The organism is Buttiauxella sp. AC142 (assembly GCF_979253435.1).
The window spans coordinates 1,038,088-1,094,822 of the sequence record NZ_CEEDCH010000001.1; the positions used below are offsets into that span (position 1 = coordinate 1,038,088).

At 51.8% G+C, this 56,735-nt stretch carries 53 protein-coding genes, 1 tRNA gene and 1 pseudogene (2 of these 55 only partly in view); 32 read left to right on the plus strand and 23 right to left on the minus strand.

From position 1 onward, the window contains the following. The 7 genes from fdrA to AC0IWZ_RS04710 form a co-directional block, all read left to right on the plus strand. On the plus strand, nt 1-89 hold the final stretch of the coding sequence (gene fdrA / locus AC0IWZ_RS04680) for an acyl-CoA synthetase FdrA (RefSeq protein WP_471678017.1). It extends 1,462 nt beyond the left edge of the window; only the last 89 of its 1,551 coding nucleotides appear in the window; the start codon falls outside the window, past its left edge; its stop codon occupies nt 87-89. Then, nucleotides 86-1,498 (plus strand): YlbE family protein, encoded by a 1,413-nt coding sequence (locus AC0IWZ_RS04685; RefSeq protein ID WP_410372291.1) that lies wholly within the window; start codon nt 86-88, stop codon nt 1,496-1,498. The genes fdrA and AC0IWZ_RS04685 overlap by 4 nt, the downstream gene beginning before the upstream one ends. An 11-nt stretch (nt 1,499-1,509) precedes the next feature. Continuing rightward, nucleotides 1,510-3,048, plus strand: a complete 1,539-nt coding sequence (locus AC0IWZ_RS04690; RefSeq protein ID WP_115630287.1) for a xanthine permease — start codon at nt 1,510-1,512, stop codon at nt 3,046-3,048. 99 nt (nt 3,049-3,147) lie between these two features. Next, the gene (locus AC0IWZ_RS04695) at nt 3,148-4,098 is read left to right on the plus strand and encodes a carbamate kinase family protein (RefSeq protein WP_471678015.1); all 951 of its coding nucleotides are present in this window, start codon (nt 3,148-3,150) and stop codon (nt 4,096-4,098) included. Between the two features lie 15 nt (nt 4,099-4,113). Then, on the plus strand, nt 4,114-5,502 hold the full coding sequence (locus AC0IWZ_RS04700) for an amidohydrolase family protein (RefSeq protein WP_034493886.1): 1,389 nt from the start codon (nt 4,114-4,116) through the stop codon (nt 5,500-5,502). A 304-nt stretch (nt 5,503-5,806) separates the two neighbouring features. Beyond that, nucleotides 5,807-7,117, plus strand: a complete 1,311-nt coding sequence (locus AC0IWZ_RS04705; RefSeq protein WP_034493889.1) for an MFS transporter — start codon at nt 5,807-5,809, stop codon at nt 7,115-7,117. A 348-nt stretch (nt 7,118-7,465) separates the two neighbouring features. Continuing rightward, nucleotides 7,466-8,761: an MFS transporter gene (locus AC0IWZ_RS04710; RefSeq protein ID WP_034493891.1), complete on the plus strand. Its 1,296-nt coding sequence runs from the start codon at nt 7,466-7,468 to the stop codon at nt 8,759-8,761. A gap of 36 nt (nt 8,762-8,797) precedes the next feature. Here AC0IWZ_RS04710 and AC0IWZ_RS04715 read toward each other — a convergent pair whose 3' ends face one another. Next, entirely contained in the window at nt 8,798-9,712 is a 915-nt protein-coding gene (locus tag AC0IWZ_RS04715) for a LysR family transcriptional regulator (RefSeq protein ID WP_034493892.1), read from the minus strand. A 242-nt stretch (nt 9,713-9,954) separates the two neighbouring features. Between AC0IWZ_RS04715 and AC0IWZ_RS04720 the strand changes: the two genes are divergently transcribed. Together AC0IWZ_RS04720 and AC0IWZ_RS04725 are read left to right on the plus strand one after the other, a co-directional pair. Next, entirely contained in the window at nt 9,955-11,022 is a 1,068-nt protein-coding gene (locus AC0IWZ_RS04720; protein ID WP_034493895.1) for a tartrate dehydrogenase, read from the plus strand. A gap of 15 nt (nt 11,023-11,037) precedes the next feature. Continuing rightward, nucleotides 11,038-12,309, plus strand: coding sequence for a glycerate kinase type-2 family protein (locus AC0IWZ_RS04725; protein WP_034493896.1), 1,272 nt, complete (start codon nt 11,038-11,040; stop codon nt 12,307-12,309). 43 nt (nt 12,310-12,352) lie between these two features. Here AC0IWZ_RS04725 and AC0IWZ_RS04730 read toward each other — a convergent pair whose 3' ends face one another. Together AC0IWZ_RS04730 and yahO are read right to left on the minus strand one after the other, a co-directional pair. Beyond that, a complete protein-coding gene (locus AC0IWZ_RS04730) occupies nt 12,353-13,813 on the minus strand; it encodes a TrkH family potassium uptake protein (protein ID WP_034493898.1) in 1,461 nt (486 codons plus the stop codon). 154 nt (nt 13,814-13,967) lie between these two features. Then, nucleotides 13,968-14,246, minus strand: coding sequence for a DUF1471 family periplasmic protein YahO (gene yahO / locus AC0IWZ_RS04735; RefSeq protein WP_034494561.1), 279 nt, complete (start codon nt 14,244-14,246; stop codon nt 13,968-13,970). 521 nt (nt 14,247-14,767) lie between these two features. Here yahO and AC0IWZ_RS04740 point away from each other — a divergent pair. From AC0IWZ_RS04740 to AC0IWZ_RS04770, 7 genes are all read left to right on the plus strand, one after another. Then, entirely contained in the window at nt 14,768-15,880 is a 1,113-nt protein-coding gene (locus AC0IWZ_RS04740) for an AI-2E family transporter (protein WP_034493899.1), read from the plus strand. Continuing rightward, nucleotides 15,870-17,423: an efflux transporter outer membrane subunit gene (locus AC0IWZ_RS04745; RefSeq protein ID WP_471678013.1), complete on the plus strand. Its 1,554-nt coding sequence runs from the start codon at nt 15,870-15,872 to the stop codon at nt 17,421-17,423. The genes AC0IWZ_RS04740 and AC0IWZ_RS04745 overlap by 11 nt, the downstream gene beginning before the upstream one ends. After that, on the plus strand, nt 17,420-18,514 hold the full coding sequence (locus AC0IWZ_RS04750; protein WP_410372287.1) for an HlyD family secretion protein: 1,095 nt from the start codon (nt 17,420-17,422) through the stop codon (nt 18,512-18,514). The genes AC0IWZ_RS04745 and AC0IWZ_RS04750 overlap by 4 nt, the downstream gene beginning before the upstream one ends. A gap of 8 nt (nt 18,515-18,522) precedes the next feature. Beyond that, nucleotides 18,523-19,545 carry a DUF2955 domain-containing protein gene (locus AC0IWZ_RS04755; RefSeq protein WP_471678011.1) on the plus strand — a complete coding sequence of 341 codons (1,023 nt, stop codon included), beginning with the start codon at nt 18,523-18,525 and terminating at the stop codon, nt 19,543-19,545. Nucleotide 19,546: 1 nt separating this feature from the next. After that, nucleotides 19,547-19,972: an ion channel gene (locus AC0IWZ_RS04760; protein ID WP_471678009.1), complete on the plus strand. Its 426-nt coding sequence runs from the start codon at nt 19,547-19,549 to the stop codon at nt 19,970-19,972. A gap of 128 nt (nt 19,973-20,100) precedes the next feature. Next, nucleotides 20,101-20,682: a sugar O-acetyltransferase gene (locus tag AC0IWZ_RS04765; protein ID WP_471678007.1), complete on the plus strand. Its 582-nt coding sequence runs from the start codon at nt 20,101-20,103 to the stop codon at nt 20,680-20,682. Between the two features lie 48 nt (nt 20,683-20,730). Next, nucleotides 20,731-22,323, plus strand: coding sequence for an FAD-NAD(P)-binding protein (locus AC0IWZ_RS04770; RefSeq protein WP_471678005.1), 1,593 nt, complete (start codon nt 20,731-20,733; stop codon nt 22,321-22,323). Nucleotides 22,324-22,410: 87 nt separating this feature from the next. On the opposite strand, the gene celB is transcribed toward AC0IWZ_RS04770, so the two are convergent. From celB to AC0IWZ_RS04785, 3 genes are all read right to left on the minus strand, one after another. Then, nucleotides 22,411-23,775, minus strand: a complete 1,365-nt coding sequence (gene celB, locus AC0IWZ_RS04775; protein WP_471678003.1) for a PTS cellobiose transporter subunit IIC — start codon at nt 23,773-23,775, stop codon at nt 22,411-22,413. Nucleotides 23,776-23,839: 64 nt separating this feature from the next. Next, the gene (locus tag AC0IWZ_RS04780) at nt 23,840-25,141 is read right to left on the minus strand and encodes a 6-phospho-beta-glucosidase (RefSeq protein WP_471678001.1); all 1,302 of its coding nucleotides are present in this window, start codon (nt 25,139-25,141) and stop codon (nt 23,840-23,842) included. A gap of 17 nt (nt 25,142-25,158) precedes the next feature. Then, on the minus strand, nt 25,159-25,464 hold the full coding sequence (locus AC0IWZ_RS04785; protein ID WP_034493908.1) for a PTS sugar transporter subunit IIB: 306 nt from the start codon (nt 25,462-25,464) through the stop codon (nt 25,159-25,161). Between the two features lie 273 nt (nt 25,465-25,737). On the opposite strand from AC0IWZ_RS04785, the gene AC0IWZ_RS04790 reads away from it, so the two are divergent. Continuing rightward, a complete protein-coding gene (locus AC0IWZ_RS04790; RefSeq protein ID WP_471680489.1) occupies nt 25,738-26,823 on the plus strand; it encodes a MurR/RpiR family transcriptional regulator in 1,086 nt (361 codons plus the stop codon). Nucleotides 26,824-26,880: 57 nt separating this feature from the next. Here the strand turns inward: AC0IWZ_RS04790 and AC0IWZ_RS04795 are convergent, their stop codons facing one another. After that, complete coding sequence (locus tag AC0IWZ_RS04795) at nt 26,881-28,101, minus strand: amino acid deaminase (RefSeq protein WP_471677997.1); 1,221 nt, start codon at nt 28,099-28,101, stop codon at nt 26,881-26,883. A gap of 72 nt (nt 28,102-28,173) precedes the next feature. Beyond that, nucleotides 28,174-28,272 (minus strand): annotated as a pseudogene (locus AC0IWZ_RS04800) (hypothetical protein); the annotation flags it as partial. A 31-nt stretch (nt 28,273-28,303) separates the two neighbouring features. On the opposite strand from AC0IWZ_RS04800, the gene AC0IWZ_RS04805 reads away from it, so the two are divergent. After that, complete coding sequence (locus AC0IWZ_RS04805; RefSeq protein WP_471680490.1) at nt 28,304-29,734, plus strand: N-acyl-D-amino-acid deacylase family protein; 1,431 nt, start codon at nt 28,304-28,306, stop codon at nt 29,732-29,734. A gap of 17 nt (nt 29,735-29,751) precedes the next feature. Next, nucleotides 29,752-30,144, plus strand: a complete 393-nt coding sequence (locus tag AC0IWZ_RS04810; RefSeq protein ID WP_471677993.1) for a RidA family protein — start codon at nt 29,752-29,754, stop codon at nt 30,142-30,144. Here the strand turns inward: AC0IWZ_RS04810 and AC0IWZ_RS04815 are convergent. Together AC0IWZ_RS04815 and AC0IWZ_RS04820 are read right to left on the minus strand one after the other, a co-directional pair. Then, a complete protein-coding gene (locus AC0IWZ_RS04815; protein WP_471677990.1) occupies nt 30,141-31,004 on the minus strand; it encodes a MurR/RpiR family transcriptional regulator in 864 nt (287 codons plus the stop codon). The two genes, AC0IWZ_RS04810 and AC0IWZ_RS04815, sit on opposite strands and share 4 nt — an antisense overlap. Before the next feature lie 89 nt (nt 31,005-31,093). Next, on the minus strand, nt 31,094-31,492 hold the full coding sequence (locus tag AC0IWZ_RS04820; RefSeq protein WP_034493922.1) for a hypothetical protein: 399 nt from the start codon (nt 31,490-31,492) through the stop codon (nt 31,094-31,096). A gap of 155 nt (nt 31,493-31,647) precedes the next feature. On the opposite strand from AC0IWZ_RS04820, the gene AC0IWZ_RS04825 reads away from it, so the two are divergent. The 3 genes from AC0IWZ_RS04825 to AC0IWZ_RS04835 all read left to right on the plus strand — a co-directional run bounded on the left by AC0IWZ_RS04825 (nt 31,648) and on the right by AC0IWZ_RS04835 (nt 35,442). Next, nucleotides 31,648-32,652, plus strand: coding sequence for a LacI family DNA-binding transcriptional regulator (locus AC0IWZ_RS04825; protein ID WP_034493924.1), 1,005 nt, complete (start codon nt 31,648-31,650; stop codon nt 32,650-32,652). Between the two features lie 145 nt (nt 32,653-32,797). Continuing rightward, complete coding sequence (nhaC, locus tag AC0IWZ_RS04830; protein WP_034493926.1) at nt 32,798-34,264, plus strand: Na+/H+ antiporter NhaC; 1,467 nt, start codon at nt 32,798-32,800, stop codon at nt 34,262-34,264. Beyond that, nucleotides 34,261-35,442, plus strand: a complete 1,182-nt coding sequence (locus AC0IWZ_RS04835; RefSeq protein ID WP_471677988.1) for a MalY/PatB family protein — start codon at nt 34,261-34,263, stop codon at nt 35,440-35,442. Before nhaC ends, AC0IWZ_RS04835 begins: the two co-directional genes overlap by 4 nt. A 65-nt stretch (nt 35,443-35,507) precedes the next feature. Here AC0IWZ_RS04835 and AC0IWZ_RS04840 read toward each other — a convergent pair. Continuing rightward, nucleotides 35,508-35,584 (minus strand) — tRNA-Arg (locus AC0IWZ_RS04840). Nucleotides 35,585-35,771: 187 nt separating this feature from the next. Here AC0IWZ_RS04840 and folD point away from each other — a divergent pair. The 5 genes from folD to malI all read left to right on the plus strand — a co-directional run bounded on the left by folD (nt 35,772) and on the right by malI (nt 40,269). Beyond that, nucleotides 35,772-36,638: a bifunctional methylenetetrahydrofolate dehydrogenase/methenyltetrahydrofolate cyclohydrolase FolD gene (folD, locus tag AC0IWZ_RS04845; protein ID WP_034493929.1), complete on the plus strand. Its 867-nt coding sequence runs from the start codon at nt 35,772-35,774 to the stop codon at nt 36,636-36,638. Nucleotide 36,639: 1 nt separating this feature from the next. Next, a complete protein-coding gene (gene ybcJ / locus AC0IWZ_RS04850) occupies nt 36,640-36,852 on the plus strand; it encodes a ribosome-associated protein YbcJ (RefSeq protein ID WP_034493931.1) in 213 nt (70 codons plus the stop codon). A gap of 89 nt (nt 36,853-36,941) precedes the next feature. Next, entirely contained in the window at nt 36,942-37,469 is a 528-nt protein-coding gene (locus AC0IWZ_RS04855; RefSeq protein WP_471677986.1) for a metal-dependent hydrolase, read from the plus strand. Between the two features lie 197 nt (nt 37,470-37,666). Next, nucleotides 37,667-39,166: a PTS transporter subunit EIIC gene (locus AC0IWZ_RS04860; protein ID WP_034493934.1), complete on the plus strand. Its 1,500-nt coding sequence runs from the start codon at nt 37,667-37,669 to the stop codon at nt 39,164-39,166. Nucleotides 39,167-39,252: 86 nt separating this feature from the next. Further along, nucleotides 39,253-40,269, plus strand: a complete 1,017-nt coding sequence (gene malI, locus AC0IWZ_RS04865; protein WP_471677984.1) for a Mal regulon transcriptional regulator MalI — start codon at nt 39,253-39,255, stop codon at nt 40,267-40,269. Between the two features lie 134 nt (nt 40,270-40,403). Here the strand turns inward: malI and rnk are convergent, their stop codons facing one another. Then, entirely contained in the window at nt 40,404-40,814 is a 411-nt protein-coding gene (gene rnk / locus AC0IWZ_RS04870; protein WP_034493939.1) for a nucleoside diphosphate kinase regulator, read from the minus strand. Between the two features lie 156 nt (nt 40,815-40,970). Beyond that, nucleotides 40,971-42,347: a GntP family permease gene (locus AC0IWZ_RS04875; RefSeq protein ID WP_034493941.1), complete on the minus strand. Its 1,377-nt coding sequence runs from the start codon at nt 42,345-42,347 to the stop codon at nt 40,971-40,973. A gap of 289 nt (nt 42,348-42,636) precedes the next feature. On the opposite strand from AC0IWZ_RS04875, the gene AC0IWZ_RS04880 reads away from it, so the two are divergent. Continuing rightward, nucleotides 42,637-43,467, plus strand: coding sequence for an alpha/beta fold hydrolase (locus tag AC0IWZ_RS04880; RefSeq protein ID WP_034493942.1), 831 nt, complete (start codon nt 42,637-42,639; stop codon nt 43,465-43,467). Nucleotides 43,468-43,512: 45 nt separating this feature from the next. Here AC0IWZ_RS04880 and AC0IWZ_RS04885 read toward each other — a convergent pair whose 3' ends face one another. Further along, nucleotides 43,513-43,662, minus strand: coding sequence for a hypothetical protein (locus AC0IWZ_RS04885; protein ID WP_167333330.1), 150 nt, complete (start codon nt 43,660-43,662; stop codon nt 43,513-43,515). A 274-nt stretch (nt 43,663-43,936) separates the two neighbouring features. On the opposite strand from AC0IWZ_RS04885, the gene AC0IWZ_RS04890 reads away from it, so the two are divergent. Further along, complete coding sequence (locus tag AC0IWZ_RS04890) at nt 43,937-44,182, plus strand: hypothetical protein (RefSeq protein ID WP_471679085.1); 246 nt, start codon at nt 43,937-43,939, stop codon at nt 44,180-44,182. Between the two features lie 95 nt (nt 44,183-44,277). Here AC0IWZ_RS04890 and rna read toward each other — a convergent pair whose 3' ends face one another. The 8 genes from rna to citC form a co-directional block, all read right to left on the minus strand. Continuing rightward, complete coding sequence (gene rna / locus AC0IWZ_RS04895; RefSeq protein ID WP_034494568.1) at nt 44,278-45,078, minus strand: ribonuclease I; 801 nt, start codon at nt 45,076-45,078, stop codon at nt 44,278-44,280. Between the two features lie 96 nt (nt 45,079-45,174). Continuing rightward, nucleotides 45,175-46,638: an anion permease gene (locus tag AC0IWZ_RS04900; protein ID WP_034493949.1), complete on the minus strand. Its 1,464-nt coding sequence runs from the start codon at nt 46,636-46,638 to the stop codon at nt 45,175-45,177. Nucleotides 46,639-46,664: 26 nt separating this feature from the next. After that, entirely contained in the window at nt 46,665-47,555 is an 891-nt protein-coding gene (gene citG, locus AC0IWZ_RS04905) for a triphosphoribosyl-dephospho-CoA synthase CitG (RefSeq protein ID WP_471677982.1), read from the minus strand. Next, a complete protein-coding gene (gene citX, locus AC0IWZ_RS04910; RefSeq protein WP_034493951.1) occupies nt 47,527-48,078 on the minus strand; it encodes a citrate lyase holo-[acyl-carrier protein] synthase in 552 nt (183 codons plus the stop codon). Before citX ends, citG begins: the two co-directional genes overlap by 29 nt. A 3-nt stretch (nt 48,079-48,081) precedes the next feature. Continuing rightward, nucleotides 48,082-49,602 carry a citrate lyase subunit alpha gene (citF, locus tag AC0IWZ_RS04915; RefSeq protein ID WP_471677980.1) on the minus strand — a complete coding sequence of 507 codons (1,521 nt, stop codon included), beginning with the start codon at nt 49,600-49,602 and terminating at the stop codon, nt 48,082-48,084. Between the two features lie 9 nt (nt 49,603-49,611). Then, nucleotides 49,612-50,520, minus strand: a complete 909-nt coding sequence (gene citE / locus AC0IWZ_RS04920) for a citrate (pro-3S)-lyase subunit beta (RefSeq protein WP_156104858.1) — start codon at nt 50,518-50,520, stop codon at nt 49,612-49,614. Continuing rightward, nucleotides 50,517-50,813, minus strand: a complete 297-nt coding sequence (citD, locus tag AC0IWZ_RS04925; protein WP_471677978.1) for a citrate lyase acyl carrier protein — start codon at nt 50,811-50,813, stop codon at nt 50,517-50,519. The genes citE and citD overlap by 4 nt, the downstream gene beginning before the upstream one ends. Then, complete coding sequence (citC, locus tag AC0IWZ_RS04930) at nt 50,810-51,886, minus strand: [citrate (pro-3S)-lyase] ligase (protein ID WP_034493959.1); 1,077 nt, start codon at nt 51,884-51,886, stop codon at nt 50,810-50,812. The genes citD and citC overlap by 4 nt, the downstream gene beginning before the upstream one ends. 381 nt (nt 51,887-52,267) lie before the next feature. Between citC and dpiB the strand changes: the two genes are divergently transcribed. Then, nucleotides 52,268-53,929 (plus strand): sensor histidine kinase DpiB, encoded by a 1,662-nt coding sequence (gene dpiB / locus AC0IWZ_RS04935; RefSeq protein WP_471677976.1) that lies wholly within the window; start codon nt 52,268-52,270, stop codon nt 53,927-53,929. Continuing rightward, nucleotides 53,898-54,578 carry a two-component response regulator DpiA gene (gene dpiA / locus AC0IWZ_RS04940; RefSeq protein ID WP_115630196.1) on the plus strand — a complete coding sequence of 227 codons (681 nt, stop codon included), beginning with the start codon at nt 53,898-53,900 and terminating at the stop codon, nt 54,576-54,578. Before dpiB ends, dpiA begins: the two co-directional genes overlap by 32 nt. An 18-nt stretch (nt 54,579-54,596) precedes the next feature. Here dpiA and dcuC read toward each other — a convergent pair whose 3' ends face one another. Continuing rightward, complete coding sequence (gene dcuC, locus AC0IWZ_RS04945) at nt 54,597-55,979, minus strand: anaerobic C4-dicarboxylate transporter DcuC (protein ID WP_471677974.1); 1,383 nt, start codon at nt 55,977-55,979, stop codon at nt 54,597-54,599. 443 nt (nt 55,980-56,422) lie between these two features. Between dcuC and AC0IWZ_RS04950 the strand changes: the two genes are divergently transcribed. Next, on the plus strand, nt 56,423-56,735 hold the 5' portion of the coding sequence (locus AC0IWZ_RS04950) for a hypothetical protein (protein WP_471677972.1). It continues 41 nt past the right edge of the window; the window shows 313 of its 354 coding nt (coding positions 1-313); it begins with the start codon at nt 56,423-56,425; the stop codon falls past the right edge of the window.

The window sequence follows — 56,735 nt, forward strand, 5'->3', positions numbered from 1 at the left end:
TGACCGATGCCGGGGTGATTTGGGCAAGCAGCAGCACCAACACCGGGCTGCTGGCGCGTGAGTTTGTCTGCAAGGAGAAAGCACAATGAGTCTGTTTAACCAACCGCTGAATGTGATTAACGTCGGCATTGCGATGTTTAGCGATGATTTGAAAAAGCAGAGCGTTCCCGTTACGCAACTGGACTGGACGCCACCGGGGCAGGGCAATCTGGCTGTGGTGAATGCACTGGATGCGATTGCCGCCCCAGAGCTTGCCGAAAAAGTAACCGCTGCCAATAAACTGGCCGTTGAGCGCATCATTCAGTCGCAGCCGGTTTTAGTGGGTTATGACCAGGCGATTAACGTGGTGCCGGGCATGACGCGCAATACCATTTTGCACGCCGGGCCGCCTGTCGCCTGGGAAAATATGTGCGGCGCGATGAAAGGTGCCGTCACCGGGGCGCTGGTGTTTGAAGGGCTGGCGGCGAATATTGATGAGGCCGCGCAGCTTGCCGCTTCCGGCGAAATCATCTTCTCGCCATGCCATGAGCACGACTGCGTGGGGTCTATGGCGGGCGTGACGTCGGCCTCGATGTTTATGCATATCGTCGAAAACAAAACCTACGGCAACCGGGCTTACACCAACCTCAGCGAGCAAATGGCGAAAATCCTGCGCATGGGAGCGAACGACCAGAGCGTGATCGACCGCCTTATCTGGATGCGCGACGTGCTCGGCCCAATGCTGCGTGATGCGATGAAGCTCGCAGGCGAAATTGATTTACGTTTGATGCTGGCGCAGGCGCTGCATATGGGCGACGAGTGCCACAACCGCAACAACGCAGGCACCACGTTACTGATTCAGGCGCTGACGCCGTGGATTATTCAGACCCACTTCACCGTCGCGCAGCAAAAAGAAGTGTTCGATTTTGTCGCCAGCAGCGACTACTTCTCCGGCCCAACGTGGATGGCGATGTGCAAAGCGGCAATGGACGCGGCGCACGGCATCGAATATAGCACCGTCGTCACCACCATGGCGCGTAACGGCGTGGAGTTTGGCCTGCGCGTCAGCGGCCTGCCGGGGCAGTGGTTTACCGGTCCGGCGCAGCAGGTCATCGGCCCGATGTTTGCCGGTTACAAACCGGCAGATTCCGGCTTGGATATCGGCGACAGCGCGATTACTGAAACCTACGGCATCGGCGGTTTTGCGATGGCGACGGCTCCGGCGATTGTTGCGCTGGTGGGCGGTACCGTGGACGAGGCGATTGATTTCTCACGCCAGATGCGCGAAATCACGCTCGGTGAAAACCCGAACGTCACCATTCCGCTGCTGTCGTTTATGGGCATCCCGACCGCCATCGACATCACGCGCGTCGGCGACAGCGGCATTTTGCCGGTGATCAACACGGCTATTGCCCACAAAGACGCGGGTATTGGCATGATTGGCGCCGGGATTGTGCATCCGCCGTTTGAATGTTTTGAGAAGGCTCTGCTCGCCTTTGGTGAGCGTTACTCTTTCTGAGGGATACCCCGATGACAAACGTTAAGCTTGAGTGGAAACGCGGTGACTGGGCGGCATATTTCGGGTTGATGACCAATAACCTGACTAACTTGCTGACCATGATGGGGTTACTCATTTTTGTGGTGGGTATTCCGACGGAGATTGTTTACGGGCGCATTGCGCCAGCCTTCGGGTTGGCGGTGCTGGTGGCGAGTATTTGCTACGCGTGGTTCGGCCTGCAACTGGCAAAAGAGACAGGGCGCAAAGATGTGACCGCGCTGCCTTCCGGGCCAAGTGCGCCGTCCATCTTTACCGTGACGTTTTTGGTATTGATGCCGGTCTACCAGCAAACCGGCGACGCTGAGTTTGCGATTCAGATTGGCCTGGTGTGGTGTTTTGTTGAAGCGATGATTCTGGTGGGCGGTTCGTTCCTGGGCGAAACCATCCGCAAGATGATCCCGCGTACCGTGCTGCTGTCGTGTTTGTCGGGCTTAGGTTTGTTGCTGCTGGCGATGAACCCGATGCTACAGGCATTTGAAGCGCCGACGGTTTCCTTCATTGTGCTGCTGCTTATCTTCATTAACTGGTTTGGTAAAAAACCGATGTTTGCGCGCATTCCAACCGGCTTATTGCTGCTGGTTGCGGGTACGGCGCTGGCGTGGATTTCTGGCCTGCAAAGCCCGGAAGCCATCAAAGCGTCGATGTCCTCGTTCGGTTTTAACCCGCCATCAATTCATGTTGATAGCTTCCTGCAAGGCTTGCCGCATGCGCTGCCTTACCTGGCATCCGCGGTTCCGTTGGGGTTGGCGAACTACATTTTCGACCTGGAAAACATCGAAAGCGCCCACGCAGCGGGTGATGAATACAACACCCGTAAAGTGATGCTGACCAACGGGCTGGCCTCAACGCTCGGTTGCCTGATGGGGAACCCGTTCCCGGTCACGGTCTATGTTGGACACGCGGGCTGGAAAGCGATGGGCGCGAGCATCGGTTACACGCTGGCGTCTGGCGTCACCATGTTTATCGTGCCGCTGTTTGGCCTTGGGGCGTTCATGCTCGCCATTATTCCGATGACCGCGATTGTGCCGATTCTGGTGTTTATCGGCGTGGTGACGGCAAACCAGGTGGTGCGCGAAACGCCGAAAATAGAGGTACCGGTTATCTTCATCTGCCTGTTCCCATGGATAGCCAACTGGGCGCTGACCATGGTGAATAGCGTGATGGCCGCAGCGGGCACAACGGCGGCGAAAATCGGCCCGGAAGCGCTGGCGCACAAAGGGGTGTTTTATCAAGGCCTGGTGCATCTGGGGAATGGCGCACCGCTTGCCAGTATGTTGTGGGGTTGCGTGGCGATTTTCGCGATTATCAACAAGCCATTACGCGGCGCGGTGGCGGCGGTGGTCGGTGCATTGCTGGCGCTGTTTGGCGTGATTCACGCGCCGATGGTCGGCTTTGCGCAGGGCAGTTCGCTGATGTTCGTTACCGCTTATTTGATGATGGGCGCGATGTTTGTGGTGAAGCATGTGCTCGACCGTCGTGAAGCGGCATCCGAGGTTGTGACTTCGGTATAAAAAATGGCGGATGACGCGTACTTATCCGCCCTACGGTTTTGTAGGGTGGATAAGCCGCAGGCGTCATCCACCGGCCCTTGCCCTACAAGGATAAAAATAATGAAACAACTCGTCGTAGTGGCGATTGGCGGCAACAGCATCATCAAAGATAACGCCAGCCAGTCAGTTGAACATCAGCAAATCGCGGTAAAAGAAGTCGCCGAAACGGTGCTGGAAATGCTCTCGTCGGACTACGACATCGTGCTCACTCACGGCAACGGCCCGCAGGTTGGTCTTGATTTACGCCGGGCGGAAATCGCCCATGAGAAAGAAGGGCTGCCGCTTACGCCGCTGGCAAACTGCGTGGCGGATACCCAGGGCGGCATCGGCTATTTAATCCAGCAGGCACTCAATAACCGCCTCGGGAAATGCGGCGACAAAAAAGCCGTGACCGTGATTACTCAGGTGGAAGTGGACAAAAACGATCCTAATTTCACCCATCCGACCAAACCGATTGGCGCATTCTTTAGCGCGCAGCAGTGCGAAGCGCTGAAAGTCGCGCACCCGGACTGGCGATTTGTTGAAGACTCCGGGCGCGGATACCGCCGCGTGGTGGCCTCGCCGGAACCTAAACGTATTGTCGAAGCGGATGCCATCAGCGCGTTAATCAAACAAGGTTTTGTGGTGATTGGCGCAGGCGGCGGCGGGATTCCGGTAGTTCGCAGCGAACAGGGCGATTACCAGAGTGTGGATGCGGTTATCGACAAAGATCTTTCCACCGCGCTGCTGGCTCGCGAAGTGAATGCTGACATTCTGGTGATCACCACTGGTGTGGAGAAAGTGTGTATTCACTTTGGCAAACCGGAACAACGCGCCCTCGATGAAGTCACCGTCGAACAAATGGCCCGTTTTAGCGAAGAAGGGCATTTCCCGCCGGGCAGCATGTTGCCGAAAATTACCGCCAGTCTGGCGTTCCTGCGCAACGGCGGCAAACGCGTGATTATCACCACCCCTGAAAAATTACCCGCCGCACTGCGCGGCGAAACTGGCACGCATATTGTTAATGATTAAGAGTGGGAGAACTCGATGAATAATGCAGAAAAAAGCCGCCGTGAATTTCTGAGCGGCGGTGGCAAAGTGGCGGCGGCTTGTGCGCTCTTTGGCGCGACCGGTTCGATGGCGTATGCTGCTAAACCAGCTTCCATCGCCTGTGAAACGGACAATCGTATGAGCGCTATCAAAGAATCCCATTACTATCTCGATAACGTGTTGCTAGAAGCCGGTTTTGCACGCGACGGGCAGACGATTGTCGGCACGCAAACCGAGCTGAAAACGCTGGAAATTAAAGACGGCAAAATTGCGGCATTGCTCGCAAATAAACAACACCCGGACGCCACGCTCGCCCATTACGATGCGTCGGGAAAACTGTTGCTGCCAGCGATGCGCGATATGCATATTCATCTCGACAAAACCTTCTACGGTGGCCCGTGGCGCGTGCATAACCGCCCGGCGGGAACCACCATTCTCGACATGATTGCCCTGGAGCAAAAACTGCTGCCTGAGCTGCAACCGGTCACGCAGGAACGTGCCGAAAAGCTGATTGATTTGATTCAGTCGAAAGGCTCGACTATCGCCCGCAGCCATTGCAACGTGGAGCCGGTTTCCGGCCTGAAAAACCTCGAGAATCTGCAAGCAGTTCTGGAACGCCGTAAGTCTGGTTTTAGCTGTGAAATCGTTGCGTTTCCGCAGCACGGTTTGCTGCACTCGAACTCCGTTGCGTTGATGCGCGATGCGATGCAAGCGGGCGCTCACTACGTCGGCGGGCTTGACCCGACGAACGTCGATGGCGCGATGGAAAAATCCTTAGATACCATGTTCCAGATAGCCATCGACTACAAAAAAGGTGTTGATATTCACCTGCATGAAACCAGCCCAGCCGGGATTGCGGCGGTGAATTACATGGTTGAAACAGTGGAGAAAACCCCGGAGCTGAAAGGCAAAGTCACCATCAGCCACGCGTTTGCGCTGGCGATGATGAACGAACAAGAAGTGGATGCCATCGCCACGCGCATGGCGGCACAGCAAATCACCATCGCCTCCACGGTGCCGATTGGCACCCTGCATATGCCGCTCAAGCAGTTACAAGACAAGGGTGTGTTTGTGATGACCGGTACCGATAGCGTGATTGACCACTGGTCGCCGTATGGCCTGGGCGACATGCTGGAAAAAGCTAACTTGTATGCGCAACTTTATATGCGGGTGAGCGAGCTGAATCTTTCACGATCCCTTGCGATTGCCACCGGCAACGTGCTGCCGCTGAACGACAAAGGCGAGCGCGTATGGCCAAAAGCGCAGGATGACGCGAGCTTTGTGCTGGTGGATGCTTCATGTTCTGCCGAAGCGGTGGCGCGTATTTCGCCTCGTACCGCCACGTTCCATAAAGGCAATTTGGTGTGGGGTGCGCTTAGCGCGTAGTTTTTTGTTTTAGTAAGAAACATCCTGCATGATGCTCATGCCGTGCAGGTATGTTTTATGTTGAACGAATAAATAGTTGCAATAATTCATCTAATTCAGTATTCATTAATTGCTCTACAGAGTCCTCCTTTTTTGTTCCCCTCTAAATACCTTTGATTAACCAGAGTTTTTCTTGAAGTTTGATTATATCAATATTTTATATAATCAAACCTGGATGATAACTAAAAATAAACAATCATAATCAATTCCTGTAACGCTAATAATAATCTTACCACCCTACAAACCGCACAGAGGATCTCCTCTTATGTCTACAGAACTCGAAACACGGGTACTGCGAAAAATAACGCTTCGCATTATTCCCTTTATCATGCTGCTCTATTTTATTGCTTTTCTGGATAGAGTAAATATTGGCTTTGCGGCATTAACAATGAATCAGGAATTAGGTTTTTCACCCACTGTTTTTGGTATCGGTGCGGGGATATTTTTCCTCGGTTATTTTTTGTTTGAGGTTCCGTCTAATCTAATTCTCAATAAAGTGGGAGCCAGGATCTGGATTGCTCGCGTCATGATTACATGGGGACTGGTTTCTGGGGGAATGGCTTTTGTTCAGGGCACGACAAGTTTCTATATTTTACGATTCTTGTTGGGTGTAGCGGAAGCTGGATTTTTCCCTGGTATTATTCTGTATTTAAGCTTTTGGTTCCCCATGAAACGCCGCGCTCAAGTGACGGCTATCTTCATGGCTGCGGCACCGCTATCGACAGCTCTGGGTTCACCCATTTCCGGAGCATTGCTTGAATTACACGGCTTTCTTGGTTGGTCGGGCTGGAAATGGATGTTTGTGCTGGAGGCGATTCCCGCAGTGATTTTGGGCTGTGTGGTGTTGTTCTGGCTCACCGATCGCCCTGCTAAAGCAAAGTGGTTAACTGATGAAGAACGTGACTGGCTTATGCAGACACTTGCTGCCGAACAAAATACCAAAGCGGGTTCCTCTCACGTGAGCGTCTGGAAAGGGCTGGCAGATAAACGCGTTATTGCCTTATCACTCGTTTATTTCGGGACTTCTGCCGGTTTATATACTCTGGGGATTTGGTCACCACAGATAATAAAAGCATTTGGCATGAGTTCCTTGCAGGTCGGCTTATTAAACGCTATCCCAGCTATTATTGCCGTAGTTGCAATGGTACTTTGGGCAAGGCATTCCGATAAAAAAGTGGAGCGCACCTGGCATATTATCGGTGCTTGTATGCTGGCGGCAGTAGGGTTGATTTATGCTGGTATGGTTACCACCGTAGTGACAGCAATTATCGCCTTAACTCTGGTTAACGTGGGTATCAGTGCCTCCAAGCCGCCACTGTGGAGTATGCCGACGATGTTCTTATCAGGATCTGCGGCAGCGGCGGGGATTGCCACCATAAATTCTATCGGCAATCTGGGTGGGTTTGTTGGGCCGGTAATGATTGGTGTTATAAAAGAACACACTGGAAGTTTTACGGGCGGGCTGCTCTTTGTCGCCGCGTTACTGTGTTTGTCGTCGATTCTTGTATGGTTACTTTCAAAAAGTGCAAACCGACAAAATAGCGCTTACCGGGCTTCTCATTCGAAGTCTTCCTGAAAGTGAAACGGTTACCGATTCAGGTAGCCGTTCTTAGTCATCGAGTAAATGCCTGATATTTGAAGCACATCACAAATACCATTTTCAGTTCCCCACTTAATCTCCATACATTCATACTGGCTTTTAACGCAGTGCCCATGTTCCTTTTGTGTCTAGCCCGCTAGCTACATGATCTGTCACGTTTTTTTAACGAAACTTTTCCCTTGAGAACATTATTGCATTTTTTTATATAATCACGACTTGATGACTCATCCTGAACGACAGCGCATATTTCAATGACTGGCCTGATGCTATTTCGAACGATAACAACAGGCGGCCGATTATTTATTAAAATAATGGAAATATGCTATGACTCATTCAATAGAACATCTTACCCTCAAAAAAATAACCTGGCGAATTGTCCCGTTTGTCATGTTTGCCTATTTTATTGCTTTCTTTGATCGAATTAATATTGGTTTTGCAGCGTTAACCATGAATCAAGATTTGGGATTTTCTTCAACGGTATTTGGTATTGGCGCGGGCATGTTTTTTATAGGTTATTTTCTTACTGATATTCCTTCTAATATTATTTTGCAAAAAGTGGGGCCACGGATTTGGCTGGCACGTATTATGGTGAGTTGGGGGGCGATTGCTGCCTGTATGATGTTTGTAGAAACCGCAACTGGGTTCTACATTTTGCGTTTTCTGCTGGGCGTTGCAGAGGCGGGCTTTTTCTCAGGGATTATTCTCTATTTAAGTACCTGGTTTCCTGTTAAGCGTCGTGCACAAGTTATCGCATTTTTCATGGCGGCGGCGCCAATATCGGCAATGTTGGGTTCGCCGCTTGCTGGGACTATTTTGAGTTTACATGGCGCATTGGGTTTGAAAGGCTGGCAATTAATGTTCCTGATTGACGCCGTCGCTGCCATTATATTGGGTGTTTTCACCCTTTTTTATTTAAACGATAGGCCTGAAAAGAATCGCTGGCTCTCTCAAAAAGAGACGGAATGGCTTATCACTACGCTTGCGCAAGAACGCAGCGGGCAGGGCCATCAGGCAAAAACCAGCATCTGGAAAGGGCTGACTGATGCGCGCGTGTTAACGCTGGCCGTTGTCTATTTCGGAACCTCGGCAGGTTTGTATTCACTCAATATTTGGTCGCCGCAGTTTATAAAATCGTTTGGCTTAAGCACATTTCAAATTGGTTTTGTGAATGCGATTCCGGCAGCGCTTTCAGTGGTTGCGATGATCCTGTGGGCGAAGCATTCTGATAAAACTAAAGAAAGAACCTGGCACGTCGTTAGCGCCTGTTTATTAGCGTGTGTTGGGTTTATTCTTGCCGGTTCAGTTCATTCGTTGCCGCTGGCTATATTTGCCCTGATTTTGGCGAATATTGGTATCTCCTCTTGCAAGCCACCGCTGTGGAGTATTCCGTCGCTATTCCTTAACGGCCCTGCCGCTGCCGCAGGACTTGCAGCAATAAATTCTATCGGCAACTTAGGTGGTTTTGCTGGGCCAGCGGTGATTGGCTGGTTGAAAGAGACCACGGGCGATTTTTCACTGGCGCTCTATTGTGTTGCGGGGATGCTGGTGGTTTCGGCATTGCTTACGTTATCTATTGAGATTAACCGCAAACGTAGGGAGTTGAAAAACTCTTTGGCGTAAATGTGGGCAAAACAGCGCCTGGTTAATGGCGCTGTTTTAGTATTGCTGAGAAATAACCTCTAATTCCTGCATGACAACTGCCATCATATTATCGCGAGTCTCATCACGTGAATCTTTTACCCATACCGCAGACAAGGGCAGTTTTTGCCTGATATTAATATATTCCTTCGCCAGCGGTATAAATTTTACATTTAACGCAGACATCCTGGTTACCCACTTGGGCATAATGGCTGCACCTAATTCCGCGGCAACCATATTAATAATGGTTTGTTTCTCATCCGCAATTTGAACTAGTCGCGGTTTAAAACTGGCGTTATCAAATAGGTCTAATGTTAAATCATAACTATGTGGCCGAACTCGTCTTTCGGGTACGATCATCGGCACATTTTCTAGATCGCTGACAACTATTTCACCGCATTGAGCAAGGCGATGTTTATCCGATATTGCCAACACAACATCTTCATAAAAAAGGAATTGGTTTTCCAGAACATCATCCATTTGATCTGTCGGGCGGATAAAGATTAAATCCAGACGACCCGACTTTAATTTTGGCAGCAACTTTGATGACTTATCTTCCACAATCTGGATGTCAACTTCAGGCCATCTCTCACGGAAAATATGCAGGACATGCGGGACCAAATTGATAGTTGCACTATCGATAGCACCTATGCGCAAACGCCCAGAGTTTTGCCGAGCCAGCTTCTTAAAACGCTGTTGGAGTTGATCGGCTTTGGCGACAATTTCTTTTGCATCACCAAGGAATAAAGCCCCGTGAGCCGTTAGAGAAACGTTACGTGTAGAGCGCGATAGTAACCGTGTGCCAAGATCTTCTTCCAGCAATTTGATGTATCGACCTAATGCCGAGGGGAGCATATCCAGCTTTTGTGCAGCATGCCCAAAGTGCAGTTCTTCGGCCACGGCAATGAAACATCTCAGCTGATTAAGTTCCACATTTCCCTCTCAGGATTATATCAATTTTTTGCATAAACAGATGCGAGTGATAGTAATGAGTTTCTGTGCATAATGATAGTTGTCCGGCGTTAATAATTAATGGAAATCCACTAGATTGTGACGCACATAAAATAATTAAAATATAAACCTGCGAATTTTTATTTTTTGAATAATAGGTCATTAGAAAACTAATGACGCCAATGAACTGACCAAAAATATAATCATTGTAAGGAGTCTTACCCATGCGTAACTACAAAATTGCTGCAATTCCTGCTGACGGTATTGGTACTGAAGTTATTTCAGCAGGCGTCAGTGTTCTTGAATGTTTGCAAAAGAAAGTGGGCGATGTGACCTTCCAAATTGAACATTTTGACTGGGGATCTGATTATTACAAAAAGAACGGTGTGATGATGCCTGAAAATGGTTTGGAAAAACTGAAATCATTTGATGCTATTTATTTTGGCGCGGTGGGTGCACCAGATGTGCCGGATCATATTACACTTTGGGGGCTGCGTTTGCCTATTTGTCAGGGTTTTGACCAATACGCTAATGTGCGCCCTACAAAAATTATGGCCGGTATTCAGTCGCCGCTGCGTAATGCTGGTCCAGGCGATTTGGATTGGGTGATTGTGCGTGAGAACTCCGAAGGCGAATACTCAGGACACGGCGGGCGGGCGCACCGTGGTTTACCGGAGGAAGTCGGTACTGAAGTGGCTATTTTCACTCGTGCCGGTGTCACTCGCATCATGCGTTATGCTTTCAAGCTAGCACAGTCACGCCCACGTAAACTATTGACTGTGGTAACAAAATCCAACGCTCAACGCCACGGGATGGTTATGTGGGATGAGATTGCTGCCGAAGTGGCAACTGAGTTTCCTGATGTGAGCTGGGATAAAATGCTGGTTGATGCTATGACGGTGCGCATGACGCTGCATCCAAAATCACTGGATACCATCGTGGCGACTAACCTCCATGCTGACATTCTCTCAGACCTTGCTGGCGCACTCGCCGGGAGCCTGGGTGTCGCGCCTACGGCAAATATCGATCCGGAGCGTCGCTTCCCTTCAATGTTTGAACCTATTCATGGGTCCGCATTTGATATCACAGGTAAAGGTATCGCCAACCCTGTTGCGAGCTTCTGGACGGCGGCACAAATGCTGGATCACCTGGGTGAACATGATGCTTCAGCTTTGCTGATGTCGGCAGTAGAAGAAGTGTGCGCAACCGGTGTCAAAACGCCAGATGTCGGTGGTAGAGCAACAACTCGTGAAGTCACCGATGCAGTTATTGCTGCCATCATGAAGCGCTAAAAATCAGGGGGAATAATGGCTACGTGGACGAACGAAACAGCGAAAAGTGCGTTGCTTGAAATGTTCAGTGCGGCGATTAAAAGTGCAGACCCTCATGCTGCATTGCTTGATGCGTTGCCAGAAAAACCCCCTGGCCGATGTATTGTGGTGGGAGCCGGTAAGGCTTCCGCTGCAATGGCGGCAGCATTGGAAGCCGCATGGCCCGATGTGCCGCTTTCAGGTGTCGTGGTCACTCGCTACGGTCATGCGGTTCCCACTCGGAAAGTACGAATTATTGAGGCGGCGCACCCGGTGTCAGATTCCATGAGCGAAGTGGCATCGATGTTGATTCTGGAATCACTCAAGAACCTGACTCCTGATGATTTAGTGATTGCCCTGATTTCAGGTGGCGGTTCGGCTCTGATGGCATTGCCACGCACCGGCATTACGCTTGCGGATAAGCAAGCCGTGAATAAAGCACTGCTGCGAAGTGGAGCCACGATTCAAGAAATGAATGCCGTTCGGAAGCACTTCTCGGATATTAAAGGTGGCCGCCTGGCACTGGCGGCACTTCCGGCAAAAGTGGTGACGTTAGTTATTAGCGATGTGCCAGGAGACAACCCTGAAGATATTGCTTCAGGGCCAACTCTTCCTGATAACAGTACTATCGAGCAGGTCAGAGAAATACTGCATCGCTATCAAATTGAATTACCTGAACATGTGTCACAAGTGCTTGCTGAAAAAAGAGAAACTGTAAGTGCTAAAGCTATTCAAGTTGATGTACGCATGATTGCCACACCGTCAAAAGCATTACTCAGTGCGGCAGCTGTCGCGAGGAAAATGGGGATAGCCCCTGTGATTCTTGGGGATGCGCTTGAGGGGGAAAGTGCGCAACTTGGGATAGTCATGGCAGGCATTGCGCGTTCCGTTAAGCACCATGGACTGCCAGTCAAAACGCCAGCAGTATTGCTCTCCGGCGGCGAAACCACGGTAACTATCGGGAGCTGTTCTGCAAAACGTGGGGGGCGCAATACTGAGTTTTTGTTAAGCCTGGTGAACGCCCTGGCAGGGGAAACACATATTTGGGGCATGGCGGGAGATAGCGACGGTATCGATGGTACTGAGGATGCTGCTGGGGCATTTATTTGTCCTGATACTCTCAGCCGCGCGCAGGAAAAAGGCGTAAGTGGAAAACAGATGTTGGAAGAGCATGACAGTTATAGCTTCTTTGCGGCGCTAAATGACCTCATTAAAACGGGACCTACGCTGACGAACGTTAATGATATTCGGGCGATTTTAATCGTTTAATAAAGAACGCAATCCCGGCGATTCACCGCCGGGGTATTTGTTTTTAACTCCTCCAGAACGTCCTCGAGAATAAAATCAGCACCGGATATATCTCAAGTCGCCCCAATAACATCGCGGCGCACATCAAATATTTAGCGCTATCACTTAACGTGCCAAAACCTGCCGCAGTCTCGCCAAAGCCTAATCCCATATTGTTAATACAGGCTGCAACGGTGGCGAAAGAGGTTAATAAGTCATAACCCTGCAAGTTGAGCATCCAGATAAAGAAACAGGTGCACACCACGTAGAGGAAGAAAAAGCTCCACACCGAGCGCAGCACTCTGTCGTTTATCGGCGAATTTCCGACGCGAATACTCATCACCGCGCGGGGGTGGGCGAGCTGGTGTACTTCATGACGTGTCTGCTTAAATAGTACCAGGAAACGCAGCGCTTTGATCCCACCACAGGTTGAACCTACGCAGCCGCCAAAGAAGCTGGCTGAAAGCAGCAGTACGATGGTGTGTACCGGCCACGAGGCGTAATCGCCGGGAGAAAGCCCGTTGTCGGTAATCATTGAGCTGGTGAGGAAAAAGGCATGCACGAACGAGGCCGGAAGGGCGTACATTCCGGCTCGCCAGACTTCGAGAGTGATGATTAAAATCACCACACTGGCGACCAGCAGGAAGAATCGCAGCTCGGCACTTTTGAGGAAAGGTTTAATGCTGCGGCGTGCGATGGCGACAAAATAGAGCGTGAAGTTAATGGCTGAGAGCAAGGAGAATGCCCCCGCAACCAGCTCTATCGCGTAGCTATCATAAAAGCCGATGCTTTCTGTGCGGGTCGAAAATCCACCTAATGACACAGTAGACAGGCCGTGGCACAGCGCGTCGAAAAATGGCATTCCTGCGAGCTTGTACGCAAGAGTACATGCGCCGCCCAGCAGTAAATAAGTTAACCACAGGCTTTTGGCGGTATCCGCAAGGCGTGGGGTGAGTCTCTCTTCTTTAAAAGGCCCAGGCATTTCGGACTGATAAAGTTTCATCCCCCCAATACCGAGCAGCGGAAGCACCGCAACCGCGAGCACGATAACACCGAGACCGCCGACGAAATTTAGCTGCGCCCGGTAATAAAGTATCGACTTGGGGAGAAGGGAAACATCATTGAAAACGGTCGCTCCGGTGGTGGTAATCCCTGAAACGCCTTCAAATATCGCATCAGCTAAAGAGACGTTGTAGCTGTCATCAAGCCACAGCGGCATGGCGCTGATTACTGAAAAAAGTAACCAAAACAATACGATGATGATAAAACCATCGCGCGTTTCGAGCTGAATATTCGACCGCCCGGTCACCGCCCAGCACACACTTCCGAGAGTAAAAGTGATGATAAAGGTATAAAGAAACCCAAACAGGCTGCGTTCTTTTTCGACTAAAGCCAACAACATTGGCGGGATCATGGTCAAACTGTACAGAACGACCAGAAACGAACAAAGGTGAAGAACAATTCGGAATCGTGTTGATATATACATCAGAGGTACCCAGATACCTGCGTTATTCAGGGTTATCAATCACCCAGGACGACGAAGTATAGGGTATTTATGCCGATCAGAACATGGGAAGCGTTGGAAGAGGGCAGAATGGGCAACGCACAGGTTGCCCATTTTTGATTAACTGATGTGTCGCTTATTTCTTGTTGTATACATCTGCGGTGCCGTGAATTTTATTCTCGGTATCAGCAGAGGTCACAACGTAAAACTTGCCGCCAAGCTCATCGGCTTTCTTAGAAAGTTCTTCTTTTGCATCACTCGGTGACGTTTCGCCACTGGTGGTGATAGTGCCGACTTTCACATATTCATCTTTGTGGTCGTTGTAAGCTTCCTTCGTCAACAGCTCAGCAGAGAACGCACCAAACGATACTGCACCCAACGTTAATGCTACCAACATGCCCTTAACTATCTTCATGACGAACCTCATCTTTGATTATGGAAGATAAATGTTTTCCTTACCCATAGACTATGGTTCAAAGAACTGTTTCTTGCCACTTTAGGGAAGGGAGCATTTGTGCTTTTTTTTTGTCATTAATCAGTCACAAACAATAAGGCTGCACCCGTTCTGCCCTTGTAAGTTGGCATGGTTATATAAAAATTATGTTTTTTTATAAATAAAAAATAAATTGCGTTGATATAGGCTACGCGTTGAATATGCGCTGAGATTTCTGTTGCTATCTGTTTATTGAATCGGTTTTTTAGCTTTATGGTGAATATTTAACTGTTGATCGTTGTTGCCGTAAGTCGCGCGTATTGCAATAACCCTTGTTTATTCTATCCTCAATTAACGGATGGCATTCAATAAACATCTCATGCTTTTATATTACTGAAGTTGTTGAAACTTATTCTAACGGAGTACGAGTTAATTCGCGGGCTTAGTATTTATGCTGCCCACGGATACGTGCGATTGTCACCATCACCTGGAATAACGTCATCATGGAAATTAATGATACCTCGAATGCCGAGAAAAGGCTGGTTGCCCGATTTCTCGATATGTTCATCAAGTTTGGATTAATCCTCGCCCTGGGTTCTTTCTGTTTTACCGTCATCTCACCTTTTATGAATATGCTGCTGTGGGCGCTTATTCTGGCGGTAACGTTATATCCATTGCATCAACGTTTTGCTTCACGCATGGGGAATAAGCAGGGGCTGGCGGCAACAGTGCTGGTTCTGCTGGGCGTGCTCCTTATCGTACTCCCGACCATCGCTATGATCACCTCGTTGGGAGATAGCGTGAGTGCGCTGATTACCCGGGTGAGCAGCGATAGCCTGGTTATCCCGCCGCCTTCTGACCGCGTGATGGTGATTCCTGTTGTCGGTGAAAAAATATATGTCGTGTGGATGAAAGCCTCGACGGATTTGCCCGGCTTAGTGAAAAGCTACGGCCCGCAATTAGGGGAAATCACTCGCCACGTGCTGACCATTCTCGCCAGTATGAGCGGCGGCCTGATTGGCTTTGTGTTCTCGTTTATTGTGGCGGGAATCATGATGGCCTGGGGCGCAGCCGGTGCGGTGAGTGCTACCAATATCGCCACACGTATCACTGATGAAAGAAAAGGCCCGGCGTTAACTCGCCTGTGTACCAGCACGATTCGAGCGGTGGCAATGGGGGTTATCGGCGTTGCGTTCATTCAGGCATTGTTAGCGGGTATCGTGATGGCGATTGCGGGTATTCCTGCCGTAGGGATTTTCTTCGTCCTCGCGCTGATTCTGGGTATTGCCCAGGTGCCGGTCATCCTCGTTACCGCTCCGGCAATCGCCATTATGTGGATGACAGGCGACCACGGAACGGCAATGAATATCGTCTTCACCATTTTGCTGATTATCGCGGGTATGGCGGACAACGTGCTCAAACCTGTTCTGCTGGGACGCGGTGTGGATGTGCCCATGCCTGTGGTGCTGTTGGGTGCTCTGGGCGGTATGGCAACCAACGGGATTCTCGGTATGTTTATCGGTGCGACGCTGCTTTCGATCGGTTATCGAATCTTCATGGCATGGGTCAATGAAGGCCCCTCTGGCCCAACGTTGAGCGGACAAGATGCTCTGTGAGGAGAGAATCAGGCGTCTTCTGTTAACAGGAGGCGCCAGTCTGGTTTTAACCGCTTGTACTACTTTGGGGCCAGACTATAAAACACCGCAAGTTCCTGAAATCACTCAATGGCAGCCGACGACGAAAACCATGTCTGCCCAGGTTTCTGCGCAAAATTATGACCAGTGGTGGAGGCAACTTAACGATCCGACATTAACGATGCTGATCAATGAAGCCTTGCGCAAAAATCCCGACGTCAAAATTGCCGGGCTGCGTCTGTTGGAGTCGCGGGCGCAATTAGGCATTGCGGAGAGTTTACGCAGCCCGCAGGCCACCATCGGGAACGGCGAAGTGCTCACCGGCGGGCAGCAGCGCAACGGCAAATATATCGCCAGCACCACTTATGGCGCGGGTTTCAATCTGGGCTGGGAAATTGATTTCTGGGGTAAATTCGAGCGTGGCGTGGAGTCGGCAGATGCGAGCTATTTCGCAACGCTTGCCCAGTACGACGATATTCAGGTGTTGATGGCGGCACAGGTTGCGCAAATTTATATGAACATCCGCACCCTGGAAGCCCGGCTGGCGATCACCGACAGCAACGCCAGAATCCAGCGCCGGAGCCTGCAAATCACGGAACGCCTGTTCCTGAGTGGCAACAGCGCGGAGCTGGATGTGCAGCAGGCGAAAACACAATATCTTTCAACCCTTTCCAGTATTCCACAGCTTGAAACCACGCTGCGGCAAAACCAAAACGCACTTAGCGTGATTCTGGCGCGAAAGCCGGGCCCATTGCCAGAAATGGCAGGCAATACCGGCGTGTTGCCGAAAGCGAATCTCGCTCTGGTTTCTGAATTACCCGCGGATTTACTACGCCGTCGGCCAGATGTGCGAGTAGCCGAGCGGCAACTGGCTGCTCAGTCAGCGCTGATCGGTGTGGCGGAAACTGAGCTTTATCCTTCGATTTCACTTATTGGCAGCGTTGGCATCAGCGGGCGCAACGGCGACAGCAGCACGTTGTCCTGGGTTGCAGGGCCAACGTTTAGCTGGAATTTGCTCGACCAGGGGCGTCTTGGGAACCAGGTGTTAGTGCAGGATGCGCGTTTCCTGCAACTGCATGAACGCTATCGGGATACGGTGTTTCAGGCCGCGCGCGATGTTGATGACGCCGCCGTCGCTTATGCCAATGATAAGCAGGAAATCGAGCTGCTGACGCAAACCGGCGAGGCCGCGAGCCGCTCACTTGAGATTGCCAACACACAATATCGCGAAGGTATGGCTGATTTTCAGCGCGTGCTGGACTCTCAAAGGGCTTTGTTTAATCAACAGGAAAGGCTGGTTAACAGCCAGGGCGCCTTGATGCGCGATTTGATCACCCTCTACAAAGCACTCGGTGGCGGCTGGGAGAAAGGGCGAGAGCGCCCGCTGGTTGACCCGCAAACCGAGGCTCATTTACGCCAGCGAGAAGACTGGGTGCCTTTGCTGGACGAACCTTTGCCGCCTGCAACGCGTCCACCAGAAACGCATCCCCCAAAAACCATGCCTACAGAAGGTAAACAGCAATGACCGAATCCTCATCCCCGGCAGGGCAAGCTAGCCGTCGTGGCGTGATCACTCTGCTGGTGGCGATTGTGGTGTTGTTCTGCTGGTATTTAGCGGCGGACCGGCTCACGCCCTACACTTCGCAGGCCAGAATCCAGGCATTTGTCATCCCGATTTCTGCTGAGGTGGCGGGGCAAATTCAGAAGGTCTACGTGGTTGATAATCAGGAAGTCGCCCCGGGCGACCCGCTGTTTGAACTTGACCCGGAACCGTACGACATCGCGCTGGCAAAAGCGCGGTCGGATTATGAAACGGTGCTCAGTTCCGTCAACGCGAATAAAGAGACGATTATGGCGGCTAAAGCTGGGCTACAGGCCGCCACTGCCGCCTACCAAAATGCCGCGAAAGATGCTGAACGCCAGGAGCGTTTGTATCGTGAAGATCCCGGTACCATTTCCGTTCGTCGCCTCGAGGTGGCGCAAGCGACACGCGAAACCGCACGCAGCCAAATGGCGGCGGCAGCGGCAGATGTGCGTCGGGCGACTGAAGCGGCGGGCGTTGCCGGGGACAATAACTCGCAGTTGCTGAGTGCGCGTTCTGCGGTACATAAAGCGGAACTCGACCGCAAAAATACCGTCGTTGTGGCGACCAACCGCGGCCTGGTCACGGATTTAAACACCGATATCGGCCAGTTTCTTGGGGCTGGAGCACCAGTGATGACGCTGGTTGCGATGAGTGATGTCTGGATTAGCGCGGATATGACTGAAAATAACATCGGCAATATTAATGCCGGTGATGAAGTGGCGATTTTGCTCGACAGCCTGCCCGGTCACATTTTCAAAGGACAGGTGCGCAGTATCGGCTATGGCGTGAGTACGGCTCCAGGCCAGCCCGCAGGCGTTTTACCGACGGTGGACAATAACCGTGACTGGCTGCGTCAGGCCCAGCGTTTCCCGGTCAAGATTGCCTTTGTGAAAGACGATTTCCCTCCGGTCAAAAACCTTCGCGTTGGCGGACAGGCTGATGTGCTGGTTTACGCCAACGGCGGCGGTTTGATGAGCTTCTTCGGTAGCATTTACATACGGTTAATGAGCTGGTTCTCGTATATCTACTGAGGTGGGCCATGCATAACGCAGACCGTGCGGTACTGAGAATTGGGTTTGGCATCGGCATCACCACGTTTGCGTGTTACGGCCTCGCTCTGCCCATGCCCCATCTGGGCTGCATCATGGCGTGGATTGTGCTTTGCCAGGGCAAACCGTTACCCATCAAAAAAGGGGTGATCGTCGGCTTAATGCTGATGGCGACCATGATTGGCGGGGTATTGATGGTGCCGCTGCTGACACATTACCCGTTACCCGCAATGTTGTTTACGGCGCTGCTGCTCTATTGGCTGATGCTGATGGGGCTGCGTGGGAAGTCAACGCAGGCCATGCTTTTGATAGTCGCAGTAACCATTATTCCGATTGCCGGGCTTATCGAGCAGTCGCTGGCGATAGGCATCGCCCAAATGATGGGGCTGGGAATTATTATCGGCTCCGTCGTTAATCGCCTGGCGCTGGTGTTATTCCCGCCGCAAGTCACGCCTGCCGGGAGCGCGAAAGTGGCTCTTGCGCCTGAGTCGCCGCACAGGTTAGCCCTGCGTGCGGTGGTTATTGTGTTGCCGGTGTGGCTGCTGGCACTCAGCAACCCGGCGTTTTATATCCCGGCGGTGATGAAAACCGTGATGCTGGCTCAACAGGCCAACACGCTGGTGGCAAAGCAAGCCGGGCGAGAATTAGTGTTTTCGACGGTGATGGGCGCGTTACTCGCAGCGGTGCTCTGGTTGGCGCTGAGTATCTGGCCTTCACTATTAATGCTGGTATTACTGACGGCGCTGATGACTCTGTGGGTGGCGCGGCGCCTGGTGCGGCTGGTTATCAGTCGATTTACACCTTCTTTCTGGAGTAACGCCTGGATTACCTGCCTGATTCTGTTTGGCCCCGCCATTCAGGACAGCGCTTCGGGTAAAGATGTCTGGCTGGCGTCGGCGATGCGTTGCTCTTTATACATTGCGGTTGCCCTCTACGGTTGGGCGTGTGTGGTGGTTCTTGAACGCTGGCACTTGCGTAGTCGTCCAGCCGTCGAAACCTGGTCTGGAGATTAAAATGTTACTGGTTTTGCTCACGGGAATGCCGGTCATTCTGTGTAATATGCTGCTGCAATCGGTGGTGTCAGTTTGGTGTATTCGTTTTTATATCAAACACTTTCACCAGCGCGAAGGCATGCTGGTGGGTGTATTGGCGCTCTTCGGAATTATCATTATCGTGCTGATGGGCAATTTGCTGCAAATCATGCTCTGGGGAATATTGTTCCTCTGGCTGGGTGAATTTTCCAATCTGCAAGAGGCGGTTTATCACTCGGGCGTCAACTTTGCCACGCTGGGTTACGGCGATATCGTGATGAGCGCGAAATGGAAACTGCTTGGCCCGCTGGAAGCCGTCAATGGCGCATTGATGATTGGTTTATCCGGGGCGAGTATGCTGGCGGTGTTACAGCACCATATTCGCAAGCAGGTAGGCAAAATAAATTAACATTTTCCCTGTGCGAACCAACTGAATATATTGACGTTTGTGCTGACAATTCCATTTGCCGGGTGCGCTAATTTCATTATTTCTCTAAATGTGATTTAACAACCTCACCAACCTGTGAGGAATTTTTGATGCGCGCATTTAACAAAATGGTCAGCGGTGAAAGCTACAATATTAATGACCCGGAATTAATTGAAATTCGCTACCGAACCCGCGATAACGTGGATGAATTCAATGCGTTGAGCGCTCGCGACGTAACGGAAAAAGATCGCCTGGTTCGCACGATATTTGGCCGCGTCGGCGAAAATGTGCATTTCGAAAAAGGGATGCGCATTGATTACGGATGCAACACGCATATCGGCAATAACGTGTTTATCAATTTCAATTTTGTCTTACTCGACTGCGCTCGAGTGACTATCGGTAATAACGTCTTTATTGGCCCGTATGTTCAGGTTTATACCGCGCAGCATCCGCTCGACCCTGAAACCCGCAATCGACATATCGGCAGCGCACGTCCGGTCACGATTGGGAATGATGTCTGGATTGGCGGGGGCTGCATTATTTTGCCCGGCGTGACCATTGGCGATGGCTCAACGATTGGTGCGGGCAGCGTGGTGAAGCACGATATTCCCGCAGGCGTCATCGCGGCAGGGAATCCATGCCAGGTAAAACGACTTTGTGCAGCAGATAAGTTGCCAGAAATCATCGAGTGAACCTAATCTCAAAGTAGGAATGTGTGTGGGATAAAAGGGTGAGGATTGATGAGAAAGGTTGCCATTATCGGTGCAGGGCCAACGGGGATTTATACCTTTTACTCCCTTCTTAAACATAACGAACCGCTGTCTATTGCTGTCTACGAACAGGCCCGTGAAGCCGGTGTGGGCATGCCTTACAGCGATGAAGAGAACTCGCGAATGATGCTGGCCAATATCGCCAGTATCGAAATCCCGCCCATTTTTTCGACCTACATTGACTGGCTCAGAAGCCGAAGTGAAAGCTATCTGGCTCGATATGGTGTGGAGCATTCTTCCCTGCATATTCGGCAATTTTTGCCGCGTATTTTGCTGGGGGAATATTTCCGCGACCAGTTTTTGCAGTTGGTCGAGCAAGCCAGAAAACAGGGTTTTGATATCCATGTGCATGAGTCTTGCCAGGTCACGGACCTTGAAGTGGCGGCAGATGGCGTCAGATTGTGGGCGCAAAACAGCCCGGAATCAGCACTCTTTGAACATGTTGTGATTGCCACTGGCCACGTCTGGCCTGAAGAAGACCCGACGGTGCGCACTTTCTTCCCCAGTCCGTGGTCCGGGCTGATGGAGGCCAAAATTCCGGCGTGCAAAGTGGGCATTATGGGCACCTCTCTTAGCGGCATTGATGCGGCAATGGCGGTGGTGATTCAGCATGGTGATTTCGTAGAAACCGACGACGAAAAGATTGAATTCAGGCCAGACCAGGGATGCGAGGGGCTTAAGATTGTATTGATGTCGCGCTCGGGCATTCTGCCGGAGGCTGATTTCTACTGTCCGATTCCTTATGAACCGCTGGCTATTGTGACTGAACAGGCGATTAAACAAGAAATTGCCAACGGCGAAAATGGCCTGCTCGACCGGGTTTTTGAGCTGGTGAAAAAAGAAATTGAACAGGCCGACCCGGCATGGAGTGCGCATATTTCGCTGGAAACGCTCGATGCGGATAGTTTTACCGAGGCCTGGTTTGCCGATCGCCATGAGAACGGCCCGTTTCGCTGGGCGGAGTCCAACCTGCAAGAAGTTGAACGCAACAAACGCGATCGCAAGACCGTGCCCTGGCGGTACGCCATCCTGCGTTTGCATGAAGCCGTTCAGGAAATTGTGCCGCATCTTAATGAGCGGGATAGCGAAAGGTTCAATGCCGGGCTGGCGCGCGTGTTTATTGATAATTATGCGGCGATCCCCTCGCAATCTATTCGTCGATTACTGGCATTGCGCGAAGCCGGGATTATCAGCATTCTCGCTCTCGGGCAGGATTATAAGCTGGACATTAAAGAGCGCCAGACGGTGATTTCGACCGATGAAAATGTGTATGAGTTTGACGTTTTTATCGACGCGCGCGGACAGAAAGCATTAAAAACGAAAGACCTGCCGTTTCCTTCGCTACGCAAGCAACTTGAAACCACTGGCGATGACATTCCTGAGGTCGGGGACGACTACACGTTACTGGAACCTGCCAGTGTGCGGGGGCGCATTGCGTTTGGCGCGTTGCCTTATCTTATGCACGACAAGCCTTTCGTTCAGGGGCTGACGGTATCGGCAGAAATGGGGGAGGCGATGGCGAAGGCAATTTTAAAGCCCGTGAGACAGCCCACGAGCTTTTAGTAGGTCGGATAAGCGTAGCGTCATCCGGCAGCTGGCACATCTTTGGTGGATGACGCTGTCGCTTATCCCCCCTACGAAACTATTTTACTAAGACGTGATCTGCTCAGTAACCGGTGTAACCGTCGCTTCTTTCTGTGATTTACTCGCCTGCTCTTCGCGGTATTTCAGGTTATCCCAGATGCGGAAGAACGGGTAATACATCACCAGCGAAATCCCGAGGTTCACAATTTGCAGTATCGAACCTGAAATATGCCCGCCGGTTGCAAGGTATCCGCTGACCACAATTGGCGTGGTAAACGGCAGGGCGATCCCCACAGGTTTTGCCACCAGTCCAGTGGTCATCGCGATGTAAGAAACAATCACCAATACCACTGGCGTCAGAATAAACGGCACCACCAGATACGGGTTCATGACGATTGGAATGCCGAACACCATCGGTTCGCTGATGTTAAACAGGCTGCCAGGGGCTGCGATTTTACCGAGCTGTTTCATCTGCGCACTGCGGCTGCGGATAAGCATAAATATCACCAGACCTAACAACGCGCCAGTGCCGCCAGGGGCAATCCACAAGTCGTAAAATTGCTGCGTGATAATGTGCGGAATCGGCAGGCCGTTCTGAAACGCTTCCAGGTTTTCAGACATATTGCTCAACCAGACCGGGCGGATAAAGACCAGCACGATAGTGTCGCCGTGCAGGCCCAGCATCCACAAAATCCCAATCAGCAATACCGAGATAATCATGCCAGGCAAGGAGCCGCCAACATGGCTCATCGGAATGCCAACCAGATCGGTAATCATGGTGTTGATGTCGCCAAACGGGGTGGCTTCAACCAACAGGCGCAGCGCCAGAACCACCGCCAAAACGCAGAAGCCAGGAATCAGTGCCAGGAACGATTTTGCCACCGCAGGCGGCACGCCTTCCGGCATACGGATAACCAGGTTGCGGTTGTGAATAAAACGATAAATTTCGGTGGAGAGCAGGGCGATAATAATCGCCACGAACAGCCCCTGGCTGCCAATCTGGCCCATAGGCATCACGCCTTTCACCAGTTGCGCCGCGCCACCCGCTGCCGGAGTAAACATAATATGCTGCGGAATGGTCATCACAAACGCCACCAGCGACACTGCGCCTGCCGTTAGCGGGTCGATAGTGCGATATTTTTCTGCCAGGCGATACGCGATACCAAAGGCGGAGATGAGCGCCATGATGTCGTAAGTCGCTTTAACCGGGTAGAGCACCTTTTCCTGCCACGTTGGGCCGAAAAGGTTGGTCATCATCTGCCCGTATCCGGGCACCGGAAGATAGGCAAAAATCAGGAAAAACGAGCCGATAAGCATAAACGGCATATTCAGAATGATACCGTCACGCACCGACAGCACGTGCTTTTGCCCGGCGATTTTAAGCGCGGTTGGCAGCACGTATTTTTCGATAATAGATTTACTCACAGACACAGACACCCCCTTTCCGGCGCAGGATTTAGCGCCGGGTATTGTTTTTATATTTGGTGAAAAGCCATTACTGATTGAACTGCGGTAACCACGCTTTGTTAATGCTTAATACTTCTTCGACCAACGTTTGTGCCAGATTGACATCAGCTACCAGCGGGTTTGCGACCAACGCTAGCAGCGCTTTTTGCTTATCGCCGTGAACCGCGGCTTCTATGGTCAGGCGTTCAAAATCTTTCACTTGCTGCGTCAGGCCATTCATCAGCAGCGGCAATTTGCCAAAGGCCAGCGGATGCGCGCCCAGGGCATCAATCAGGCAATTGGTTTCGATTACTGCGTCGTCCGGCAAGCCCTGAATCGCCCCGTTATTGGCGGTGTTGACCACCATTTCAACGCCGAGATTATTGTGCAGCGCATTGATCAATTGCACCGCGACTTCGGAATAGAACGATCCGCCGCGCTGGCTGAGTTCTTCTGGCTTTTTATCCAGATTCGGGTCGGCGTACAGCTTAAACAGCGACTCTTCCACCTTCATCACCAGCTCGGCACGCGTGCCTTTGGTGTCTGCATCTGCCAGTTCGTCTTCGAGCATGGTGCGGGTTTGCCAGAAATAGCGGTGATACGGGCAGGGAATAGCACGCAGGGCGCGCAGCAAATCCGCAGGCCACGGAATCGCTTTAATATTGTTCATGGAAAGCTGCTCGCCGTCGCACAGCATTTCGATCACTTCGTCGGTGGCATCGCGTCCGTCGGCCAACACTTTATGTACCCAAACCATATGATTCAGGCCCGCAAAACGTAGCGACACTTTGTCGTGAGGCAGTTTCAGCATATCGGCAATCATGTGATGCATGGTGACGGGCACATTGCACAGGCCGATAATTTTGGCCTTGCTGTAGCGCGAAACCGCTTCGGTCACAATGCCAGCCGGATTGGTGAAGTTGATAATCCATGCGTCGGGAGCCAGGCGCTCCACGCGTTTCGCAATATCCATCATCACCGGAATGGTACGCAGCGCTTTGGCAAAACCGCCCACACCCGTGGTTTCCTGGCCGAGCAGCTTGTGGCTTAAACCGAGACGTTCATCGGCGGCGCGCGCGGGAAGTTGCCCGACGCGCAATTGCGTTAAGACAAAACTGGAGCCTTTTATCGCCTCGTCAGCATCAAAATGCACCGAGACTTTTACCGCTTCCAGGCCATTACGATCCAGCATACGGCGGGCGAGGGCGGCGATAATATCAACTTTATGGCGACCGGCTTCGACATCCACCAGTGCCAGCTCCGCCATTGGCAGTGAAACGTGGCGCTCAATCAAACCTTCAATCAATTCCGGGGTGTAACTGCTTCCCCCGCCAACAACGGTAATTTTCATGCTGTTCTCCGCGGGCCTCAGGCCATCAGTTGAATGGCTTTATCCAGCACGCGGTCACCGCGCATGGTGCCGTAATCCATCATGTCTATCACCGCCACAGGCAAGCCTCGCGGGGTGGAAAGTTCTGTCAGGCGTTGTAATTCAAACTGCACTTGCGGGCCAAGCAGCACCACATCGGCGTGGTGAAGTTGGTTTTCAATTTCAGCCACCGGAAACGCTTCGATTTCAACGTCCATTGACCGCTTTGCCGCTTCGGCACGCATTTTCTGCACCAGCATGCTGGTGGACATTCCCGCAGCGCAACACAACATGATTTTTTTCATTACAACAATCCTCTCGTTTGAAAACATATTTCATACATTAGCCGTTTTAATTAGCATGTATGAAAATTATTTTCATGAGTGTGATCGCAGTTGGATAATTGCTCAGGCAAGGCACAACAGGGTGAAAATGTGATCTGTATAAGAAAAATGGAACTCACTGATAATTAAAACGATGAAAAGAAGCTCATCTGGCTGGATGGATTGAAAAATAATTTCAATAATTTATGATGCCTTTAACGAGCAGAAAATGCCGACATTAGGACACCTCCTGTTATGGATATTGTTTACCAACTGGTGCATGGGTTATCGGGTCTGCCCGCGCAAGAATCACGGCTTGCGCGCTTTTTCCTCGACAATTTTGCGCAGATCCCAGACGCGACGATGGAAGAGCTGGCGGCCAAAGCGGGTGTCAGCCCGGCAACATTGCAGCACTTCGCCCGGAGCATTGGCTGTGACAATATCAATGATTTTATCGGCCAGGTGCGCCACCAACAGCAGGAGAGCAGCCAGCAAACGCCAGCCGCGCCGATGCTGGGTGATGCGGCCTGGATGGATCCCAGCACTCTGCAAGCGCTGGCTAAAAATGCCGGAGTGGGTAGCGAAATACTCAAGCGCTTTTCGCACTCCATCGGGCGCGAAAGTAGCAGCGATATTCTCGGCCAGATCCGCCATCGCCTGAATGACTTCAGCCAGCAGGAATCGCGCGTCGCGCAGACCATTCTTGAAGATGTCTCGTTTGCGGCTTCTGCAACCATCGATCAACTCGCGACGGCGGCAGGCGTCAGCCCGGCTACCATCACTCGTTTTGCTCGCGCCGCTGGCTGCGACGATATTCGTGATTTGCGCATGAAACTGGCGCAAGCCAGCACGCCGGTTTCTGCGGGCGATATGCCTGCTCCGTGGCGCGAAAAACTGGGCAATGTGCAACATGCGTTAAATTCCCAGTTGTGCGAACTGCTGCCCTCCGCGATGAACCAGGCGATTGCACGGTTAAAACAGGCGAAGGCGGTGCATATTTTTAGCGCCAGCGCGGCCGATACGCCCTTTGCCAGCCTGTTGCAATATCGCCTGCTGACTCAGGGTTATCCGGCCAATATTTGCCAGGATGGAGCGATGATGAGTATCACTGCTTCGATGCTGGGGAAAGGGCAGGTGTTGGTTATTTTCGCCGCAAGTGCGCCAGAAAACTCGCTGATTGCGGCGTCGCATCAGGCGCGTCGGCTGGGGGCTGAGTTAGTGATTATCGGCCAGGAAGTGGGTGCGTTTATCCATCGCGAAGATATTCATCTGCCGCTTAAAGACACGCGGTACGGCGCATTGTTAGTGATTGATTTGCTGTGCGAAGGGATTGATAGCTGAGTTATTGGCAAAATTGTCGGATGTCGCTGACGCTAATCCGACATTTGTTCTGATGGATCAGAACGCCGTTTCTAAGGTTTCCAGAACCTGATAGCCATCATCCACCAGATACAGCGCTTTCCATTTGTCGAATGTCAGACACGGATGCGAGGTGCTGAAGACCAGAATATCCCCCACCTGCACATCGGCACCTGGTTTGAGTTTCAGCATCGTGTGCTGGTCCATAATTCCGGTCGTTTCGATAGTATCAGCGGCATTTTCCAGCGCTTTACCGGCACGATAATGGGCGATGGGTTGCGGTAATCCGGCATCAAAGGCGCTGTCGCGCTTGCCGAAATTCACAATCGCGCGGTCGCTCTCCGGCACCGATTGCACCATGGCGACTAGTTCCAGCGCGGAAGCCAAATCCCCGCCTAGATCACAGGCCGTTTTGTCGCGTGCCATTAATTCGTCCTGCGCTTCCTGATAAATCCCCGCATCATGCGTGATGTAGCAGCCGGGGCGAATGACCACACGGCAGTTCGCTGGCTTCTTCGCTTCCAGCCAGACATTGCAGACCACGTCATACCAGACGGAACCCGCGCCGGTGAGGATAAATTCCCCGTCGACATAGTGCTCGAGTTTGCAGGCCAGCGCAGCGGCTTCACGCAGCAGTGCTTCGACTTTTGGCTGTGGGTTTTCGCCATGCAGCACGCCTTCGTACAGTTCCAGCCCGCGTAAACGTAGCGCCGGAAGCGCAGAGATTTCTTCGGCTAACGCCAGCGCTTGTTCCGCCGTGCGGCAACCGCAGCGCCCACCGGGCACGCCCAGTTCCAGCAAAATATCGAGTTGTTGGTTTTGTGCGGCAAAGAAGGCGGAAAGAGTTTTTGCGTTCTCAACGCTATCAACACAACACAAATAATCGACGTCGGGATAGTGTGCTTTGAGCTGCGAAACCAACTGCATATTCGCTTTGCCAACCAGTTGGTTAACCATCAATACGCGCTTGATTCCGCTGACCATTGCAATGCTCGCTTGCCAGGCGCTACCCACGCCAATCGCCCAGGCTCCCGCTTGCTGTTGTTGCTGGAAGATCCACGGCGTCATGGTCGTTTTGCCGTGCGGGGCCAGCGACACGCCGCGGGTATCAGCGTAACGCTGCATCCACTGAATATTGTTCTCAAGAGCCGTTTTTTTGACAATCGCAGCGGGCAGGCAAACGTCTTCATTGAGGATGTTAGCCGGGGAAAATAGCGTGGCAGATTTGTGTGGGACGATGTTACTTTTATGGTATTTCATAACATTATTCCTTAGGGGTTAACTTTTCTTTCAGACTCGGTATCAATTTTAAGTTGTTGATTAATTTATTAATTAACTTGATGGTGTATTTGTATTGAATAAAAGTATCATAAATTCATATGCATTTTGCGTAGTCTTCCACTGTTTTTTACGCTTGTAAATGGTTAACTTTAATCCAGAACACAACGGGGGTCAGGAAGCCATGAAGTTCGACTATTTGTTTAAAAATGTCACCGTCATCGATGGAAGCGGGGGCGCGGAGTATCGCGCTGATGTGGCGGTGCAGGGCGAAAGGATTGCACAAATCGCGCCGTCGATTAGCGAATCGGCGCATCATGAAATCGACGGCACAGGCCGCGTGTTGGCTCCCGGTTTTATCGACGTCCACACTCACGATGACATCAACGTGATCCGTATGCCGGAGTACTTGCCGAAAATCAGCCAGGGCATCACCACGGTGATTGTCGGCAACTGCGGAATCAGTGCCGCAACAGCGACCATGAAAGGCAGTGTGCCGGACCCGATGAACTTACTCGGTGACGCGGCACAATTTATCTACCCAACGGTTGCCGCCTACGCAGAGGCGGTGGAGCAGGCGAAACCCGCTGTTAACGTCGGCACGCTGATTGGTCACACCGCACTGCGCAATAACCATATGGACAATTTGTTCCGCGAAGCCACGCGTGAGGAAATTAGCGCGATGCGAGAACAGCTCCGTCTGGCCTTGCAACAAGGCGGGCTGGGATTGAGCACCGGCCTTGCCTACGCCAGCGCATTCCATTCCACCACCGAAGAAGTGATGGTGCTGGCGGAAGAATTGGCCGCGGGCAACGGGATTTACACCACTCACTTGCGCTCTGAGTTTGAACCGATTCTCGAGGCGCTCGACGAGGCGTTCCGCATTGGCCGCCACGGTAAAGTGCCGGTGGTGGTTTCGCACCATAAATGTGCCGGGGCGAAGAACTGGGGGCGCACAGTCGAAACGCTGAAATTATTCGATAAAGTTCGCCAGCAGCAGGATGTTTCCTGCGATTGTTACCCGTATTCCGCCAGCTCATCGACGCTGGATGTGAAACAAATTACCGAAGATTTCGACATCATCATTACCTGGTCGCAGACGCATCCTGAAGTCGCCGGACAGTCGCTGAAGCAAATTGCGGAAAGCTGGGAGATGACGCTGGTTGAGGCAGGGAAACGGCTGATGCCCGCAGGGGCGATTTACTACAACATGGACGAGCAGGACGTGCGACGCGTGTTGAGTTACCCGGTGACGATGGTCGGTTCTGATGGATTGCCAAACGATCCGATGCCGCACCCGCGCCTGTGGGGCGCGTTCCCTCGCGTGCTCGGCCATTACAGCCGTGACGAGAAATTATTCCCATTGACGGTGGCGGTGCATAAGATGACGGGCATGTCGGCGGCACGTTTCCAGCTTGCCGAGCGCGGCCTGGTAAAATGCGGCTATTATGCTGATTTAGTGATGTTTGATCCTGAAACCGTGCGCGATGTGGCGAGCTTTAGCCATCCACAGCAGCCAGCAGCGGGGATTGAAGCCGTGATGGTTAACGGTGTCATGAGCTATGGTCGGGATAAGAAAGTGATTGGGCGTGCCGGGCGTTTTTTACGTCGGTAAACAATTAAGGAGCAACAATGAGCATTAAACGTTATGGAGTCGGTGGCAGTACCGGGACGGGCGGGCAGAAACTGCCTTTTGCGAAAGCCGTAGAGGCGGGCGGTTGGCTGTATGTATCCGGCCAGACGCCGATGAAAGATGGCGAAGTTGTCGAAGGCGGGATTATCGAGCAGTCGCGCCTGGCGATTCAGAACTGTGTCGACATCATGCAGGACGCGGGTTACATCCTGGCCGATGTGGTTCACGTAAAAGTTTTCCTGACGGATGCGCGTTATTTCCAGTCGTTTAACAAAGTGTTCGCTGAATTTTTTTCTGACCATCCGCCAGCACGCGTTTGTTGCGTGGCGGATTTGGTTGTTGATTGCAAAGTGGAAGTGGATTTGACCTGTTATCGGGCCGATCGGGCTTAATCCCCCAACGGCTGCCTGTCCACGCCACCCCGGTGGCTATTGAGCGCAAGCTTAATACGGCGCAGGCGGTCTTTGGCCTGGTTTTTATTCGCCATCGCCAGCTCCGTTGCCAACACATCAACCATCGCTAACATCGCGTAGCGCGAGGTGCTCGGCTTAAAGATGTAGTCGTTTTCGCGCACAATCAGGGGCAGCACGATATCGGCCGTTTGTGCGAGCGGTGTTTCAGCGGGCGTGATGGCGATAACCTTTGCCCCGTACTGGCGGGCAATCGCCGCGCTTTCAATAATTTCTGGCGTATAACCCCCCAGTGAAAGCGCCAGCACGGCATCGCCTGGGACCACGGCAGAACACATCATTCTCACCAGCAAACCATCGCTCTGGCTGACAACAGGCAGGCCGAGTCGAAACAAGCGAAATTGGACTTCCTGGGCGCAAATCGTTGACCCGCCGCCCATGCCTATGGCGAGGATCTGCCGGGAATTGCTCAACCATTCCACTGCTTTTTTCAGCGACTCAGGATTGAGTGCGCGACGGTTAATATCCAGCACATTAATGATAGTTTCATAAATCCCCTGCACGCCTTCGAGGTCTGGTACATCGAGAATAAAGCGTTGCCCAACCGCCAGCGACTGGGCCAGTTTCACCTTCAGTTCACGCACATCCTTACAGCCAATCGCGCGCGCAAAGCGAGTAATCGACGCCTGGCTGGTCTCGGTAAGTCTTGCCATCTGGGCAATGGGCAAGGTTGCGGCGGATTGCACGTCATCAAGAATGAACTGCGCGATACGTTTTTCTGTGGCGGTCAGTTCCACAAAACGGTCAGTGATACAGGAGATAATGTCGATGGAAACAGGCATGCGCGTCCCTGAAAATGGTAAATAAATGGCTGGTACTTTGTACCATAGAACGCGTTATTTGTGGCAGACAATAGCCAGGTGTTTTTGAGTTAAACGGTCGTGAATTCCAGTGCCAGGCCAAGGAGAGTCATATTTTGCACCGAAGGCTCTCCGGTCGCTGCTATCAATGTCCCTTGAAATTTCAGCTTCTTAAATGGCCCATTGATGATGAGCCTTGCGCGCAAACTTGGCATGCTCAGAGAATTGACGGGATAGACAATTCGCCCTTTGATGGCGACAGGGATTTTTCGCAGATCGATGCACTGGCGCACGCCAACCGTGGAGTAGAGGACGGCAACCGGTGTGACAGAGGCCAGAGGCTGTTCGGATACGCTGATAAAATCCAGCAGTAACTCAGGTTGCAGAAAATGCAGGCCACCATGTGGGACGGTCACGCCTGGGATCTCAGGCATCGGGAATGTTTGAGGAAGGTGGAGTGAATCAGTCATTTTTCATCATCCATTAAAAGGGAAACTCAGCGAAATCGCCCACGTTCTGCCCTGGTACATCTGATAAAGGTAGTCCAGTTTAGTGATATGCTCGGCGTGGTTCTGGGTTGTTGTTCACGAAGAATTTACGTTCCTCATCTCAATACAGTGAATATATGGCGACAATGAAAGAGGTGGCGCTGTTGGCGGGTGTGTCAACGGCGACGGTATCCCGAGTAATTAATCAAACTTCATACGTTGAACCTGTTACGCAGGAACGTGTGGAAAAAGCGATGCGTGAGCTGAACTATCGGCGCAATGCTGCGGCGTTGGCTCTCGCCAAACGCAGCGGCAACATGCTGGGTTTGTTAACCGGCAATCTTGCCGACCCATTCTTTGCAAGGCTTGCCAGAGGTGTTGAAGAAATTGCCCGTCATCAGGGTTTTCGCTTAATGGTGTGCAGTGGCGGGCATCAGGCAGAGCTTGAAAAGTCTGGATTAGACTTTTTGATTAACCAGGGGTGCGAAGCCATTGTTGTTCACGCCACCCGTTTGCCCGATCAAGATTTGATTCGCTACAGCGCTCATACCCCGGCCATGATTATTGTTAACCGCTACATTCCTTCGATAGCGCCACGCTGTGTATGGCTCGATAACCAAAGTGCTGCGCACAAAGCGACGCGGCATTTGCTGGAAAATGGTCATCGTTGCATTGCCTGTATTACCTCCGATTTACCGATTGATGATCGGCGGCAGCGTCTGGACGGTTATCGTTCAGCGCTGGCTGAATATGGAATTACGCCTGAGAAAAGTTGGATTATTAGCGTGCCGTTTAACGAAGAGGGCGGGGAAAGCGCCGCGCGAAAGTTGCTCGACAGTGGTGTTCCTTTTACTGCGGCATTTACCTTCAATGATGTGATGGCGGCCGGTATGATGCGCGCCCTTCATCAGCGTGGGATTAAGCTCCCTGAGCAATTGTCGCTGGTGGGGTTTGATGATGTCGTTCTTGCGCGTTACCTGTTCCCGGCGTTAACCACCATGCACTATCCCATTGAACGGATGGCCCGGCGTGCGGCACTGCTCGCTATTCAGTTGTATCAGCAACATACGCCGCCGCCGCGCTCATTACGCTTTGATGCCGAACTTATCGAACGAGATTCAGTGATTAAGAATCGAAAGTGAAATCAGATCGTCAACGGCATTTTTGTGATGTATGTCGTAATTTCATATGCCATGTATGCGGTTACATGGCAGCATCCCGCCCGTCACATTTGCCTCGCACTGTTCCCCCTATTCTGAGCGTACCAACAATACCTGGAACACAATCATGAAAGCGAATGAACGACACAGCGATAAAAAAACGCTCTCTTTTGGACTGGCTTTGCTCCCCATCGTCATGATGCTGGGTTTGCTTATCGTCGGCTACGGCGTGATGGGCTTACGCATTGAACCGCTGCTGCTTTGTTCTGCGGCCATTGCCGCAGGTCTTGCCTGGTGGCAGGGATACAGCTGGGACGATGTGATTACGTCCATCGTGGCAAAACTGGCTAAAGCGATGCCCGTCATTATGATTTTGATTTGCGTCGGTGGGCTTATCAGCACCTGGATGTTCAGTGGCACCATTCCTTATATGGTGTATTGGGGGCTTAAACTGATAAGTCCCCAATACATTCTGATTGCGGCGTTTTTCCTGACAAGCGTGGTTTCAGTGTGTACCGGAACGTCATGGGGATCGGCCGGAACGGTAGGGGTGGCGCTGATGGGGGTTGCTGCAGGGCTTGATGTTCCGCTGGCTGCTGCCGCAGGTGCCGTCGTTTCCGGTGCCTACTTCGGAGATAAAATATCTCCACTTTCAGACTCAACCAACTTTGCAGCGATTGTTGCGGATACGACGCTGTTCGAGCATATCCAGCATTTGATGTACACCACCATCCCGAGTTTCATTCTGGCCACGATTGTTTACCTTGTGGCAGGACACAGCAGCATGATGGGTGAAGTTGCCACTCCGCAGCGTGTAACAGATATCATCAGCGCGTTAGATGGCCTCTATAATTTCAATATCGTCTTGATTTTGCCGCCGATTATTGTGCTTTGGGGGGCTATCAGCAAAAAGCCAGTGATCCCATTGATGCTGATTGCCTGTGTCTTAGCCATTATTTTGGGCATCTTGTTGCAGGGTTTAAGCCTGAAGCAAGGGCTGGATGCGTTTATGGACGGCTTTAACATCAGCATGTTCCCGCAAGGGACTGACGGGATTATCGCGGATGTCCCACGTCTGCTGAATCGCGGTGGTTTGTTCTCGATGATGAGCACAATCTTGCTGGTTTTCTGTGCCTTCTCTTTTGCCGGAGCGCTCACGCTCACGGGCGCACTCACCATTATTATCAACCGCTTATTGACGGTGATTCATAGTGTAGGGCAACTGATCGCGGCCACTATCGGCACGACGATTCTGGTTACAGCGGCAACGAGCGACGGCAAACTGGCGCTGTTGGTTCCTGCTGAGCTTTATCAAGATGCCTATCGCCGCATGGGGTTAGATACCAAAAACTTGTCCCGTACCATCGAGGATGCCGGCACCGTTATTGAACCACTGATTCCGTGGACAGCGGCTGGTGTCTATATGGCATCCACGCTTGGCGTGAGCACTCTGGATTTTTTACCGTGGGCTGTTCAGTGCTACTCCGCCATTTTCTTTGCGCTGATTTACGGTTTTACCGGATTTGGAATCGCAAAAGCACCGGTTCTGGCAACCGCGCCAGTAGAGAGTTCTGAGCAGGGAGTCGCACGATGAAAACAAACTTTGACCAGGTAATTAACCGCCATGCGACCGGCTCGGTAAAATGGGATTTTATCGACCGTTATCAGAATATGGACACTGAAAACTTACTCCCGATGTGGGTTTCTGATTACGATTTTGCATGCCCACCTAATGTACTGGAAGCACTCCACAAACGTGTTGACCACGGTGTGTTTGGTTACAGCGAACGGGACGAAAAATACTACTCGGCGCTGACCGGCTGGTTTGAGCGCCGCCACCAACTTACGATTAAACCTGAATGGATTTGCAGTATTGAAGGCGTGGTGCCTGGGCTTTCGCTGCTAGTGCAGATGCTGAGTCAGGTGGGGGACAACGTCGTTGTTCAGGGGCCGTATTACGGATCGTTTGCCAAAATAATCCAGCTCAATCAGCGAAAGCTACTCGAAAACCCGCTGCAAGAAGATTTGGAAGCGGGATATGTGATGGATCTCGCGCAGCTTGAAATGCTTTTTAGTGAATATCGCCCGCCACTGTTTATTTTGTGCAATCCCCACAATCCTACTGGGCGTTGCTGGAGTAAAGAAGAGCTAACCCAGCTTTTGGCATTGTGCGAAAAGTACGATGTCATGGTGCTTTCAGACGAGATTTGGGCTGATTTGCTATTACCTGGCTCAACGTTTACCTCCGTTTTGCATCTTGACGCTCGCTGGCATTCAAGAGTGATTGCAGCCACATCTGCCAGTAAAACCTTTGGCCTTTCATCGCTGCGGATTTCAAATTTCCTGATTCCCAATTCAGGTTTAAAAGGACAATTTGTTGATCGTTTAAATGCCCATGGTCTGGATGTATTTAATGCGCTGTCAATGGAGGCGGCAACTGCGGCATATAACGGGGCAGAACAATGGCTTGATGAATTACTGGCTTATCTGGCCGCTAACCGTGACTGGTTTGTTTCAAGGGTAGAACGTGATTTGCCATGGTTGCGGATTGTTCCTGCGCAAGGCACATATTTGGTATGGATTGATTGCCGGGCGCTGGGGTTAGACGATGAACAATTAAAACATGTCATGACTGATATCGCCGGAATCGCGCCTTCCATGGGCAGCGGATTTGGCCCTTATGGTTCTGGTTTTATCCGTATCAATCTGGGGTGCCCGCGCAGCTATCTTGAACAAGCAATTAACGGGTTGTTGAGGATTGGGGCGCAATAATTGTTGCTGTGAATTTCAGACATAAAAAAAGACGCCTTCGGGCGTCTTTTCTCTTCGAATCGAAATGGTACGCCCTACAGGGCTCGAACCTGTGACCTACGGCTTAGAAGGCCGTTGCTCTATCCAACTGAGCTAAGGGCGCACTGTATTCCTTTCGGAAGCATTGCGGACTCGGATTATACGGTCAGTACCTTTTGAGTCAATGGCTTTTCAATCACCTGCCGGACATTTGAGCATAAAGGCTTAACAATGCCTGACAGCGGGCCTGGCTTCTGACAAAATAGAAACAATCCCCCTCCTTTTTGATTACAGACGGAATCCTCTGACTGATGGCAGCAAAGATTATTGACGGTAAAACGATTGCGCAGCAGGTACGGCTTGAAGTTGCTGAAAAAGTAAAAGCCCGAATTGCCGCTGGAAAACGTGCTCCTGGACTCGCTGTTGTACTGGTTGGCGAGAACCCTGCATCGCAAATTTATGTGGGTAGCAAACGTAAGGCTTGTGAAGAAGTGGGCTTTATTTCCCGCTCTTACGATTTGCCGGATTCCACCTCCGAAGCAGAACTTCTGGAATTGATTGATACGCTTAACGCGGATAACGAAATCGACGGCATTCTGGTGCAGCTGCCGTTGCCTGCGGGTATCGACAACGTAAAAGTGCTGGAGCGTATTGACCCGGATAAAGACGTGGATGGTTTCCATCCGTACAACGTAGGCCGCCTGTGCCAGCGTGCGCCGCGTCTGCGTCCTTGTACGCCGCGCGGTATCGTGACGCTGCTTGAGCGTTACGGCATTGATACTTACGGCCTGAACGCCGTGGTGATTGGCGCATCCAACATTGTCGGTCGCCCGATGAGCATGGAACTGCTACTGGCGGGTTGCACTACAACCGTCACGCACCGCTTCACCAAAAACCTGCGTCAACACGTCGAGAACGCCGATTTAGTCATCGTCGCGGTTGGCAAACCTGGCTTTATTCCGGGTGAGTGGATCAAGGAAGGGGCGATTGTCGTGGACGTCGGTATTAACCGTCTGGAGAGCGGCAAGGTGGTTGGCGACGTAAATTATGATGAAGCCGCCGTCAAAGCCTCGTATATTACGCCGGTTCCGGGTGGCGTTGGCCCAATGACCGTCGCCACTCTTATCCAGAATACCTTGCAGGCTTGCGAGGAATATCATGATGTCGATGGAGAGTAATATGACGACCTTCTCATTAGGTAAACACCCACACGTTGAATTATGCGATCTGCTGAAGCTGGAAGGCTGGTGTGAAAGCGGCGCACAGGCGAAAGCGGTGATTGCCGAAGGTCTGGTGAAAGTTGACGGTGTTGTTGAAACCCGCAAACGCTGCAAAATCGTTGCAGGTCAGACGGTAGTTTTTGAAAGTCTGAGCATTACGGTTCAAGCGTAATTTCTCACCGAAACCGGCCCTTCACGGGCCGTTTCTTTTTGGCAAATCTGATCTATTCTCCATTTCTCACTCACAAACCTACGCAACTTATGCCAACCATAATTACCCACGCAGCCGTTCCCATTTGTTTAGGATTGGGGTTTGGCAAAAAAATTATTCCACCTCGTTTGTTGCTCGGCGGTATTGTGCTGTCGATGTTGCCTGATGCCGACGTACTGGCGTTCAAATTTGGGGTGGCATATGGCAATGCTTTTGGGCATCGAGGTTTCACTCATTCATTATTGTTTGCGTTCGTGGTGCCTTTGCTGTGTTTATTCGGTTATCGCTGGTTCCGGGCGGGCATTTTGCGTGTCTGGTTATTCCTGACCGTTTCGCTGCTTTCGCATAGCTTGCTGGACTCGGTAACGACCGGTGGCAAAGGTGTTGGCTGGTTGTGGCCGTGGTCAGATGAACGCTTTTTTGCCCCCTGGCAGGTGATTCGTGTCGCACCTTTTGCGCTTTCACGCTATCTCCAGCCGAGCGGGCAGGCCGTCATCTGGTCAGAAATACAGTGGGTCTGGCTGCCGGGCTTGTTGATGGCATTTTTAATTTTCGTTCTGCGTAAAAATCTTCGCTAAATCCCCACAACTGCGCAGGTTAAAACCTGCGCAACTTCAAATATTCGATAACAGTATGGCTACAACTCAGATTTTAGTTGCCGGACAAAAAACGTTTCGCCAGTATAGGTAGAACGTTATAGTAGAACGTTCTACCTAGCATAAAAACGCGTAAATTCAGAAAACGCGATAGCGGCGTCAACACCGGGGGATTGTCTATGAGTTTGTTATCCAGCATTACAAAATCGTTATCTAAGTTGTCGATGATAGGCCGTGCATTAATGTTGCCTATCTCATTGCTACCGGCTGCGGGTCTGTTGCTGGCCTTTGGCGATAAATTCCATTTACCGTTAATGATGAACGCGGGCGGGGTGATTTTCGACAACCTGCCGATGCTGTTTGCCATTGGTTCGGCGGTCGGTCTGGCGGCGGAATCTGGTATTGCTGCGCTTTCGGCGGCGGTGTCGGTGTTTATCATTAACGTGACTATTGGCACTGTTTTACACATCACGCCGGAAATGGCGGCGGCGGGTGGAAAATACGCCATGGTGGTCGGTATTCCGACCTTGCAGATGGGCGTATTTGGCGGCCTGATTTCCGGCATTCTGGCGGCGTGGTGCTACAACAAATTCCACACCATGCAGTTGCCTGAATTCCTCGGCTTCTTCTCGGGTAAGCGCTTTGTGGCTATTGCGACCGCATTCTTGTCGTTCCTACTGGGTATGGCGCTGCCGTGGGTCTGGTCATACATTCAGTCGGGGATTGATTCGCTGTCGGTAATTGTCAACGGAGACAATCAGGCACTTTCCACGTTTATCTTTGGGCTGGTTGAACGCGCGCTGATCCCGCTGGGTTTGCACCATATCTGGTATCCGTCATTCTGGTATTCGTTTGGTGAATACACCACAAACGCAGGCCAGGTCATTCACGGCGATCAGACAATCTGGTTCAAAATGTTGGAGGAGGGTGTGAAATCCTTTAGCAGCGATAGCTACCACAACGCCGGTAAATTCATGCAAGGTGAGTTCCCGTTGATGTTGTTCGCGCTGCCGGCGGCATGTCTGGCGATGTACCATGAAGCGAACACCAAAAATAAGAAAATTGCCTCCGGTATTTTGTTCTCTGCGGCGCTGACCTGTTTCCTGACGGGCATCACCGAACCGGTAGAATTTACCTTTATCTTCGTTGCGCCAATTCTGTATGTGTTCAACGCGATTATGGCCGGGCTGTCTTATATGTGTATGTATTTGCTGCATGCGCATATCGCCAAGTCGTTCTCCGCAGGGATGATTGACTACATTTCCTTTGGTATTTTGCCTTCGTTCAACGGTTATCAGACTAACTTCCTGTCGGCTGTGATTGTCGGTATCCCAATGGCGTTGATTTACTACTTCACATTCCGCTACGTGATTCGCCGTTTCGACGTGAAAACGCCGGGCCGTGCGGATGTTACCGCTAACGCGAATGACAAAACGGACACCGAACTGGCGGGGGATATTATCGGCCTGCTGGGGGGCGCGGAGAACATTAACTCCGTCGGTTCTTGCATCACACGTCTGCGTCTGGAAGTGGAAAAAAGCGAGCATGTCGATAAAGACGGCCTGAATAGTCTCGGTGCGCGCGGCGTGGTGTTTGTCGGTGATTCGGGTATTCAGGTGATATTTGGTGCTCGAGCGCAGTTTATCGCACAGACGATGTCCACAATGATTGGCAAATAATTTCCCCGTCATCCTTCAAGCCGCCGATATGTTTATGGGCGGCTTTATGGTATTGATAACAAGGATATTTGGTGCAAAGGAACGGGATGAAAAAGGTCAATATTATTGATGTAGCACAACTGGCTGGAGTTTCTGTCTCCACCGTTTCTTTAGTGCTGCGCCAAAAAGGGAAGATCTCCGAGGCGACTATCGAAAAGGTCAATGCGGCGATTAAACAGCTTGGCTATGTTCATAACGTCGCGGCGGCGAATCTGCGTTCCAGCACCTCCAATCTCATCGGCCTGATCATCCGCGATTTTAACGATTCTTTCTGCGTTAATGTGATGGCGAGTGTGGTTCATTACCTTGAGAAACAAGGTTATATGGTGTTTCTCGGCCATCCGCAGGATGACACTCAACAGCTACAGCAATGCTTAACGTCGTTCACGCAACAAGGTGTGGCTGGGGTGATTTACCTGGATGCCAACCACCGTTTAGCCTCGATTCCGTCACTTATTTCTGAATGCCCGTTGCCGACGGTGATTATCGCGGAGTCCACGGTGAGCAGCCATCGCGACGTGATTGGGCGAGACAATCGACAGGCCGGGAACCAGGCGACGCGCTATCTGATCGACCGCGGCCACCGCAATATCGCTTATCTGGGCGGTACGGCGGCAAATCTCATGCGCGAGGAGCGCTTGCTCGGTTATCGCAACGCGCTGGCGCAGTACGATTTACCATTCCGTGAAGAGTGGGCGCCAGTTTGTGAAAATGATACGGAAGCGGCGGCCCGTTTAACGCGCCAGTTGCTTGAGAACAACAGCAAAATCACCGCCATGTTGTGCCATTCTCCTTCGGCCATTATTGGCTGCCTGAATGGGATTGCGCAGGTTGGGCGAACGGTTGGCAAAGATGTGTTTTTGACGCAGCAGGTTTCGTTGATTGGTTTTGAAGACATGATGAACATTAATCTTACTTCGCCACGGTTTACCTATGTTTCGGCATCCAGTGAAGAAGCGGGAAGACAAGCCGCAACGCTGATTGTGAACAAGATTAAAGAGCCGACGTTACCGTCGCAGAAGATTATTATTTCAGGGGAGTTGGTTCAGCGAGACTCCGCGTAAACCCGTCATACTTCAAGTTGCAGCAGTGTTGGCTACACTCGCAAACCCCAGTCACTTACTTGTGTAAGCTCCTGGGGATTCGCTCCCTTGCCGCAACTCGAATTATTCGGGTTTAGTCTTGGGCTAAAAGGAACTTAACGGTGATATTCACCCGCCGCTTCTGGCTGGTACTGCACCTCTAGCACTTCGAGATGTGTCTGGTTGCCGTTTGGCAACGTCCAGTTAATTGTCGCACCGGCACGTAAACCCAAAAGCGCTGCTCCAACGGGCGCCATCACTGAAAGCTGGTTATCGCTGTCTGTCAGGTTTGCCGGGTAAACCAGTGTGCGCACATGCTCTTCTTTCGAGGACAAATCGCGGAATTTCACGCGGCTGTTCATCGTCACAACATCAGCCGGAATATCTTCAGGCTTACGCATTTCCGCTCTGTCCAGTTCGGCATTCAGCACGGTTGCTACCGGCTGGTTGGCAAATTGTGGCTGCTCCAGCAAACGGTCAATACGCTCGGCATCGAGTTCATTAATGATAATGGCTGGTCTGGACATAATTCTCGTTTCTCTCCGTGTAAATAGCAGGCAGTCATATGCCTGATGAGGACCTTACAAAAGAAAACCCTCACCGGTAAGAGTGAGGGTTTGGTCTGTAGTGATGATACTTAGCTTAGCCCATAGTTTAAAGTGACATCAGTCACAAACTACCGTTTACAGAATAATGCTGCCGACCAAAGCGAACAGGAAGGCGATAGTCCCGATAAGCGTTTCCATCACGGTCCAGGTCTTCAGCGTGGTTTTCTCGTCCATTTCAAGGAAACGGCCGACCAGCCAGAAACCGGAGTCGTTCACGTGAGACAACACGGTTGCACCGCCGGCAATCGCCACCACGATAAAGCACAGGTCGAACTGGCTAAGGCCAGGAGTTGCTGCGACCATCGGGGAAATCAGTGCCGCAGTGGTGGTCAGCGCAACCGTTGCCGAACCTTGTGCCACACGCAGAGCGGTAGAGATAACGAATGCGGCAACAATCACCGGCATACCGGTATCAGACAAAATACCTGCCAGCGCATCGCCAATGCCGCTTGCACGCAGAACGCCGCCGAACATACCACCCGCACCGGTTACCAGAATGATGCCGCAGATTGGGCCAAGCGCGCCATCACACACTTTTTCCAGATGCTGACGGCTATGGCGGCCGCTAAACACTGCCAGGGCGAAGAACACGGTAATCAGCAAGGCGATAGGGGTTTTACCTAACATACGCAGGAACTGAACCACGGTGTTATCGGCAGTTACCCAACCGAGCACGGTCGCGGTGTTCAGGCCGGTATCGAGGAAGATCAGAACCAGTGGCAGCATCAGGATGGATAAAACGGTACCAAACGCTGGCGGCTGGTGGTTAGGATCGGCTTCAACGCTTCCGAGGAAAGAAGAAGGCAGAGGAACTTCGAATTTTTTACCCGCGTACAGGCCAAACAGGTAAGCACCGAGATACCAGGTTGGGAGCGCGATCACCAGACCGACAATCACCAGCAGGCCGATGTTTGCACCCAGTAATTCACTGGCAGCAACCGGACCCGGATGCGGTGGCAGCAAGGCGTGCATGACGGCAAACGCACCCGCAGCAGGCAGCGCATATTTAAGCGTGGAACCACCAAACTGTTTTGCCACGCTGAAGATAATCGGCAGCATGACGACCAGACCCGCATCGAAGAAGATAGGGAAGCCAAACAGCAATGAGGCCACGCCAAGCGCCAACGGAGCGCGGTGCGAACCAAATTTACCGACCAGCGTGTCAGCCAGTACTTTTGCGCCGCCGGAAATTTCCAGCAGACGGCCAATCATTGCTCCGAGGCCAACCAGCAGTGCAACGCCCGCCAGCGTGCTACCAAAACCGCCCAAAATAGTCGGGACAATTTTGTCGAATGGCACGCCAGTGACCAGGGCTACGACAACGCTCACCAGTGTTAATGCTAAGAATGCATGCACCTTGAAGCGCATGATGAGAAGAAGCAGGAGTAGAACTGCACAGGCTGCGATCCCTAGCAGGGTTCCTGCACCGTAATGGGCTGTAAGTTCGGTCATATGTTTTCCTCTGCGCCGACTTTATAAGTGAAAAAGGCTTTAAGCATAATTCACCAGATTGCTGATACCGGTAACATGATATCGGTAACATGACGCTGTCGGGAATGGACTACCTCATGTTTATTAACATTTTGGGAGCAAGGTCAAACTATCGAAATAAACCCTCACAAGCCGCAGTAGAACAATTGCTGACCGTAAATAAACCTGCCTGGTGAGAAAATTGAATTACGCTGTATATGCACCTTTCAATTGGGCACATCGTACGACCATCACCTGAACAGGAGTTATCATGAGCCATTTCGACAAACTCAAGTTAAAGGACGGCAGTTCTCTTTATTTTAAGGATTGGGGAGAAGGGCAACCGGTAGTATTCAGCCACGGCTGGCCATTAACGGCGGATGCGTTTGAAGATCAGATGTTTTTCCTTGGGCAGAAAGGATTTCGGGTCATCGCTCATGACCGGCGCGGGCATGGTCGCTCGTCGCAAACCTGGGACGGTAATCATATGGATCAATATGCTGACGACCTGGCCGAACTGACGGCGCACTTAAATTTGAAAGATGCGATTCATGTCGGGCATTCAACCGGCGGCGGTGAAGTTGCGCGTTACATTGGGCGTCACGGTACGAGTCGCGTGGCGAAAGCGGTTTTGATCAGCGCCGTTCCGCCGATTATGGTGAAAACCGATTTTAATCCCAACGGGGTGCCCATTGACGTTTTTGATGGTATCCGTGAAGGCGTGCGTGCCAACCGCGCAGATTTCTTCAAAGAGCTGACGCTGCCGTTTTACGGTTACAATCGTTCAGGGGCAGAAATCTCGGAAGGGGTCAGAGAGAGTTTTGTAGAACAAGGCATGCAGGGCGGGATTAAAGCGCTTTACGACTGCATTAAAGCGTTTTCTGAAACCGACCTGCGCGAAGATTTAAAGAAAATGACCATCCCGACGCTGGTGATTCATGGTGATGACGATCAAATAGTGCCGTTTGAGACCTGCGGCAAGGTCACGGCGGCGACATTGCCAGACTCTATCTTCAAGGTTTATGAAGGCGGTTCGCACGGTATTTGCACCACGGAGAAAGACCGGGTCAATGCGGATTTGCTGGAGTTTCTGAAAGGCTAGCGTCATACGGCGGGTAAATCAGTTTTACCCGCCGTTCAGTTATTTTCATTTCGCCGCGACCGGCAACATAATTTCTTTCAAAATTTCATAACGTTGCTGTGGTGAAAGCCAAATCAAACCTAACAATTTGTGCGCCTGGTCTTCGCGTTCGAACTGCGTTTTTAACTGCATTAAAAAACGTTTTGTCGTGTTCATAAGCACCTCCGTATTGGATAGACCCAGCATAGGCTGGCAAACCCGGAACTAATAGTGAACTGATTATTTTTTGTGTTCAGTGTTTGTTGGTACCATTACGTCATTATTCATCGACGCTAAACTTAATGTTAAGTTATTGATTTTGTGAGATTGATCGGAATCAGGGAAAAATAGAGGTGTAAGATTTTGTCCGGAATCGAACATAAAATCTTATTTTCAAGGATCATCTTGCATGAAATGGAATGCATTTTTTGGTTTGATCATGGCTGTAGTTATGGCATTTGGCATGGTGACTTCCGTCAATGCCAGCCAAAACAAAGACGACATCAAACAGCAAATTATCGACGCTTCAATAGAAGACTATCCCGGCAATTGCCCTTGCCCTTACAACAGCATGAGAAATGGTCGCCAGTGCGGAGGCCGTAGCGCATGGAGCAAAGAGGGCGGTTATTCTCCGATTTGCTACAAAAAAGAAGTGACGGATGAAATGGTGGAGGAATGGGAGGCGGAGCATTCTTGAATGTCGGATAGCGCTGGCGCTTATCCGAACTACGAAAGAGACCAGTGAGTTTTGTAGGGTGGATAAGCCGCAGGCGTCATCCACCGCTTTGGTGATTAATAACCTACCGCATCCAGGCGGAATTGCTTCGCGCAGTTGCCCGGGTTTTTCTGTTTAGCGAATGAATCTTCGTTTAAAGGGCCGTTAATTTTTGCTGCATCCAGAGAGATTTGCATTTCAGTCAGGTAAGCCGGATTCCCGTTGCAGGTTAGTTTTACCGCTTTTACCGCATCGTCTCCCCAGCTTTTTTCCAGCGCTTTATTGAAGGCTTTTCGCGTCACGATTTTGCCGTAGTTTTCAGCCAAAAAGTTTCCAAAAGCGCTTTGTTTAAATTCACTATTCAGGCGCACCATGGTGCCGAAATAGGCATTAGGGTTGAAGCCAAAACAGACGCCATGTTTGGCAAATTCATAACGATCCAGGCATGACTGGCCGCCTGCGCCCGGCATGACTCCGGCGAGCTGGCTGGCGATATCTGGGGTTAATGCAGGCGCAGGTGCCTGGCATTTTTGCGAGCCGCGTACCTCGGCCATGTTAGGAACCGGGCGTGTAGAGCAGCCGTAACGCATCCAGCGCTTTTCATCTACACCCCTTGCTGCCACTGACTTTGGCAAACCAGGCCACAGACCATGCACCGTCAAAAAGGCACGTTTATCATTTTGTTCTTGCTGCGTTTTACACTCGGCAGGCTCATTGCGATTGCGTTCATGCATGCTTTGGCAAAAGCCCGTTTGCCAGGATAGCGCCAGGACATAACGATCAAAATCGCCATATTGCCTGGCGGTCAGCGGCTGCGCTTGCAGCAGGGAGCTGGTGGACAGTAAAGAGGTCAGAATTAGCGTGTTTTGCCACGTCATTTTCATGCGTTTTCTCGCTCGGGCTTCCAGAAGTCATCATATTTAACCATAAAAAAAGCGCCTCACAGAGACGCTTGTTTCCAGAATGACTGACCGTTAGCTCCAGAGGGCCAGAATCGGCCAGCCGACGCACAACAACAGGCTGATATAGATCACGCCAAAAATGGCACCTAATCGCCAGTAATCTTTGGATTTCACATAACCGCAGCCATAGATAATCACGCCAGGGCCGGTGGCATAAGGCGTCAGGCAGCCCATTATGCCGATGGACAGCACCAGAAGGATGCACAAGTGCTCCATGGGTACGCCCGGAATACCTTTACCTACGGCGAGGATCATCGGCAGCATAGTAGCCGTGTGGGCCGAAAGGCTGGCGAACAGATAGTGCGCAAAGTAGAACACCAGAACCAGCACGATCACCGTGGCGTTAGGCGAGAATCCTTCAAGGTGAGAGCTCATGGTATTGGCAAACCAGTCGATGAAACCAGACCGGCTCAGGCCGCTTGCCATTACAACCAGCGTGGCGAGGTTCACTAGCGTGTTCCAGGCACTGTGATATTTGGTGATGTCTTTCCACGGCACGACGTGCAGCGCCAGCATCAGCGACACCGCCAGTAAACCCACCGCGGTGGCATCAATGATTTCACCGCCGAACACCCATAACCCGAGGCTCAGTAACACTAAACAGATTAAAATCATCTCTTTGCGTGTTAACGCGCCCATCTCTTTTAATGCGCTGCTGGCCCAGCCAGACACCTCCGCGCTGTGCGTCACTTCTGGTTTATACAGCACATAAGAAAGCCATGGGGCGACAATCAGCAAGATGATTCCCACGGGCAGGAAACTTAAAAACCACTGCATCCAGCTTATCTGGATACCGGCAATTTTGCTGACGAACTCCAACCCCAGCACGTTAGGTGCTGCCCCGGTGATAAACATCGAGGAGCTAAGACTGGTACTGATCACCATCATCCACATCAGGTAACTCCCGATGCGGCGCGATGAAGGATCGTTTGGGAAGGACTGGAACAGCGGCGGCAGGTTTTTGATTACCGGGAATACGGTGCCGCCGGTTCGTGCGGTGTTTGACGGGGTAAACGGTGCCAGCAGCACGTCGATGATGACAATCGCGTAGCCGAGCGTCAGCGTCCGCTTGCCCATAAATTTCACCATAAACAGCGCGATACGGCGACCCAGCCCGGTGACTTCATAACCCAGCGCGAAGATAAACGCCCCGAATACCAGCCAGACCGTGGTGCTTGAGAAGCCTGCCAGCCCCCATTTCAGCGCCTGTTTTCCGGCGTCGAATGCAGGGTCTGCCAGTTCTTTAGCGTCGAACAGCAGGTAATCGCTGCCGATGACGCAAATCGTCACGGCGATAAAGCTAATTGCCGTTGCTGGAATCGGCTCCAGAATCATGCCGACAATCATGGCGACAAAGATTGCAAAGTAGTGCCACGCCTGCGGAGGCATGCCGTCGGGCACTGGAATAAGCAGCATCACGGCCATCACCACTAGCGGGGCCAGTAACTTCCATATTTTATCTTTTGAAACAGACATAACTGATTCTCCAGTAAGGATTTTTATTAATTTGTGTTGAGTGTGTAAGGCATTAGTTCGCTTAAAAAATGGGTGACGATCAGCAGATCTGCGCTGCCGCCAGGGCTGAGATTGCGTTCGATACATTGCTGGTTAAATTCGTGCAGGTGGCTCAGATCGGCGGGTTGACGAATACCACCCCGGCGTAACAGTGTTTGGGCGTGTTGTTGCAACCATTGAAGGCCAGCACTTCCGCCGCGCGAGGCGACGTTGGTGTCGTTGTTGACAGACATCAGCACCAGCAAAGTGTCGAGCAACGCGAGTTCGGGGTCACTTCCTGCCGCCAGGCGTGTGCGGTAATGGGGAAGGGCGAGTGTGAGCACCAGCGGATAGCCCGCTTCGGCTTCTCCGCGTGCCCCTGTTAGCCCCATCTGGCGGTAAAGGCGTTGCCCGGCGGTGTGTTGGGCGTTGCCATTTTGCAGTTCGCGACCGGTTAAACCCTGGCAATAATTAGCGACGGTTTTACCGACAGCTTCTGGCGAAATAACCTGCCGCTGCTGATACAAGCGCCCGATGGCGGCACACAGCAATCCCAGGGAAAAAATGGTGCCTTTATGGGTGTTGACGCCAGCCGTTGCGCGGAACATATCGGCTTCACAACCCATGCCAATCACGCGCAGGTCCGCGAGCGCTTCATGTGCTGGACAGTTGGCGTGACGGGCACCTGACGCCATAAAACGCGGCAACCAGTGGCGGATGGCTTCGGCGCTGCGATGAAAATCCTCCAGCGCCATGTCTTTGTGCGCCCCGCAGTTAAAGCTGTCGACCAGGCCTGGTTTTGGGGAGAGGTTGACTTCAGTCAGCATCGCGCGCCATGCGAGGTCACAGCAGCCCGCGACGATATCGGCATCAAGCGTGGGCAGCGTTTTCGGCAGCATCTAACAGTGCCTCCATGCGGGTGTGCAGCTCAGAAAGCGAGTGGGTTTGCTCCCGAGCACACAGGCTGGCATTACGCTGGCAAATCAGGCAATCGCGTGGCGGCTGGTCAAAGTCGCTACGCGAAAGAATTTGCCCGTGCGCAGTGAGCACATCCAGATCCCAAAGCCTGCCCAGCGGGTGCGACTGCTCAAGCCCGATGGTCGCCAGTTTCACACTCATGGCTGGCGCATCTATTGCCAGTAATCCTTCCGGCCCGGTGGCTAAAGGCAGGCAAGTCTGTTTTTTGATTTCCCAGCCGGAAAGCTCTGCCAGGTGGCGTAACTCCCTAAGACCATGATTAAAGATACGTCGCGTCAGTTCTGTGTCTTTTACAGGCCCAGGCGCAACGATGGTAAACGAAACCAGCGTTACACCATGGCGTTCCAGCCAGGACTGTTGGCGGGTCTGGCGTGCATCACGGCTGGCGATGATTTCCGGCACCGTAACAACGGCGTGGGTTGCAGAGGTAAGATACAGCGGCATCGTTTACTCCTTTACCTGGCGAACGACGTCGATAACCGAGCCGTCGCGGTAGCGCACCACCGCAATCACGCGGTCGGTAAATTCAATCGGCTGCGGTTTTCCGGTGAGGAGTCCGGCGCGTTCGCGTAACCATTCGATGGAGACGACTTTCATTCCCGCTTCTTTGAGGGTTTCCGCCAGTTCCGGGCGCGCCGGGTTGACGGCGATACCGTGGTCTGTGACCAGAATATCGACGCTTGAGCCAGGCGTAACGCAGGTTGTCACTTCATCTACCAGAGTAGGAATGCGTCCACGAACCAGCGGCGCGACGATAATCGACAGCGCGGCGGCCACGGCAGTGTCGCAGTGGCCGCCGGAGGCGCCGCGTAGCACGCCGTCCGAACCGGTCAGCACGTTGACGTTAAAACGCGTGTCCACTTCCAGCGCGCTGAGCACGACGACATCCAGTCGGTCTACAGATGCACCTTTCGAACCCCAGTTGGCATACTGGTTGGCGCTAATTTCGATGTGGTTCGGGTTGTGCGCCAGCGATTCGGCTGCGATGCGGTCAAAGCTCTGCACGTCGAGTAACTTTTTGATTAACCCTTTTTCATGCAGATCAACCATTGTGGAGGTGATGCCCCCCAGCGCGTAAGCCGCGTGAATGCCACGGCTGCGCATTTTGTCTTCCAGAAAACGGGTGACGGCAAGGGATGCGCCGCCGGTGCCGGTTTGCAGGGAAAAGCCTTCTTTGAAATAACCGGAGTTAACCACCACATCGGCCGCACTTCGGGCAATCAACAACTCGCGAGGATTGGAGGTCATGCGGGTGGCGTCTGCGCCGATCTTGTCGGCATCGCCGACGCGGTCGATCTGAACGATCAAATCCACATGATCCTGCGGGATGCTGGCGGGATTGTGCGGGTAGGGCTGCAGGGCTTCGGTCAGCAAAACCACCTGGCGGGCATTTTCTGCGTCTACTTTCGCGTAACCCAGCGAGCCGCAGCAGGCTTTGCCGGTGTAGCCGTTGGCGTTACCGAAGGGATCGCAGGAAGGAACACCGAGAAATGCGACGTCAATTTTCAGCTCGCCGCTTTTGATCAGTTGCACGCGGCCACCGTGGGAGTGGATTTGCACCGGTTCGGCCAACAATCCGCGAGAGATCTCTTCAGCAAGCTCGCCTCGCAGCCCGGAGGTGTAAATACGGCTGACGACGTTGTTGCGGATATGCTCGACCAGCGGCGCATGGCAGTCGCTTAACGAGCTGGAAGCCAGCGTCAGATTTTTAAAGCCCATCCGGCCGATAGCTTCCATCACTGTGTTCAGCGTCAGATCGCCGCCGCGAAACGCGTGGTGAAAGGAGATGGTCATCCCGTCGTGTAGCCCGGAACGGCGAATGGCTTCATCAAGCGAGGTGCACAGTTTTTTGTCGCGTGGTTTTTGCGTTTGCTGGTTTAGTTTGGACGCGTTCTGGAAAGCCTGGATATCGCTGTCGCTGCGGCGTTGCCAGGCGTTGAGGCGTTCCTGTCGTTGAGTGTGAGTCATTGTGATTCCTTATTCTTCACGAAGGCCAGAAAGCGCTGCCCGGGCGAGTACCAGACGCGCCCGTTCGATTACCGGGCTGTCTACCATTTTGCCGTTGAGCGAAACCACGCCGCGCCCTTCGCGAGCTGAGGCTTCGGCGGCTTCCACGACGCGTTGTGCATGGTCAACTTCTTTGCGAGTCGGGGCATAAAGGTTGTGCAGTAGCTCAATCTGGCGCGGGTTGATCAGTGATTTGCCGTCAAATCCCAACTGTTTGATGTGGGCCGCTTCATGTAAAAATCCGGCTTCGTTATTGGCATCGGAATAGACGGTATCGAACGCCTGAATCCCTGCTGCGCGCGCCGCCTGAAGGATTGAACAGCGAGCGAACAGCAGTTCAACGCCCTCAGGTGAACGTTCGGTGCGCAGGTTGCGCACATAGTCTTCTGCGCCTAACGCAATACCGATAAGCCGGGGCGAGGAATGGGCAATGGCCACCGCCTGCGTAATGCCCTGTGCGGATTCAATTGCCGCCAGCAGACCTGTGCTACCGGCTTCGCGACCGCACTGGGTTTCAATGCGCGCAATTTCAGTTTCGATGTCGATAACATCCTGAGCAGAGTCGGTTTTCGGCAGACGAACAATATCGGCACCACCGCGCACGACCGCTTCCAGGTCAGCCAGACCGTATTCAGAGTCCAGCGCGTTAACGCGTACGATGGTTTCGATTTCCTGATACAGCGGGTGCTGTAGGGCGTGGTAGACGAGACGGCGCGCTGCGTCTTTCTCGCGCAAAATCACCGAGTCTTCGAGATCAAACATCAGCGCGTCGGCGCGGTAGATAAAGGCGTTGCTGACCATGGCAGCATTCGCGCCGGGGACGAACAACATGCTGCGGCGGGTGCGGGTTTTCCGCTGCTGGGCGATAGGGGCAATCACTGGCATTCCTCCCACGGCAGAGCACCAACGTCGCTGGCACGAACCAGTAACGTTTCAAGACGTGCGCGAAGAATGCAGTCCAGCGCGCCTTTATCATCCACGTTCAGTTGAACGCCACGCACGTCATAGCGCGTGAGAATTTCCATCAGCGTGGCGCGGAGCGTGGCGCCAAACTGCTTTTCAACGCTGCTGTTGATTTGCAGGTCAATTTCCTGGGTATCGAGCGGGATAATGCGAATCATCACATCTCCCGACTCAAGCGTGCCGGCGACGGCGGGGCGGGTAATTTTCATTTTTCACCTGTTTGTAATGCGGGTTCCGGTTGCCTGTCAGCGGCGCTTTCTGATCGCGTGGCAAGCAGGTTTTGCAAATATTCTCGGGTCGCTTCCGGGACGAGGTGCTCAATGGCTGCGAAATCTTTTTTCACCAGCAATTGCCGCACGAGGGAGGCGGAAATGGATACGCCGCGATAGCGCAGGCGCTCAATTTCCACCAGTTCAATGGGCGGGGAGCTGTCGGCTGGCGAGGTCAGGCGTTGGCACATATCGGCGTTGTATCCGGCGGTGACTTTGCAGAAGGGTTCGGTGCCAACAAATCGGTGCGTGATACCCAATGCGGGAGCGAGGTGTTGGCGGAAAATCTGTAAGTCGATTTCGGTGTAGCAGTGGTTAATCACGCTCTGCTCTTTGATGAAGTAGCAGGGGAAAGTGGCGCGAGAAATCATGTACTCCGAGCCACGATGAACGGTGATTTTGGCGATGTCGGCGGTGCCAGCTCGCACCAGTGCGAGGCGGTCTTCGTAAGGGAAGCGCGAGGTGTCTTCTTTCACCATAAATACATGCAGCCAGTCGCATTGTGCGGCCGCTTTTTGAATCAGATAGCGGTGGCCGAGAGTGAACGGGTTGGCGTTCATCACGATGCAGCCGATTTTATTGCCGTCATGGCGCAGTGTGGTGAGGTAACTGGCGTAACGTTGCAGGCGCGTGGCGCTATTTTCCATCAGCACCATGACGCCAGGCACGCTGGCGAGAGTATAAAAGCCGCACTGTTTAAATAGCGCTTCGTTGTGACTTTTGGTGTAGATGAAAAGATGGGTACTTTGTCGCTCAAAGGCTAAATTGATTAATTCAGTTGCGAGCGTCAGGGCTAAACCTTCACCGCGTGCAGATTCACTGATGGCGACACACTTAATGATATTTCCGGCAATTCCCCCGCAGGCAATAAGCTGTTCGTCACGGGTTAGGGTAATAAAGATTTCTACCGTGGTATCGATGCTCAGCGAGTTGGCACGGAGAAAACGCGTAATCTCAGCCATCTTTTTATTTTCTGCGCGTTTAACCCGGGCTAATACGGTATTACTGAACATGAAAATCCTTTTGCCACGCGAATAATTGAGTGGGTGGAAATTTGTTGAAATAAATGTGTTGCCGATTGTCGCAAATGAATAACATTTTGTTTTCAATCATTCCCATCGCGACATTGTTAAGGCTGCTGTGCGAATTTAACGATCGTACGGATAAATTGATTTTTTAATTTTGATATATTTCACAAAGGGTTAAGTGGTTTAAATAGACTTAATGGTTTTTATTTTCTTAATTATTTTCACTGTGAGTTGAGTAGCGGTTTTTATTTGTTTAATTGATTTAATGTACGGAATCTGTAACGATTTGAGCCGTTTTGATGGGCGCGTTTGAAAACAAATTGGTTACATTCGCCTGCTATTTAAGGTGCTAATAAAGGAATGGCAATGTTTGGCAAAACCCCCGCGAAAGAGTTTCGATTTCTACGTCACATTGCCTTTCCGCTACGCATTTTTTTATTACTCCTCCTGATTTCCCTTCTGTTAATGGCGGCACTTGGCCAGTATTTATCCGCCAGTTTTGAAGATTATCTAACCAACCATGTGCGTGATATGGCGATGCATCAGGCGAAAATTATTGCGTCTAATGACAGCCTGGTTGAGGCGGTAAAAAACAGAGACAGTCAGCGTCTGTCCGAAATTGTCGGCAAGATGGCAACGGGTTCTGATTTTGATTATGTGGTCATTGGCGACCGCAACTCCATCCGGCTTTATCATCCCAATCCTCAACAAATCGGCCGGCCGATGCAGTGGACAAAACCCGGAGCGCTGGAAAAGGGTGAAAGCTACTTTATTACCGGCAAAGGCTCGATTGGCCTGGCGATGCGTGCCAAAACGCCAATTTTTGACGAGCAGGGGAAAGTCATCGGGGTGGTGTCGCTGGGGTATCTGGTCAGCAAAATAGATAGCTGGCGACTTGATTTTCTCCTGCCGCTGGTTGGGGTGTTTGTCCTGATTCTGGTGATTTTGCTGCTGTTGTCGTGGTTTTTTGCCGCCCATATTCGCAGGCAGATGTTAGGCATGGAACCGCAGCAGATTGCTCAGGTGGTTCGCCAGCAGGAGGCGCTATTCGGCTCGGTATTTGAAGGGTTGATCGCCGTCGATCCCGACGGTGTTATCACGGCGATTAATCGCAACGCGCGTAAAATGCTGGGGTTAAGCTCACCGGGCAGACAGTGGCTGGCAAAACCTATCGCCGAAGTGGTGCACCCTGCATCCTTTTTCACGGAACACATCGAACAAGAACGGCGGGATGTGCTGTGTACTTTTAACGGTTTGAATGTGATTGCCAATCGCGGGGTGATTTGGTCTGGCGAAGAACTGTTAGGCGCGATTATCAGCTTTCGCAGTAAAGATGAAATCAGCGCACTCAATGCGCAATTGACGCAGGTTAAACAATACGTTGATAGCTTGCGCGCCCTAAGGCACGAACACCTGAACTGGATGTCTACGCTCAGTGGTCTGCTGCAAATGAAAGAGTACGACCAGGTGCTGGCGATGGTGAAAGGCGAGTCGCAGGCACAGCAGGAATTAATTGATTTCCTGCGCGGTTCCTTTGATGACCGACAGGTCGCGGGGCTGCTGTTCGGTAAGTGGCAGCGTGCCAGGGAGTTGGGACTGATCCTCAACATTACCCCAGGCAGCCAGCTTCGCCATTTGCCGGAAGGGCTGGACAGCACCGAGTTTGCCGCCGTAGTGGGTAATCTGCTGGATAACGCTTTTGAAGCCTGCCTGAATTATCCCGAGAGTGATAAGGGCATTGAGCTTTGGTTAAGTGATGAAGGCAATGAAGTGATTATTGAGGTGGCTGACAGCGGTTGCGGGGTGCCTGAAGCCTTGCGCGAAGTGATTTTTGACCAGGGCGTCAGCACCAAAACTGATGCGCCCGGAGAACACGGCATCGGGCTGTATCTTATTGCCAGCTATGTGGAGCGGTGCGGCGGTATTATTACGATTGAAGATAATGAACCGTCCGGCTCTTTATTTACTGTTTTTATTCCGAAAGTGAAGATCATTTATGGCTCAAGCTCTAACGATTCTGATTGTTGAAGATGAAACTCCACTGGCAGAAATGCATGCCGAGTTTATTCGTCGATTCCACGGTTGTGGGCAGGTGTGGCTTGCGGGGAATTTAGCGCAGGCACGAATGATGATTGAGCGTTTTAAACCTGCACTGATTCTGCTGGATAATTATTTACCCGATGGCAAAGGCATCACGCTTTTGCACGAGCTGACCCAGGCGCGTTTTGCTGGTGGCGTGGTGTTTACTACGGCTGCAAGCGATATGGAAACTGTCGCGGAGGCGGTGCGTGGGGGTGTCTTTGATTATCTGGTGAAGCCGATTGCTTATGAGCGCCTGAGCCAAACGCTCGAACGTTATCAGCAGCGAATGCAATTGCTCGTCAGCCATGCGAGCGCCAGCCAGCGGCAGATTGACGACATGTTTAATGCTTATGCGCGTGGCGAGCGCAAAGAGGAATTGCCCGCGGGTATTGATGCGTTAACTCTGGCCAAAGTGCAGCTGTTATTTGCTGACCCGGATGCGCGGCATACCGCAGAAACCGTGGCCCAGGAGTTGAAACTGAGTCGTACTACGGCGAGACGTTATCTTGAGTTTGCCGCAGGGAGACAGCAGATTATGGCGGAGATTGTTTATGGAAAAGTAGGACGCCCACAGCGCACATATAGATCGCTGTGAGCGGGTATGCGAACGGGTTTAACCGGCAACAACTGCCGCGGCAGAAGGCACCAGGATTTCGGTGGCAATAATCACCACAATCAGCCCGACAGCAACCGGCACTGACGTGCGTTTCACGACTTCAAATGGTGAGATTTTTGCCATACCTGCCACCGCGACGACCACACCGGATACCGGAGAAATGGTACGGCCAAGGTTTGAGGCTTGCAGCATGGGAATCGCCAGATACGCCGGGTTAATGCCCGAGGAATGAGCCAGTTTCGGGATCATCTCCACAAAGGCATAGAACGGCGCGTTACCGGAACCGGTGGTCATTGCAGCCAGCATGGTCAGCACGACCAGCACCAGCATCAGAATGATGCTTGCGGAACCGAACGACGTCGCAATGGAAATCAGGCTCTGGATAAAGCCAATGGTGCTCAGTCCTTGTGCGAATACGCCTGCGGCAACCAACAGCATGACCACGTTAGCAAAGGCATCAGCCATGCCGCGGTAGCAGACTTCCAGACCGGAGAAGACGGTTTGTGCTTTGAAACTACGGAAGAACTCAATGACCGCAGCAATCAGAATACAGATAACCAAAATGGCGATGATATGCAGCTGCGGACCCCATTTACCGTCGAAAATCAGCACGCCAATAATGGGTGTAAACGGCAGAATGGCATAGAAAGACGGTGCGGTAGTCTGGATTTCGCTGACATCGAGCATTTCATGGCTGACGTTTTCTTTTTTATCCAGGTAACGTTGCCAGAAGAAGTGGGCAATCGCCATGGCAATAATGGCAGCGATAGAAATTGGCACGGTGGTTTTAAAGGCAAAATCAACCAATGACATTTCCGCAGCTTTCGCGGCTAACACCACGTCACCTGAAGTTGGGGAGAGGATGATTGCAGCAGGGGAGGCGCAAATTGCAGCCGCCGCACCACGGCTAATACCCACGTTGACCATGACCGGGAACAGGGTCGCCATCAACAACACGCCCAGGCCAGTCGCTGAGGAAACTGCCAGAGACATCAGACACGCCACAAAATAGGCGGCAATCATCAGAATGTACGGTGAGTTAATTAACTTCAGTGGCTTAGAGGCAAGCTTAACCACCATATCGTTAGCGCCGATGTGCGTCATGTACGATGCGAAACCGCAAAGCATCATGATCATCATGCCGAGATCGCCACCACGGCTCATCAGCAGGATTTTGACATATTCGACGATGTCAGTTGCGGTATAGCCGGTGCTTTCAGCGCTGGCAGGTAAAACTTTGTGGCCCATCAAGGCACTAATAATCAGTAACGTTAAGCCGCCGACGAATAACACGCCGGTAGCGGAGTAGCCTTTGATGATGTAGCGAGCTACACCAACAATAACCACAACCCCAATAAGTAATTCAATAGTTGTCAGCATTAAAGCCCCCTGTTGCGTTCAGGTATCTCAACGCAACGCCATGCCAGAAATAAAATAATAAGACGCTTTGCAGTCGTCAGCGAAAACGGTGCCAATCTGCCTGAATCATTGGCGCAGATTTCTGATGAGCATCAAATTTAGTCAGCTTCGTACTGCCGTCATGACACTTTTGTCGACAGCATTGCAATTATGACATTTACTTATTGATTAGCGGTATATATTTATATCGCTTATTGCTTTGTTAATAATCATTTGGAGGGTGTTTAATTAAGATTATATTACGTAATTGTTAATTATTTAGCTAAATGTAAAACAACTAAAAATCCCTTTAAATTAAAAAGCTATGATGCTTATACTGCCGCCTCGCATATTTCAGGGGCAATACCTTGCAATCCACGTTCTGGTCGACAAGCCGTTTACGCTTTTTCAGGAAGCATCTTTTGATGCTGCTGTTTGCGTTTGGCTGGCTGTTTGTCAACAGCCAGGTCGCGGTGGCATCGCACGACTGCCCGGTAGAAATTAGCGCGTCCTCACTTTCTGTTCAGCATAGCGAACATATGCTGATGGAAAACCAGTGGGATAGGGTGAAAGCAAAAGGAACACTGTGTGATAAGCACTGCATTCCGGACGTGATGCAAAAAGATAATGGCTATAGTTCGTTGGTCGCATTGCCGGTCACTGACACTCTGGCCTTAGTCATCCCTGAATGTCAGGAAGTGGTCACTTCCGTTGCGCTGTTAACCCCACCTGCAACCG

What these genes read in the sequence shown, in the direction of transcription:
- AC0IWZ_RS04740 (WP_034493899.1), top strand. Translation starts at nt 14,768, where the DNA reads ATGGAAATTAATGATACCTCGAATGCCGAGAAAAGGCTGGTTGCCCGA.
- AC0IWZ_RS04785 (WP_034493908.1), bottom strand. Translation starts at nt 25,464, where the DNA reads ATGAAAAAAATCATGTTGTGTTGCGCTGCGGGAATGTCCACCAGCATG.
- AC0IWZ_RS04780 (WP_471678001.1), bottom strand. Translation starts at nt 25,141, where the DNA reads ATGAAAATTACCGTTGTTGGCGGGGGAAGCAGTTACACCCCGGAATTG.
- AC0IWZ_RS04755 (WP_471678011.1), top strand. Translation starts at nt 18,523, where the DNA reads ATGCATAACGCAGACCGTGCGGTACTGAGAATTGGGTTTGGCATCGGC.
- AC0IWZ_RS04730 (WP_034493898.1), bottom strand. Translation starts at nt 13,813, where the DNA reads ATGTATATATCAACACGATTCCGAATTGTTCTTCACCTTTGTTCGTTT.
- folD (WP_034493929.1), top strand. Translation starts at nt 35,772, where the DNA reads ATGGCAGCAAAGATTATTGACGGTAAAACGATTGCGCAGCAGGTACGG.
- AC0IWZ_RS04890 (WP_471679085.1), top strand. Translation starts at nt 43,937, where the DNA reads ATGGCATTTGGCATGGTGACTTCCGTCAATGCCAGCCAAAACAAAGAC.
- AC0IWZ_RS04810 (WP_471677993.1), top strand. Translation starts at nt 29,752, where the DNA reads ATGAGCATTAAACGTTATGGAGTCGGTGGCAGTACCGGGACGGGCGGG.
- yahO (WP_034494561.1), bottom strand. Translation starts at nt 14,246, where the DNA reads ATGAAGATAGTTAAGGGCATGTTGGTAGCATTAACGTTGGGTGCAGTA.
- AC0IWZ_RS04790 (WP_471680489.1), top strand. Translation starts at nt 25,738, where the DNA reads ATGGATATTGTTTACCAACTGGTGCATGGGTTATCGGGTCTGCCCGCG.
- dcuC (WP_471677974.1), bottom strand. Translation starts at nt 55,979, where the DNA reads ATGCTGACAACTATTGAATTACTTATTGGGGTTGTGGTTATTGTTGGT.
- AC0IWZ_RS04765 (WP_471678007.1), top strand. Translation starts at nt 20,101, where the DNA reads ATGCGCGCATTTAACAAAATGGTCAGCGGTGAAAGCTACAATATTAAT.
- AC0IWZ_RS04710 (WP_034493891.1), top strand. Translation starts at nt 7,466, where the DNA reads ATGACTCATTCAATAGAACATCTTACCCTCAAAAAAATAACCTGGCGA.
- AC0IWZ_RS04705 (WP_034493889.1), top strand. Translation starts at nt 5,807, where the DNA reads ATGTCTACAGAACTCGAAACACGGGTACTGCGAAAAATAACGCTTCGC.
- AC0IWZ_RS04860 (WP_034493934.1), top strand. Translation starts at nt 37,667, where the DNA reads ATGAGTTTGTTATCCAGCATTACAAAATCGTTATCTAAGTTGTCGATG.
- citD (WP_471677978.1), bottom strand. Translation starts at nt 50,813, where the DNA reads ATGAAAATTACCCGCCCCGCCGTCGCCGGCACGCTTGAGTCGGGAGAT.
- AC0IWZ_RS04700 (WP_034493886.1), top strand. Translation starts at nt 4,114, where the DNA reads ATGAATAATGCAGAAAAAAGCCGCCGTGAATTTCTGAGCGGCGGTGGC.
- AC0IWZ_RS04745 (WP_471678013.1), top strand. Translation starts at nt 15,870, where the DNA reads ATGCTCTGTGAGGAGAGAATCAGGCGTCTTCTGTTAACAGGAGGCGCC.
- AC0IWZ_RS04885 (WP_167333330.1), bottom strand. Translation starts at nt 43,662, where the DNA reads ATGAACACGACAAAACGTTTTTTAATGCAGTTAAAAACGCAGTTCGAA.
- AC0IWZ_RS04815 (WP_471677990.1), bottom strand. Translation starts at nt 31,004, where the DNA reads ATGCCTGTTTCCATCGACATTATCTCCTGTATCACTGACCGTTTTGTG.
- AC0IWZ_RS04760 (WP_471678009.1), top strand. Translation starts at nt 19,547, where the DNA reads ATGTTACTGGTTTTGCTCACGGGAATGCCGGTCATTCTGTGTAATATG.
- AC0IWZ_RS04805 (WP_471680490.1), top strand. Translation starts at nt 28,304, where the DNA reads ATGAAGTTCGACTATTTGTTTAAAAATGTCACCGTCATCGATGGAAGC.
- AC0IWZ_RS04750 (WP_410372287.1), top strand. Translation starts at nt 17,420, where the DNA reads ATGACCGAATCCTCATCCCCGGCAGGGCAAGCTAGCCGTCGTGGCGTG.
- malI (WP_471677984.1), top strand. Translation starts at nt 39,253, where the DNA reads ATGAAAAAGGTCAATATTATTGATGTAGCACAACTGGCTGGAGTTTCT.
- rna (WP_034494568.1), bottom strand. Translation starts at nt 45,078, where the DNA reads ATGACGTGGCAAAACACGCTAATTCTGACCTCTTTACTGTCCACCAGC.
- dpiA (WP_115630196.1), top strand. Translation starts at nt 53,898, where the DNA reads ATGGCTCAAGCTCTAACGATTCTGATTGTTGAAGATGAAACTCCACTG.
- AC0IWZ_RS04835 (WP_471677988.1), top strand. Translation starts at nt 34,261, where the DNA reads ATGAAAACAAACTTTGACCAGGTAATTAACCGCCATGCGACCGGCTCG.
- dpiB (WP_471677976.1), top strand. Translation starts at nt 52,268, where the DNA reads ATGTTTGGCAAAACCCCCGCGAAAGAGTTTCGATTTCTACGTCACATT.
- AC0IWZ_RS04880 (WP_034493942.1), top strand. Translation starts at nt 42,637, where the DNA reads ATGAGCCATTTCGACAAACTCAAGTTAAAGGACGGCAGTTCTCTTTAT.
- AC0IWZ_RS04820 (WP_034493922.1), bottom strand. Translation starts at nt 31,492, where the DNA reads ATGACTGATTCACTCCACCTTCCTCAAACATTCCCGATGCCTGAGATC.
- AC0IWZ_RS04690 (WP_115630287.1), top strand. Translation starts at nt 1,510, where the DNA reads ATGACAAACGTTAAGCTTGAGTGGAAACGCGGTGACTGGGCGGCATAT.
- rnk (WP_034493939.1), bottom strand. Translation starts at nt 40,814, where the DNA reads ATGTCCAGACCAGCCATTATCATTAATGAACTCGATGCCGAGCGTATT.
- citC (WP_034493959.1), bottom strand. Translation starts at nt 51,886, where the DNA reads ATGTTCAGTAATACCGTATTAGCCCGGGTTAAACGCGCAGAAAATAAA.
- AC0IWZ_RS04795 (WP_471677997.1), bottom strand. Translation starts at nt 28,101, where the DNA reads ATGAAATACCATAAAAGTAACATCGTCCCACACAAATCTGCCACGCTA.
- citG (WP_471677982.1), bottom strand. Translation starts at nt 47,555, where the DNA reads ATGCTGCCGAAAACGCTGCCCACGCTTGATGCCGATATCGTCGCGGGC.
- AC0IWZ_RS04900 (WP_034493949.1), bottom strand. Translation starts at nt 46,638, where the DNA reads ATGTCTGTTTCAAAAGATAAAATATGGAAGTTACTGGCCCCGCTAGTG.
- AC0IWZ_RS04695 (WP_471678015.1), top strand. Translation starts at nt 3,148, where the DNA reads ATGAAACAACTCGTCGTAGTGGCGATTGGCGGCAACAGCATCATCAAA.
- nhaC (WP_034493926.1), top strand. Translation starts at nt 32,798, where the DNA reads ATGAAAGCGAATGAACGACACAGCGATAAAAAAACGCTCTCTTTTGGA.
- AC0IWZ_RS04685 (WP_410372291.1), top strand. Translation starts at nt 86, where the DNA reads ATGAGTCTGTTTAACCAACCGCTGAATGTGATTAACGTCGGCATTGCG.
- AC0IWZ_RS04770 (WP_471678005.1), top strand. Translation starts at nt 20,731, where the DNA reads ATGAGAAAGGTTGCCATTATCGGTGCAGGGCCAACGGGGATTTATACC.
- AC0IWZ_RS04825 (WP_034493924.1), top strand. Translation starts at nt 31,648, where the DNA reads ATGGCGACAATGAAAGAGGTGGCGCTGTTGGCGGGTGTGTCAACGGCG.
- AC0IWZ_RS04875 (WP_034493941.1), bottom strand. Translation starts at nt 42,347, where the DNA reads ATGACCGAACTTACAGCCCATTACGGTGCAGGAACCCTGCTAGGGATC.
- AC0IWZ_RS04725 (WP_034493896.1), top strand. Translation starts at nt 11,038, where the DNA reads ATGGCTACGTGGACGAACGAAACAGCGAAAAGTGCGTTGCTTGAAATG.
- ybcJ (WP_034493931.1), top strand. Translation starts at nt 36,640, where the DNA reads ATGACGACCTTCTCATTAGGTAAACACCCACACGTTGAATTATGCGAT.
- AC0IWZ_RS04720 (WP_034493895.1), top strand. Translation starts at nt 9,955, where the DNA reads ATGCGTAACTACAAAATTGCTGCAATTCCTGCTGACGGTATTGGTACT.
- AC0IWZ_RS04855 (WP_471677986.1), top strand. Translation starts at nt 36,942, where the DNA reads ATGCCAACCATAATTACCCACGCAGCCGTTCCCATTTGTTTAGGATTG.
- citX (WP_034493951.1), bottom strand. Translation starts at nt 48,078, where the DNA reads ATGCCGCTGTATCTTACCTCTGCAACCCACGCCGTTGTTACGGTGCCG.
- citF (WP_471677980.1), bottom strand. Translation starts at nt 49,602, where the DNA reads ATGACTCACACTCAACGACAGGAACGCCTCAACGCCTGGCAACGCCGC.